This is a genomic window from Natronohydrobacter thiooxidans (assembly GCF_001884735.1).
GTDB lineage: Bacteria > Pseudomonadota > Alphaproteobacteria > Rhodobacterales > Rhodobacteraceae > Roseinatronobacter > Roseinatronobacter thiooxidans_A.
Genome location: NZ_MJAP01000012.1, coordinates 1 through 57,671, shown reverse-complemented (window position 1 = coordinate 57,671; position 57,671 = coordinate 1). Strand labels below are relative to the sequence as shown.

Below are 57,671 nucleotides of genomic sequence, written 5' to 3'. Positions count from 1 at the left end.
CCACATCCTTGAGCAGCAGGAAGAAGGACGGCTCAAGCTGGAAATTCTCCACCGCATCCGAGGTCACGGCATTCTGCATCCAGTTCGCGACGAAGACCCATGGCGCATCCTCCTGCACAATCACCTGCATCTCGCGATAGAGCCGCGCCCGCTCCTCCGGGTCGGTCTCCACGCGGGCGGCTTCCAGCAGCGCGTCCACTTCGGGGTTCGAGTAATAGCCCGAATTGAACCCGCCCGCATCGGGCCAGGCATCCGTGCGCAAGGCAAGGAAAGGCAGCGTATCGGGGTCATTCGTCATCCAGGCCATCTGCGCCATGTCTGCCTTGCCTTCCAGACCGGGATTCACGCGGCCCAGAAAGGTGTTCCATTCATAGGTCTCAATCCTCACATCAAAACCCACGGCAGCAAGGTCAGCCTGAATCGCGGTGCCCATCGGGATCGGGTCCAGCATGCCGGAACCACCTTCGGTCACATAGAAGGTCAGGCGCGCCCCCTCGGCCCCGGCTTCGGCAATCAGTTCGCGCGCGCGGTCGGGATCATAGGGATAGGGTTCCAGTTCCTCGTTATAGGCCCAGGCAAACGCAGGCGGGGTCGGGCCTGCCGCAATAGTGGCCGTGCCCTCCAGAACATCGTTGACCAACGCTTCCTTGTTGATCGCGAAATTCGCCGCCTGACGCACGCGCTTGTCGGCAAAAGGGCCTTCCTTGGCATTCAGGATCAGGAACCACAGATGCGGCCCGGCCTGTTCATGGACCATGTGCTGCGCGCCCTGAAACTGCGCGACGGCAACAGGGGGCACCTCGACCATCACGTCAATCCCGCCTGCCAGCATCTCGGCCACGCGGGTATTGGCATCGGTGATGGGGCGGAAAATCACCGCTTCAGTGCCCGCAGCGCCGTCCCAGTAGTCCTCGTTCCGGGTCACTACCACACGTTCATTCGAGCGCCATTCAGCAAAACGGAACGGACCTGTGCCCGACGGGTTGCGGCCAAAATCGCCACCATGTTCCATCACCGCCGCGGGCGAGACGATCAGCCCGGTCGGATAGGCAAGGTTCGACAGAAACGGCGCATAGGGCTCATTCAGGGTGAAACGCACGGTCAGGTCATCGACCGCCTCGACCGTCGCGATGGCCGAAAAGAAGAAGGAGAGCGGGAAAGGGCCCGTGTCGTGATAGGGATGGTCCTCATTCAGCATCCGCTCGAAATTCCAGACCACGGCTTCGGCATCAAAAGCGCTGCCATCATGGAAGCTGACACCATCGCGCAGGCTGAATGTATAGACCGTGCCATCCTCGGAAATCTCCCAGGATTCCGCCAGCGCAGGCTCGACCTCCAGCGTGCCGGAGGCATAGCGCACCAGCCCGTCATAGACATTCATCAGGATGCGAAAGTCATTGACCGCTGTGACCGCATGCGGATCCAGCGCCTGCGGCTCGGCGATCTGCCCCACCACCAGCACGCCCGGCGGCGTCTGCGCGCTTGCAGGTGCAACCAATGCCGAAGAGGCAAGTAAAGCGGCCGTCAGAACCCCGAAGCCGCGACGGGTCAGTGATGAAATGGCCATAGACGGCACTCCCTGTTGCTGATTTATTTTCCCTCTATTTATCATGATAATTTGCATTCGTCAAAATTTTCATGATAAATATGGGGCAGCAGGGAAACAAACACATGACCTATTCAATTCTTGCGCAAGATCCGGGCACCGGTGCCTTTGGCGGCGCCGCCGCGACCGGAGCGCTCTGCGTTGGTGGCTGGGTGCTGCGCGGTGATTCGCGGGCGGGCATGTCGGCATCGCAGGGCGCGGCCCCCTCCACCCTCTGGGGCGAAGACGCGCTGGCCCTGATGCGCGCGGGCACGAGCGCCGCGCAGACTGTCGAACATCTGACACAGGCTGATCGCGGCGCGCATTGGCGGCAACTGGCCACGCTGGATCGCGATGGCCACACCGCCTGCCATACCGGGGCGCAGAATACCGACTGGAAAGGCGCGCTGATCGCGCCGGGGCTTGTGGTCGCAGGCAATATGCTGGCAGGCCCGCAGGTGATCGAGGCCCTGCGCGACACCTATCTGAGCGCCACAGGTCCGCTGGCCGAGCGGTTGCTCGCCGCGCTCGCGGCGGCAGACGCGGCGGGCGGGGATGTGCGCGGGCTGCAATCAGCGGCGCTGCTGGTGGTGTCGGATGACGCGCCCCCGCTCAGCCTGCGCATCGACTGGGCCGCAGATCCGATCGGCGCGCTTGAGGTTCTCTATGCGCGCAGCCAGAGCGGGGAGTATGCCGCATGGCTGCCGACCGTCCCCACCCGCAACGACCCGGAGCGCGGCCATGACTGAACCGGACTGGGGCGCAATGGCGCAGGACTGGCTGGCGCGGCTGGCGCGCTGTTCCGAACCCGGCCCCGGTGTCACTCGCCTGCCCTTCACGCCCGAGCATCGCGCCGCGCTTGAGGTATTGACCGACATGATGCAACAGGCGGGCCTGCGCGTGTCACTGGATGCGGCAGGCACGCTGATCGGGCGGCTGGACGGGCCGCGCGGTGCCCCGGCGCTGCTGATGGGCTCGCATCAGGATTCGGTGCGCGAAGGCGGGGCCTATGACGGCATCATGGGGGTAGTGCTGCCCCTTCTCGCCCTGATGAAACTGCGCGAGGGCGGGGTCCGCCTGCCCTTCGCCATCGAGGTTCTGGCCTTTGCCGATGAAGAGGGCGTGCGCTTCCCGACGGCGCTGATGGGGCCGCGCGCATTGGCGGGCAGCTTCGACATGGCAGCACTGGAGCTGCGCGACCGCGATGGCGTGACATTGCGCGCGGCGATGGAAGGGTTCGGCCTTGCGCCGGGCGAGATCCCGCGCCTGAAACGCGATCCGGCGCAGGTCATGGGATGGATCGAGACCCATCTGGAACAAGGACCTGTCCTGCAACAGGCGGGCACCTCTCTGGGCATCGTCACCGCCATTTGCGGGATCGAGCGGCACAGCATCACCCTGACCGGTCAGGCCGCCCATGGGGGCACGGTCCCGATGCATCTGCGCCGCGACGCTCTGGCGGGCGCGGCGGAACTCACGCTGGCCGCCGAGGATCTGGCCCGCGCGACGCCCGATCTGCTCGCAACTGTCGGCGCGCTGCAGCTCCGCCCCGGCGTCGTCAATGCCGTGCCGGGCGAAGCCGTCATGACGCTGGAAATCCGCAGCCCGTCAGATCGCGTGCGCGAGGCTGCCGGAACCGAGCTGACCCAGCGTGCGCGCGAGATCGCGCAGCACCGCAATCTCGGGCTGGACATGTCGCGCAGCTATGCGCAACCCGCCACCCCCTGCGCCCCCGAGATCGTCACCCTTCTGTCGCAGGCCGTGACCGAGGACGGGCAAGGTGCAATGCACCTGCCCTCGGGCGCGACGCATGATGCATCCGCGATGGCGGATCTCTGCCCGGTCGGGATGCTGTTCACCGACTGCCGGGACGGGATCAGCCACCATCCCGACGAATATGTGTCGCCACGCTCCATGTCCGACGCCATAGAGGCGCTCGCCCGCGTGATCAGGCATTACGACGAAGCGCCCCTGCACAGCGCTGACTGATCCGCCAGCGCCCGCGTCATTCCAGTGGCCGGGCCAACTCTTCCGGCAACAACGCCATCGGCAGGTTCTGATAGCAGACCGGGCGCAGGAAACGGCGGATCGCCATGCCGCCCACGCTGGTCGCGCCGAAATTGGTCGAGGCCGGATAGGGCCCACCATGCACCATCGCATCGGCGACCTCGACCCCGGTCGGCCAGCCATTGGCCAGCACCCGCCCCACCTTGCGCTCCAGCACCGGCAGCAGGCGGCGGGCCAATGGCATATCGCCCGCGTCCATCTGCAAGGTCGCGGTCAACTGCCCCTCCAGACCCCGCGCAAGCGCCAGCAGTTCCGCGTCACCCGCGACCTCGACGATCACGCCCAGCGGGCCGAAAACCTCATGCTGCAAGGCCCGCTCGCGCAGGAATTGCTCTGCAGTGACGCGCAGCAGAACGGGTGCTGCGCTGCGCGCGCGGCTCTCATTGCGCAGCAGCACAGCACCCAGGGCTTCAAGCCCCGCCGCGCCTGCGCGAAACGCCTCCGCAATCCCGTCGGTCAGCATGGTCTGCGGGGCGGCACCCTCCAGCGCCGTGACCGCCGCAGTCACAAAACTGTCCGCCCCTTCTGCACCGGCGGGCAGCACCAGAACACCCGGATTGGTGCAGAACTGCCCTGCCCCCATGGTCAGGCTCGCCGCCCAGCCTTCGCCGAGCGTCTGCCCGCGCGCCCTGAGCGCCTCATGCAGAACAAACACCGGATTCACGCTGCCCAACTCGCCAAAAAACGGGATCGGTTCCGCGCGTGCCGCGCAGAGATCAAAGAGCGCCCGCCCGCCACGCAGACTGCCGGTGAACCCCACAGCCCGGATCAGTGGATGCTGCACCAGCGTCGTGCCGACCTCGACACTATCGCCATGGATCAGCGAGAAGCACCCCCCCGGCAACCCCGCCGCGCGCAGGGCTTCGGCAATGGCTTCCGCCACAATCTCGCTCGTGCCGGGATGGGCCGGATGCCCCTTGACCACCACCGGACAGGCCGCCGCCAATGCCGAGGCCGTATCGCCCCCCGCCACTGAGAAGGCCAGCGGAAAATTCGACGCGCCGAACACCGCCACAGGCCCGATCGGGCGTTGCATCATCCGCAATTCGGGGCGCGGCAGCGGCTGACGATCCGGCAAGGCCGCATCATGGCGCAGGTCCAGATAATCCCCGCCCCGGATCAGCGCCGCGAAATAGCGCAACTGCCCGGTCGTGCGGCCGCGCTCGCCCACCAGCCGCGCCTCGGGCAGCCCCGATTCCTGCATCGCGATCTCGGTCAGATCCGCGGCGCGGCCCTCGATCGCCCCTGCGATCCCCTCCAGCAGGCGCGCGCGCGTCTCGCGCGTGCTCCAGCCAAAACTCTCGAACGCCTCTTCCGCCGCCCTGCAGGCCGTATCCACCAGCGCGGGCGTGCCATTGGCAAAACGGCGCGACGGGCCGGTGGCGGGCGATGAGGCAAAGCGTTCTGCGGCATCGACGCGCGCGCCAGCAATCAGATGCTGGCCGTGAAAATCATAAGACATTGGCGGAAGTCCTTCTCGGTCAGTGGCCCCAGCGCAGCGCGATCAGGTCCAGCTCGCGGGCGAAATGCAACAGCCGCGCGCGGGTCCGCTCAGAGAGCGGCTGCAGCGGATGGCGCACATGATCCGACCGGATCACGCCGCCCTCTTTCATCACCGCCTTGGCCGCGCGCAGCCCGCATTGGCGGTTTTCATGATTGATCAGCGGCAGGCAGCGCTGCCATTGCGCCAGTGCCGCGTCAATATTGCCCGCGCGGTAATCGATCACGATGGGCCGGATCTGCTCGGGCAGCAGCGCCGAGGTCATCGTGCCCGTCGCGCCCGCATCCAGATCCGCCAGCAGCGTCACGGCTTCCTCGCCATCGAACGGCCCGAGGATCGTGTCCCCCCCGGCCTCGATCAGCGCCGCAAGCTTCTCTGCCGCAAAGGGCATTTCCAGCTTGAAATAGCGCACCTGCTCCAATTCGCGCGCCATCCGCGCCAGAAACGGCACCGAAAGCGCGCAGCCCGAAAGCGGGGCATCCTGCACCATGATCGGGATGGAAATCGCCTCCGAGACAGCGGCGAAATGCTCGAAAATCCGCGCCTCTGCCGGGACCAGCCCGACCCCGTGATAGGGCGGCATCATCATCACCATCGCCGCCCCCATCGCCTGCGCGGCTTTCGCGCGCTCGACGGCAATGGCAGTCGAGAAATGGCTGATCGTCACAATCACCGGCACCCGCCCGGCAGCCTGTTCCAGCGACAGGCGCATGACATGGGCGCGCTCAGTGTCCGAGAGCAGGAACTGTTCCGAGTAATTGGCCAGAATGCAGATCGCATCCACCCCCTGATCAATCATGCAGTCAATCACACGGCGGATGCCGTCATCATCAAGGGCGCCATCGTCCAGAAACGGGGTGGGCGCGACGGGCAATATGCCGCTCAGCGGGGTCATCGTCATGGGATCCTCAGAAATGAAAAGCGTCGGTTATCTGCCGCGTGCCCAGCAGAAAGGCATCGGCGACAAGTGTCATCGGGCGCAGATCCATGTCAGAGCGCCCGGCGCGCACCAGTTCGGCCATGCGACGATAGAGGCGCGGATATTCCCCCGCCAGCGCATCCGGTGCCGGGCTGGTGGCCGCGCCATCAATCTTCAGACGCGCGCCGCCATCGTGCAGCGCAAGCCCGCCCTGATCGGTCTCGATCTCGATATGCCATGTCTGCGGCCCCTCCTGCCGCCAGTCGAAATCGGCAGTGATCGCGTTCGTCAGACGCAGCTTCGCGGCAATCGGGGCCTGCCGGTTCTCGGGAAATTCCAGCGCGGCACCGGTCAGCCGCACCGGCACCGGCAGAATTTCGGTCAGGATCGACAGCGCATTGATGCCGGGATCAAAAACACCCATGCCACCGGGCTCGAAGACCCAATCCTGACCGGGGTGCCATTTGCGCACATCCTCGCGCCAGGTGATATGCCCGCGCCTGATGGTTTTGTCCGCAAGCCATGCCTTGGCAGGGGCAACCATCGCCGCTTCGCGCGAATGCCAGGTGGCAAAGGCGCCCAGCCGCAGCCGGTCCGCCGTCTCGCGCAGGAGATGGCATTCGCCCAGCGTCGCGCCAGGGGGTTTTTCCAGCATGACGAAACGCCCGGCCTGCAGCGCCTGCATCGCGGCCTCGAACCGTGGCACGGGCGGCAGGCACAGCGAGATGACACGGATATCGGGCCGGGCCTCCAGCATCGCGCCCAGATCCTGCCAATGCTCCACACCCTCCACACGACCAGAGCGCGACACAGTCGCCGCCAGCTCCCAGTCGTCAGACGCCGCAAGCGCGGGCACATGCTGATCGAGCGCGATCTTTCCAATTCCGACCAGAGCTATTTTCATCAGTGGCTGTCCCGTCCGACCGGGGCCCCACGGCAACCCCGAAGGAAATCCAGATCGGCCCCGGTATCCGCCCCCTGCACATGTTTCATATGCAGCCAGGCATAGCCGGAGGCAGGCTTGTCGGCAGGCGGCACCCAGGCGGCCAGACGCGCCTGCAATTCCTCATCCGGAATATCCAGATGCAGCCGCCGCGCGGGCACGTCCAGTTCGATCATATCGCCATTCCTCACCACCGCCAGCGGCCCGCCAGCGGCCGCCTCGGGCGAGGCGTGCAAGACCACCGTGCCATAGGCCGTGCCGGACATGCGCGCATCCGAGATCCGCACCATATCCGTGACGCCCTTTTTCAGCACCTTCGGCGGCAGACCCATATTGCCCACTTCGGCCATGCCCGGATAACCGCTTGGCCCGCACATTTTCAGCACCAGAATGCAGGTCTCATCCACGTCCAGATCCGGGTCATTGATGCGCGCCTTGTAATCGTCGATATCCTCGAACACGACCGCACGGCCCCGATGCCGCAACAGCGCAGGTGTCGCGGCAGAGGGTTTCAGCACCGCCCCGCGCGGCGCAAGATTGCCGCGCAACACGGCAATCCCGCCCTCCTGCGTCAGCGCCTGTTCCACCGGCAGGATCACATCGGGGTTGTGATTGACCACATCGTGCAGCTCGTCGCGGATCGGTCCGCCCGAAACCGTCAGTGCATCGCCATGCAACAGCCCGGCCTCCTGCAGCCGCGCCAGCACGACGGGCAGGCCCCCTGCATAGAAAAACTCCTCCATCAGATACTTGCCCGAGGGCATCAGGTTCACGATCGTGGGCACCCCCCGCCCGCAGCGGTCCCAGTCGTCCAGCGTCACATCGACACCCACCCGGCCCGCCAGCGCCAGCAGATGGATCACCGCATTGGTCGAGCCACCAATCGCGGCATTGGTGCGGATCGCGTTTTCGAAAGCCTGCTTGGTCAGAATATCCGATGGTTTCAGATCATCCTTCACCATCTGCACAATCCGCCGCCCTGACAGATGCGCCATGACCCGGCGGCGCGAATCCACAGCCGGAATGGCCGCATTGCCCGACAGCGCCATGCCCAGAGCCTCGGCCATCGACGCCATGGTCGAAGCCGTGCCCATCGTGTTGCACGACCCCGGCGAGCGTGACATCGAGGCTTCGGCCTCCATGAACTCGGCCTGTGTCATCTCGCCCGCCTTAACCGCTTCCGAGAATTTCCACAGATGTGTCCCCGAACCCACGCGTTCACCCCGGAAATAGCCGTTCAGCATCGGCCCGCCGCTGACCATGATCGAGGGCAGATCGGTCGAGGCCGCAGCCATCAGCAGGCTCGGTGTGGTCTTGTCACAGCCCGCCAGCAGCACCGCCCCATCCATCGGCAGACCGCGCATCTGCTCCTCGATGGACATGGCCGCCAGATTGCGAAACATCATCGCTGTCGGGCGAAACCCGGATTCCGAGGCCGAGAAGGCCGGCACTTCGACGGGCAAACCACCCGCCTCATAAATACCTGCCCGCACACGCTGCGCCAGATCGGCCAGATGGGCGTTGCACGGCGTCAGTTCCGACCATGTGTTCAGGATCGCGATGACCGGGCGGCCATCGAACATGTCATGCGGGATGCCCTGGTTCTTCATCCAGCCGCGATGATAGATCTGGTCGCGGCCCGTGCCGCCGAACCATTCCTGAGAGCGCAGCTTTCGCGGCCAGGGTGCTGGGGTGAATGTCATCGCGCTTATGCCTTCTTGCTCTTGTTATAGACATCGAAGATCACCGCTGCGAGCAGCACCAGACCCTTGATCATCTGCTGGTAATCAATACCGATACCCATGATCGACATGCCGTTATTCAGCACACCCATCAAAAGCGCACCCACCACAGCGCCCACGATCCGCCCCACACCGCCCGACATGGACGCACCCCCGATAAAAGCTGCGGCAATCACATCCAGCTCCAGCGCGAAACCGGCCCGAGGGGTCGCCGTGTTCAGCCGCGCGGCGAAGACAAGTCCCGCAATCGCGGCCAGCACCCCCATATTGACAAAGGCCATGAAGGTCAGCCGCTCGGTCTTGATCCCCGACAGTTTCGCGGCTTTCTGATTGCCGCCCACAGCGTAAAGCTGCCGCCCCAGCACGGTCTTTTCGGTGATGAAAGCATAGAGGATCGTCAGGATCCCCATGGTCAGCAGCACATTGGGCAGACCACGGAAACTCGCAAGCTTATAGGTGACAAAGACCAGCGCCACGACGACAACCGCATTGCGCAGCACGAAGAATGCGAAGGGCTCTTCGGGCACGTTATAGACCCGGTTGGCCACCCGTTTCTTGACCCCCAGCCAGACGATCAGCGCAGCCGCAACCACGCCGGTCAGAAGCGCCAGCACGTTGATATTGCGCTCGCCAAACAGCCCTGCCAGCGCCTGCCCCAGCCCCGCCGGGAACGGATCCGCGATGAAACCGGTCGAGATCACCTGAAATTCGCGCGGAAACGGACCCAGCGACTGGCCCTGCAGCAACCACAGCGACAGGCCACGGAAGACCAGCATCCCCGCAAGGGTCACGATGAAGGACGGAATGCGCCAATAGGCAATCCAATAGCCCTGCGCCGCCCCGATCAGCCCGCCCATGACAATGCAGATCGCACAGGCGACAAGGATAGGCACCCCCATGCTCACGATCAGAACCGCCGCCAGCGCGCCGACAAATCCCATTACCGAACCCACTGACAGATCAATATGCCCCGCGACGATGACAATCAGCATCCCCAGCGCCATGATCACGATATAACTGTTCTGCAACAACAGGTTGGTCAGGTTCACCGGGCGCAGAAGCGTGCCGTTTGTGGTGATCTGGAAGAACACCATCACCACGATCAGGGCGACAAGCAGCCCGTATTCCCGCAGGTGATTGGACAGATAATCGCGCATCCGCTGCCCGGTCGGCGCGGTTTCAGTGGCCTCGGCCATGTCAGACAGTCTCCATATTGCTGACGATCATGGACATGATGCGTTCCTGACTGGCCTCTTCGGCACTCAGGCATCCCATGAACGCGCCTTCATTCATCACATAGATACGATCACACATGCCCAAGAGTTCGGGCATCTCGGACGAGATCATCACCACGCCCTTGCCCTGTGCCGACAACTCATTGATCAGACCGTAAATCTCGAATTTCGCGCCCACATCGATCCCGCGTGTGGGTTCATCCAGGATCAGCACATCGGGCTGCGCGAAAAGCCATTTCGACAATACCACCTTCTGCTGATTGCCGCCGGACAGGTTGACAACCTTCTGCATCACGCTGGGCGTGCGGATTTTCATGCTGCGGCGGTAGCGCTCGGCCACCTGCGTTTCCCGGCCCTCATTCAGCAGCCCGCGCTCAGCCACGGCACTCAGATTGGCCAGCGTGATATTGCGCTGGACCGGCTCTTCCAGGATCAGCCCCAGGGCCTTGCGATCCTCGGTCACATAGGCAAGCCCCGCCTTGATCGCGTCGCTGACGGTCGCGACCGGGACTTCCTCGCCGCGCATCAGCACCGTGCCCGTCGTGTCACCGCCATAGGAGCGCCCGAAAAGGCTCATGGCAAGCTCGGTGCGCCCCGCGCCCATCAGCCCGGCAATGCCCACCACCTCGCCCTCGCGCACGTCGAATGACACATCGCGGATCGACAGCCGGTCCGGGAAATCCGGGTGGCGCACGTTCCAGTTCCTGACTTCCAGCAGGGATTTTCCCGCCTGGCGGGTGCGGGGCGGATAGCGCTGCGCCATGTCGCGCCCCACCATATCGCGCACGATCCGGTCCTCGGTAATCTCGCCGCTCCGCGCCGACATGGTAGACACCGTACCACCATCGCGCAACACGGTCAGACTGTCCGCAACGCGCCGCACCTCATTGAGCTTGTGGCTGATGATGATCTGCGTCATGCCCTGCGCTTTCAGTTCCAGCATCAGATCCAGAAGCGCGGCACTGTCGGATTCCGAGAGCGCGGCCGTCGGCTCGTCAAGGATCAAGAGACGCACATTCTTGGCCAGCGCCTTGGCGATTTCGACCAGTTGCTGCTTGCCCACGCCCAGCTTTTCCACCCGCGTTTCGGGCTGGTCACTCACGCCCACCTTGGCCAGCAGCCTGCGCGCCTGACGGTTCACCTCATTCCACTGGATGATCCCCCGCCGGGCGATTTCATTGCCCAGAAACAGGTTCTCGGCAATCGAGAGAAGCGGCACCAGCGCCAGCTCCTGATGAATGATGATGATGCCCTTGGCTTCGCTGTCGCGGATCGTCTGAAACTCGGCCAGTTCGCCCGCGAAATGGATCTCACCCTCATAGCTGCCCGCCGGATAGACCCCCGAGAGCACTTTCATCAGCGTGGACTTGCCGGCGCCATTCTCGCCGACGACGGCATGAATCTCGCCCTCGGCAACCCGCAGATTGACATTATCAAGGGCGCGCACACCGGGGAATGTCTTGGTGATGCCGCGCATTTCCAGAAGGAGCGTCATGTCAGAGTACTTTATGTCATTGGCGCGCAGGACCGGGGCGGGCGACCCGCCCCGGCTGCATCTGCTGCTTACTGAAGCTGATCGAGCGTGTAATAGCCCGACCCCACAAGGATCTCTTCCCAGTTCGACCCGTCAACCGGCACCGGCTCCAGCAGATAGCTCGGCACGACCTTGATGCCGTTATCATAGGTCTCGGTATCGTTGATCTCCGGCTCGCCGCCGCGCAGGATCGCGTCCACCATGCCCACAGTCACGCGCGCCAGCTCGCGAGTGTCCTTGAAAATGGTCGAATACTGCTCGTCTGCAATGATCGACTGCACCGACTGGACCTCGGCATCCTGCCCGGACACGATCGGCCAGGGCAGATCACCCGACCCATAGCCCACGCCGCGCAGCGAAGACAGGATCCCGATGGACAGCCCGTCATAGGGCGAGAGCACGCCATGCACCTGTGTTTCGGTGTAATGCGCCGACAGAAGGTTATCCATCCGGGCCTGCGCTGCGGCCCCGTCCCAGCGCAGGGTTCCCACGCGGTCCATTCCCATCTGCCCGGAAACGATGACGATATCGCCCGAGTCGATCATCGGCTGCAGCACCGACATCGCGCCGTCATAGAAGAAATACGCATTATTGTCGTCCGGCGATCCGCCGAACAGTTCGACATTATAGGGCCCGTCGCCAAAGCGCTCCTGAAGCCCCTCGACCAGCGAGCTGGCCTGCTGCACGCCAACCTTGAAATTGTCGAAGGTCGCGTAATAGCTGACATATTCGCTGTCGCGGATCAGACGGTCATAGGCGATGGTCTGGATGCCCGCGAAATGTGCATTCTCCAGTGCATTCGACAGGGTGGTGCCGTCAATCGCGGCGATAACCAGAACATCCACCCCGCTGGTGATCATGTTCTCGACCTGCGCAAGCTGATTGGGGATATCATCCTCTGCATATTGCAGCATGGTCTGATACCCGGCTTCCTCGAACAGCCGGACCATGGACTCGCCATCCGAAATCCATCTTGCCGAGGATTGCGTGGGCATGGCGATGCCGACGGTCGATTGTGCAAAGGCCCCTGTGGCCAGTACAAGGCCGACCGCAGTCGCGGTCAGAAGTCTGAATGTCATTATCTTTCCTCCCAGATAGCGTGACCGGGCTGCAGGCAGCCTCTCTTCAGTCCGCCCGCGCAGAATAGACAGGTATGATATACAAAACAAATTCTGTTTATTGCATTATACATAACATTTTTGGTATGCCATGCCATGTCAATCCTCACCCGCCTCAAGCCCCTGCATCTGCGCCTGCTGGTCGCAATTTCCGAACATGGCAAGCTGCAGCGCGCCGCCGAACATCTCGCCATGTCCCAGCCCGCCGCCTCGCGCATTCTGTCCGAGATCGAGGAAACGCTGGGAACGCCGCTCTTCGAGCGCCTGCCCCGCGGGATGCGCCCGACCCCTCTGGGCGCGCGGGTTCTCCAGCGTGCCGCGCTCATCCTTGTGGAATATGACGCGCTGGAAAAGGATATCGCGATGGCCCGCGACGGTCTCTCCGGCACGGTACGGATCGGCGCGGTCACAGGTCCGGTTCTTGCCTATGTCATGCCCGCAATCCGCCAGATTCGCCAGACCGCCCCGGATATCGAGGCCACGATCCATGTCGCCCCCTCGGTCGATCTGATCCGGGGGCTGGAAGACCGGAAACTTGATTTCATCATCGCCCGCCTGCCGGTCGGACAGGAAGTCAGTCATCTGGAAGTGACGCCCGCACGCCACGAACAGGTCGCCCTGCTGGTCCATCAGACGCATCCGCTCGCCGGGCGGGGCCCCTGCTCACTGCAAGCGCTGCTGGAATTCGACTGGGTGATCCAGGAACGCGGAGCACCGATCCGCCAGGCGGTAGAGAACGCGTTCTTTCACGCCTATCTGCCGCTGCCGGGCCAAGTCACCAACAGCTCATCCCTGCTGGTGGCGCTCGACATGATCACGGCCGGCCCCACCATCGCCCCGGTCGCACAGGAGGTCGCGAATTTCCTGATCGGCCCTGGCCCCGACGCCCGTCTGGCCATCCTCGAAACCGAGGCCAGAATTACCGTCGAACCCTATTTCGTCATCCGCCACAAACATCATGCCCGCAGCGAGGCCACGAACCGGCTCTATCGTCGGGTGCTCGAACTGCTCTGAGACCTTGCCGCAGAATGGCCCGCGATCACCTCAGCCCGCAAAAGCGTCAGGAATTGATGGCATTGACGATCGCGGCCACCAGATCATTGCCCCGGAACGGCTTGCCGACATAGCCCTTGAAGCCCGCACGCAAATACTCATCGACCTGATGCGACATGACATTCGCCGTGAGCGCGATGGCAGGGAGGCTGCGATGCGCCGCGCGCGCCTCACAGGCCCGCAATTCCGAAAGCGCGGCAATCCCGTCAAGTTCCGGCATCGAAATATCCAGCAGGTACAGGTCGAACCGGTCCGGCTCCCATGCCTCCACAGCTGCGCGCCCGTCTTCGGCCAGAATAATCTCGGCACCCAGCTTCGTCATCAGCGTGTCAAGGATCATCCGGTTGGTCCGGTTGTCATCCGCCGCAAGGATGCGCAGCCCGGCCACGGACGCATTGCTCTGCGCCGCGACCTCGTCAGGCATCGCTCCGGCCAACGGCAAAGGCAAACGCAGCCTGACTTCGGTTCCCTGCCCGGGCGCGCTCTCCACAGCAATCTCGCCCTCCATCAGCTCCACCAGACGTTTGACAATCGACATGCCCAGACCGGTTCCGCCGAAGCGCCGCGTGACCGTGCCATCTGCCTGCTCAAACTCCTCGAACACGCGCGAGACCTGCTCGGGCGTCATGCCGATGCCCGTATCCCGCACGACAAGAAGAAGCGCGCCATCCGCATCGGCCCCCATAGTGACATCCACACGCCCCGACTCGGTGAACTTGACCGCATTTCCGACAAGATTATGCAGGATCTGCGCCAACCTGCCGGGATCACCCAGCCGACGCTGCTCCGCCGCCGCGTCAACGGACAATTCCAGCGCAAGGCGTTTCTCAACCGCCTGTACCCGGTGTATCGACTCGACCTGATAGGCCAGACTGGCCGGGACGAAAGGCGCAAGCTCCAGCGTCAGCTTGCCCGCTTCGATCTTCGACATGTCCAGCACGTCATTGAGCACCCCGAGCAGGGTCTCTCCCGAGGTGCGGATGGTCATCAGCATCTCCAGATGCCGTGGGTCCGACAACTCCCCTTCCAGCATCTGCGCCATTCCAAGCACGCCATTAAGTGGTGTGCGGATCTCATGGCTCATATTCGCCAGAAAGAGCGATTTCGCCCGGTTCGCCGCCTCGGCGCGTTCGGCGGCATGGCGCAGCTCATTCTCCGCAGCAACCTGATCCGTGATGTCGCTGATCGAAGCGACGACACGCACACCCAGCCCTTGGGCATTGATCGGGGCCGCATTGACCAACAACATGCGCCGTGACCCGTCCGGCCAGGCTATCGAGAAACGGACATCGCGTATGATACGGTTCTCTGTCATGACGCGCCGGAACGGCAGCGCCTCGGCAGCGAAGGGCTTCCCGTCCAGCGTCAGGACGTTCCAGGTGCTGTCATCATAGCGCAGCCCATCAATCTCGGATGCCGAAAGCCCGAGAATGCGCTCTGCGCCGCGATTTGCGAAAATGATGCGCCCGGCCTCATCCAGCGCCACAATGCCAGAGACGGAGGCATCCATCAGACTGGCAAGATAGTCCCTCTCGGCGGTCAACTGGGCCTCAAGCCGCATACGCTCGGTAATATCGAGGTGAATTCCGGCCAGCTTCGACGGTCGGCCATTGCTGTCGCGCGCGGTGACGCGACCGCGCGACAGAACCCAGACCCAGTGCCCCGCCTTGTGCCGCATGCGGATTTCATTGGCGAACCGGTCGCCTCCATCCGTCAGACAGGTTTCATGCTGTGTCGTCATCATGTCGAGATCGTCGGGATGGACCAGGTCATGAAAACCGAAATGTCGGCGGTCAGCCAGTTCCGCGCGCGTATAGCCCAGCATCTCGGCCCAGCGTTCATTCACCCGTTTGGTGTCTGATACGAGATCAAGTTCCCAGGTACCCGCAGCCGCGGCGTCTATGATCTCGCCCAGCCGCTCCTCGGCACGCTTGAGTGCCGTAATGTCGATATGAACACCGGCCATCACCTCGGGTTCGCCATCGGATGACCAGCGCGCCACACGCCCGCGCGAACTGACCCAGACCCAATGCCCTGCCTTATGCCGCATCCGCAGCTCATACTCGAAATGGTCGATCTCGCGCGACAAGACACGGGCCACCTTGGCCTCGGCAGCGACCAGATCCTCGCTATGCACCAGACGACGCCATACATCGATGGTCAGGGGGCCAAGCTCCTCCAGCGTATAGCCTACGATCTCGGCCCAACGGGCATTGACCAGATTAGTCCCAAGCGGGACATTCCATTCCCAGGTGCCCGCCTCGGCACCATCAATGATATCGGCCAGACGGCGCTCCGCCTCCTTGACCTCGGTGATGTCGATCCGCATCCCAACCCGGCCGCCATCTGGCGTCCTGCGCTCGATGGTCCTGATCCACTTGCCCGCAAGCTGCCGGTCAAGCGTTCCGCTCGCAAGATGATGGTTTCTTACCCGCTCGGCAATCCAGGCATCTTCGCGACCGATAGCCTCGGGCAACTCGCCACTCGCGGCGATTGCACGCAGGACCGTTTCATACGAAACCCCCGGCTTTATCAGCGGCTCCGCTTTCGGAAACATGCTCCGATAACGGGTATTGCACAGAACCATCCGGTCATCTGCATCGAAATAGACGAATGCGTCGGGCAACGCCTCTACGGCCATTTCCAGCCTTGCGCGGGCTTCAGTCGCCTCGCGCGCCAGATTCTCAAGCATTTCCGCCTGTTGTTTGCGCTGGGTAATATCGGTCTCGATAAAAACATATCCCGTCAGCAGGCCATCGGCATCGCGCAGCGGCTGCAGATCAATATCGGTCCAGAAATGCGCACCGTCCCGCGTCCGGTTCAGCAGCTCAGCGCGGACCGCCCGACCGGCTTTCATCCCGGCCGTGATCTGCGAGGTCTGCACCTGATCCGCCTCGGGCGCGCGCAGAAACTCCGAGGGCCGACGCCCGCGCACCTCGTCCAGACCCCAACCCGTGCGCGCCTCGAAAGCCGGATTGACCCATTCCACGCAATCGTCAGTTCCGACAATGATGACCAGATCGGTCATCCGCCGCGCGATCAACCCCAGACGCTCGGCCTCGGCAGCGAGCCGCCATTCCTCTGTCGTATCGCGCGCGACGAAAACATATCCAGGCTCCTTGCCCGGACGGTCCGGCGGTCGGGAGGATACAGTAACAGCATAGCGCCGACGCCCGCGCGGCGTCTCTGCCCAGAACATATGCGGCCCCGAACGGCCGGTGGCATCCACTTCCGCCATCGCGCGCCGGTTCAGCGCCGCGATATCGGGCGGCATCACCTCTTCATGGGTCTTGCCGAGCAACTGTTCCCGCGGCACCATCATCTGTTCAGTATCAGCAGTGAAAACACCGACATACCGCCCGGCGGAATCCACCTCGACCACCAGTTCCGACAGGGCGCCCAGCGTGGTCTTCAACCGATCATGCGCCTCGGCCATAAGGTTTCGCGCAGCGGCGATTTCGGCCGTGGCATCCGCGCGTGCCAGCGCCGCGCCGATCGCATCGGCAATCGAGCCGAGCAACTGAACCTCGCTGCGCGCGAAAACCCGACGTTGCGCCACAGCGTCAAAGCCGACGAAGCCCGAGAGCGTATCTCCGGCGCGCAAGGGCACCATCAAAAGCGACCGCACCCCCTGAAGCTGCAGATGCGCCTTCAGGGCAGAGCCCTCGGGCAGCCCATCCACATCGCTGACTTCTATGACTTCGTTTCGGGACAAGCGCTCTTGCACCGATTCCATGAGGTCCACAGGCAGGTCGCGGTTGAGATGGCGGCTTTCGGCAATGTGTTCAGCGCACCATTCATGCGTATTATCAATAACTTCGCCGTTTTCATCGGGTTTGATGCGGAAAACATAGCTGCGATCAATACCGCAAAACTGTCCCAGCTGCTCCAGCGCGTGCTGAATCGTGGCATCGATTTCGTCCGGGGTGGCGCGCAGCAGTTTTCCCAGCAAATCCACTGCAAGCGCCAGCGAATGCTCGCGCGAGATTTCCTCTGAACGCTTCGGACCCGTTGTCTCGGAACTCAATGCTACGCCCTATCCTTTGCCGTGGCGAAGATACTGGCCTGCCCGTCAGCCCAGCAGAACCCGACGTATGAAAGCAGCAAAAATTTCCACATCAAGGTCAGGCTACCCATACTGTGTTAAGAGAACATATACTACCGCAAGCTGTATACCGAATTCTCTCACCGGTCGCGCCCCTCCTCACTACCTGCGCGACAGGGCGACACATCTTTGAGGGTCATGGGCGTATCGGGTTGCCCGAGCGGGATTCGAGCAACCAGACGGACGGGCCGAAGCACAGTGCCGGGCAGAAACCGCGCGCCCCGTCCCCGCCTGCATCCGAGCGGGCAATGCGTCCGCGCGCATCTACCTGTCCTGCACGAAGGCCGAGAAGAACACGCTGATGAAATCCTGATGTCTCTGCGCGTCCAATCCGGCAAGCAGGGTCAGCCCAAGCGGGATCGGGCGCAGGTCGGAATCGCCCGGCGGGCCTTCGGGCAGAAGGTAGCTTTCGGTCAGCACCTGCCGCCCCTCCGGCGACAGGGCAAAATCGATGAACAGCCCTGCATTGGCCGGATGCGGGGCATTCCGGGGGATCAGCGCCGAGCGGCTGATCGCGAAACTGTAATCGTCGAAACGCACGATACCCAGATCGGGATTCTGGGCCGCGCGCTCTGCGGCGTAAGAGCCCAGAACATTGTAGCCGATCAGATAGTCACCCGCCTCAACCCCATCGATCATAGGCCCCGCGCAGCATTCAAGCTTCGCATTCAGCCGTCCCATCGCCTCGACCAGCCGCCCGAAGGTGGTCGCCTGCTGCGAATCGCTGAACGCGAAAAGATAGCCCACCCCCGAGCCCTGGACATCATAGGTGATCAGCCGGTTGGCGAACAGCTCCGGATGCGCGCGCAGGTTGTCGATCAGCGCATAGCGCGTTCCGGGGATCAGGTCGGGTGGCAGCAGAGTGCGGTTATAGATCAGCACTGCCGGTTCCAGCGTCAGCCCGAAAACCTCATTGCGCCAGTTCGCCCAGTCAGGCAGGGCCTCCGTCCAGACCGAGACATGCGGTCGGGCGCACAACTCGTTGACCAGCGCCACCTGCAGATCCATCGCAGAACTGACCAGCAGATCAACATCCGTGGCGCCGGCCTCGCAATCGCGCGTGGCCGCGGTGTAAAGCTCGCGCGTGCCGACCTCAGAATAGGTGACATGCAAAGCGGGATAGGCCGCCGAGAAAGCCGCCACAAGCGGCGCGAAGGCGGAAATATCGGTGGACCCATGGATGACCAGCCGATGCGCCGCATCCGCGTCATCCGGCCCATAGGAAATCTCGGCAGCCGCCGCCGTCGCGAAGGCGGTCAGCATGGCTGCCACGGCACTGGTTGCCGCACCGGTCATGCCCCCGCTCTCCCCTGTGGCGCATCCTCCTGCAGCCGTGGCACGACAAGGCCGCAGCGAAACACCCCGGGCTTACGTTCCATGACCATCCGGGCGCGATGGGCCTTGGCCACCGCATTGGTGATCGCCAGACCCAGCCCGTGGCTGGCCCTGCCCTCTGCGCTGTTCCGGTCGAACCGGCGACCGATCATGTTCCAGCGGCTTTCGGGAATGCCCTTCCCGCGATCCTCGACGAAAATGCCAAAACTCCCCCCCTCCTCGCGCGGTTCCACCACCAGCCGGATCGGGCTCTCGCCGTAGCGATGCGCATTGGCAACAAGGTTCTTGACCGCTTCGATGAGGCTGAATTCATCGCCCGCGACCATCGCGGGCCGCTCAGGCAATTGCAGCCAGAGCTGCGGCGCGCCTTGCGGGAAATAGGTTTCGGCGGCGCGCTCTACCTGCATGGCGATGGCGCGCAGGTCAACCGGACGCAATGGCGCCGCGTCGGCGCGGTGGATGACCATGGCCTGATCAATCAACTGCCGCGCCAGATGCGCGATCTGCTCTGACTGCATGCGAACCTCATCGGCCACCGCGCGCCCAGCCTCGTCCGACTGCTCGGCGGCGTTCTGCGCATAGGCGCTGAGCGCGGTAATCGGCGTCAGCAACTGATGCGAGGCATCGGCGATCAGCGCCTGCATCGCGTCGATCCGGTTCGCCAGACGCGACATGAACCGGTTGATCGCATGCACATTGGCGCGGATCTCCACCGGAACCTGGACATCGATCGGTGTCAGATCGGTCGGGTCACGCTGTACCAGTTCCTGTTCGATCCGCCGCAGCGGGGCCAGCGAGAAGCGCACCGCCAGCATCGCGATCAGAAAGATGCAGCTTGCCGCCGCGATCACGATGGCCAGCGCCTGCGACACAATCTCCCGCGTCAATGTCTCGCGCGCGATCAGCGTATGACCCACCACCACCACGACCTCACCGTGGAAATTCTGCTCGGCCAGTTCGCGCGTCAGCGCGATCAGCCGGAATGTCTCGCCGCGATGCGTGAAATAGCTCAGGCGCGGCGCCGCCGAGGGCTGGGCAAAACCCGCCAGCAGATCCGACCCGGTCAACTTCTGCCCCCCGGCATCGAACACGCCATAGAGGATCCGGTCCTCCGGGGCCAGCGACAGGATTTCGAACGCGCTCACGGGCACATCGGCCCGTGGCGTGCCCCCGACCACCGAGACCGTCCGTACGATACTCAGTGCGGCCCCTTCCAGCAGCATGTCATAGGCGCGTTCCGCCGCCCGCTGGCCGTAGCGATTGGCCAGATGCCAGGTTCCGGCCGCTCCCACCATCAGAAGCAGGGCGCTGGCTGTGAACAACCGCAAGGTGATCGAGTTATGCACGTCAGTCGTCCAGCTTGATCTGATACCCGATCCCCCACAGCGCCTTGATCCCGACTCCGGTCGGCTGCAACTTCTTGCGGATACGCGCGATACGCAGCTCGATGGCATTGGGGCTGACCGCGCCATCTCCGAAACCATACAGCTTGTCTTGCAACATGGATTTTGACACGGGCCGGTTGGCATTGACCAGCAAAACCTCCAGCAGCGTGAAATCCTTGGGCGAAAGCTGCAGCAATTCGCCCCGGAACGTGATCTGGCGCTCGTGGAAATCAAGCTCCAGCTCGCCCAGCCGCAGCACCCGCCCTGTCGCCCCCACCGGCGGCGTCAAGAGGTTGCGCAGCCTTGCATCCAACTCGCGCAGATCGAAGGGTTTCAGCAGATAGTCATTCGCCCCGGACTCAAAGCTCTTCAGCCTTGTATCCACCGCATGGTTGACCGACAGGACCAGCACAGGCGGGTGCTGGTTGCGCTCCCGGCGCAGCTGCACCAGCAGATCCATCCCGTTGCCGTCGGGCATGTTCAGGTCAAGGATCACCGCATCATAGTCCTGAACCTGCAGCGAGGCTTTGGCCAGCTTGATCGTGTCGGCATGATCAATGGCATAGCCCTTGGCCTGAAAATACCGCAGGATCGGAACCGCGACTTCGGCACTGTCTTCGATCAGAAGATACCGCATAGCGCTCCCGCCCCGTTTCCCGGCTCCACGGCCCGGAACCTCCCCTGTCAGGAGTTTTTCAGACTCGCCGCCACCGCGTCAACTCCTGCTGTCAACTCTTTCAGGGCTTTCTCATTGGCCTGCTGCGTGGCCTCGACAGATTTGCGCATCAGCTCCATCGCCTGATCCATCACAGCCTTATAGGCCTCGGCCTGTTTTTCCGCATCGGCCCCGGATTGCTTCATCGTCGTCATCTGGTCATTGGCCAAGGCCGCCAGATCCGAGAAAATCCGGGTCTGCCGCACGAACAGGTCGCCATAGGCTTCTCCCACTGTGCTATTGGTGCGCATCATCATGTCAAGACTGCGCTGATAGGTCTGCGCAAGCTCCTGCAACTCCTGTGTCAGCTTCTCCGGCGCTCGGTCTTCCGCCCCAGGGGTCAGCGCGGCAAACATGCGCTGCGTCGCCTCGGGTGAAAATGCCTTGAGCATCTCATTTATGTTGAAGGGATCCTTGTTGGTCATTTTGGCCTCCTCCGTCAATTCAGTGATTACTGCTTGCGCCGCTTCGGCGGGACAAGATCGGTTATTGTACCTTCAAACATCTCGGCGGCAAAATTCACCGTCTCGGACAAGGTCGGATGCGGGTGGATCGTATGACCCAGATCGACGGCATCCGCCCCCATCTCGATGGCCAGCGCCACCTCGGCGATCAGATCGCCCGCATTGGGCCCGACAATGCCTGCGCCGATCACCCGGTCATCGGCTTCATCAAAGATCAGCTTGGTCAGCCCCTCAGAGCGGCCCAGCGACAGCGACCGCCCCGAAGCCGCCCAAGGGAACACCCCCTTGCCCACCTTCAGCCCCTGCGCCTTGGCCTCGGTCTCGGTCACGCCGACCCAGGCGATTTCGGGATCGGTATAGGCGACCGAAGGGATCACCCGCGCATCAAACGCACGCGGCAGGCCAGATGCGACCTCGGCCGCAACCTTGCCTTCATGCACCGCCTTGTGGGCCAGCATCGGCTGGCCGACCACATCGCCGATCGCAAAGATATGCGGAACATTTGTCCGCTGGCGGTTGTCCACCGTGATGAAGCCGCGCGCATCGACCGTGACCCCGGCGGCCTCGGCCCCGATCAGCGCGCCATTGGGCCGCCGCCCGACCGCCACCAGCACCTTGTCGAATACATCGCTGCTGGTGCTGCCATCTTCGGCCTCGAAGGTGACTTTCAGCCCCTTCTTCTGCGCCTCGACCGCAGTGACCTTGGTCCTGAGCAGGATATTCTCATAGCGCCCATTGATGCGCGCATGCAGCGGCTTGACGATATCCTTATCCGCGCCGGGGATAAGCTGGTCCATCAGCTCGACCACGGTAATTTTCGACCCCAGCGCATCATAGACGCAGGCCATTTCCAGCCCGATGATCCCGCCGCCCAGCACCAGCATGCGCTTGGGCAGATCCGCGAGTTCCAGCGCGCCGGTGGAATCGATCACGCGGGGATCGTCCTTTGGCAGGAACGGCAGTTGCACCGGCTCGGACCCGGCGGCAATGATGCATTGGTCAAAGCTGACCGTGGAACGCGCACCATCAGGCGCCGTCACCTCGATCATATTCGGCCCCGCAAAGCGGCCCGTGCCCCGTACCACCGTCACTTTGCGCGCCTTGGCAAGGCCCGACAAACCGCCGGTCAGCTGCGAGACAACCGAGGATTTCCAGCCGCGCAAAGCGTCGATATCAACCTTGGGCTTGCCGAAACTGAGGCCATGCCCGGCCATCTCCTCGGCCTCGGTAATCACCTTGGCCGCGTGCAGCAGCGCCTTGGACGGAATGCAGCCCACATTCAGGCACACCCCGCCCAGTGTCGGGTCACGTTCGATCAGCACGACCTGCCGACCCAGATCGGCCGCACGAAACGCCGCCGTATAGCCGCCGGGGCCAGAGCCCAGCACCACGATCTCGCCATGCACATCGCCGCGGCTGGCGGCGGGGGCGGCTATGGGGGCCGGACTGGCAGCGGCAGGCGCCGCAGCGGGAGCATCCGCAGCGCCTGCCGCCTCGACCACCATAATGGGGCTGCCTTCCGAAACACTGTCGCCAACCGCCACGCGCAATTCACGCACGACACCGGCGACGGGGCTTGGCACCTCCATCGTGGCCTTGTCGCTTTCCAGTTCAATCAGCGGATCATCCACCGCCACAGTATCGCCGGGCTGCACCAGAATGCTGATGACCGGCACATCCTTGTAATCACCGATATCGGGAACCTTGATCTCCATGTTCTTGTCCCCCGTCACAGCATCAACCGGCGCATATCGCCGAGCAGGGTTTTCAGCGTCACCGCAAAGCGCGCCGCCAGCGCGCCGTCGATGGCGCGGTGATCATAGCTCAGCGACATCGGCAGCATGTTGCGCGGCACAAATTCCGTCCCGTTCCAGACCGGCGCCATGCGCGAGCGGGTCAGGCCCAGAATGGCCACTTCCGGCGCATTGACGATGGGCGTAAAGCCGGTGCCGCCGATGCCCCCCAGCGATGAAATGGTAAAGGTCGCGCCCTGCATATCGGCGCTCTTCAACTCGCCCGCCCGCGCCTTGGCACTCAATTCGCCCAGTTCCTTCGAGATCTCGATGATCCCCTTGCGGTCGGCATCCCTGATCACCGGCACCACCAGCCCGTTCGGCGTGTCGGCGGCAAAACCGATATTGTAATAATGCTTGCGGATCAGCTTGTCGCCGTCAGGATGCAGCGAGGAATTGAATTCCCAATGCCTGCGCAGCGCCGAGACGCTGGCCTTGATGATGAAGGACAGCAGCGTGACCCGGTAGCCCTGTTCCTTCGCCTCGGTATCCAGTTCCTTGCGGTAGCGGTCGATCTCGGTGATATCCGCCTCTTCCTGATGGGTCACATGCGGCACATTCAGCCAGGACCGGTGCAGCGCCGGGCCGGACAGCTTCTTGATGCGCGGCATCTCGACATCTTCGACCGGCCCGAATTTCGAGAAATCGACCACCGGAACCGGCGGAATCCCGGTGCCACCGGCAACAGCCGCAGGCGCAGCCGGGGCGGCAGTGGCCTTGAAGCGCGCGGTCACATCCTCGCGCAGGATACGGCCCTTGCGCCCGGTGCCGTTGACCTTCGCCAGATCGACCCCAAGCGCGCGCGCAAATGCCCGGACCGAGGGCGAGGCATGGACCTTGCCGAATCCCAGATCCGTGACCGGGGCGGGGGCGGCAGCCGCACTGGCCGGGGCGGCAGCAGGGGCCGGGGCAGCAGCAGCGGCGGCAGGCGCCGCAGCTTGCGCGCCCTCTTCCTCGACCGTCAGGATGACCGAGCCCTCGGACACCCGGTCGCCCGGCGCAACCACGATCGAAGCCACCACCCCGCCCAGGGGCGAGGGCACTTCCATCGTCGCCTTGTCGCTTTCCAGCTCGACCAGCGGATCCTCGGGTGCGATCCGGTCGCCCACCGCGACCAATATGGTGATCACCGGCACATCCTCGAAATCACCGATATCGGGAACCTTGACCTCAGTTACCATGGCTCTGTCTCCTCTTTCGGTTTTCAGCTGTGCCGCGGGTTTGGCTTGGCACCGTCAATGTCGTATTTCTGCAGCGCTGCGGCCATTTCGGCCTTGCTGATCGCGCCTTCCCGGAACAGCGCCACCATCGCGGCTGCGGCGATATGATTGGCATCGACCTCGAAGAAGCGGCGCAGATTGGCGCGGCTGTCCGAGCGCCCGAAACCATCCGTGCCCAGCACCGTATAGGGAAGCGGCACATAGGCCCGTATCTGTTCGGCATAATTGCGCATGTAATCGGTCGCGGCGATCACCGGCCCCTGCGCCCCGTCCAGAGCCTGAGTCACATAGGCCAGCTCCGGCGTGCCCAGCGGGTTCAGCCGGTTATGGCGTTCCACATCCTGCCCGTCACGCGCCAGCAGGTTGAAACTGGTCGCCGACCAGATATCCGATGTCACCCCGAAATCGGCCTGCAGCATCTCGGCGGCCTTCATCACCTGCACCAGAATCGTGCCCGAACCCATCAGATTGACATGGCGCTTGCCCGCGGCTTCGGCCTTTGACAGGCGATAGAGCCCGCGCACGATGCCCTCCTCCACCCCTTCGGGCATATCGGGATGCGCGTAATTCTCATTCATCAGGGTCAGATAGAAATACTCGTCGCGCTGTTCGACATACATGCGCTGCAACCCGTGATGCAGGATCACCGCCACCTCATAGCTGAAGGTCGGGTCGTAGCTGACACAATTCGGGATGGTCCCGGCCAGAATATGGCTATGCCCGTCCTGATGCTGCAGCCCCTCGCCATTCAGAGTGGTCCGCCCGGCAGTGCCGCCCAGCATGAAGCCCCGCGCCCGGCTGTCGCCCGCCGCCCAGGCCAGATCGCCGATGCGCTGGAAACCGAACATCGAGTAATAGATGAAGAAGGGGATCATCGGCACGCCATGCACCGAATAGGATGTCGCCGCCGCGATCCAGTCGGCCATCGCGCCCGCCTCGTTGATGCCCTCCTGCAGCACCTGCCCGTCCGTGGTTTCCTTGTAGAACATCATCTGCGCGGCATCTTCGGGCGTGTAATTCTGCCCCAGCGGATTGTAGATCCCCACCGAGCGGAACAGCCCTTCCATCCCGAAAGTGCGGCTTTCATCGGGCACGATCGGCACCACATGCTTGCCGATAGTCTTGTCGCGCAGCAGCGTCGTCAGCAGCCGGACAAAGGCCATGGTGGTCGAAATCTCGCGCTTGCCGGTGCCTTTCAACTGCGCCTCGAAACTGCTCAGCGGCGGGATTTCCAGCTTGGGGGCATCGCGCCAGTCGCGTTTGGGAAATGCACCCCCAAGCGCCTGACGCCGCTCACTCAGATAGGCCTGCTGCGCATTGTTCAGCGAAACGAAGGGCGCTTTCGGCAGGTCTGCGTCCGAGACCGGGATCTGGAAACGGTCCCGAAAGGCGCGCAACTGATCCTCGGCCAGCTTCTTTTGCTGATGGGTGATATTCTGGCCTTCGCCGGCACTGCCCATGCCATAGCCCTTGACGGTCTTGACCAGCAGGCAGGTCGGCTGGCCCTCGGTCATCGTGGCGCGTCTGAAGGCGGTATAGACCTTCTCGGGGTCATGCCCGCCCCGCCGCAGCGCCCAGATCTGATCATCGCTCCAGTCTGCGACCAGCGCTGCCGTTTCCGGGTATTTGCCAAAGAAATGCTCGCGGATATAGGCCCCGTCCTTCGATTTGAAGGTCTGATAATCACCATCGATGGTTTCATCCATAAGCTGGCGCAGGCGGCCCGTGGTGTCCTTCTCCAGCAACTCGTCCCAGCCCTTGCCCCACAAGAGCTTGATCACATTCCAGCCACCGCCGCGAAACTCGCCCTCAAGCTCCTGCACGATCTTCGAATTGCCCCGCACCGGCCCGTCCAGCCGCTGCAGGTTGCAATTGACGACGAAGATCAGATTGTCGAGCTTTTCGCGCGCGGCAAGGCTGATCGCGCCCAGGCTTTCCGGCTCATCCATCTCGCCATCGCCCAGAAAGCACCAGACCTTGCGGTCGGCCATGTCGATCAGCCCGCGATTGTGCATGTATTTCATGAACCGCGCCTGATAGATCGCCATCAACGGCCCCAGCCCCATCGAGACCGTGGGGAACTGCCAGTAATCGGGCATCAGCCAGGGATGCGGATAGGAACTCAGCCCCTGCCCCGCGACCTCGGAGCGGAAGTTCAGAAGCTGCTCCTCGCTGATCCGCCCTTCCATGAAACTGCGCGCATAGATGCCCGGGATCACATGACCCTGAAAGAACACCAGATCGCCGCCATGGCTTTCCGACCGCGCGCGCCAGAAATGGTTCAGCCCGATGTCATACATCACCGCCGATGAGGCGAAGCTGGCAATATGGCCGCCATATTCGCTGGAGACCTTGTTGCGCTTCACCACTGTTGCCATCGCGTTCCAGCGGTTGATGGTGCGGATGCGCCATTCCATCTCCAGATCGCCGGGAAATTCCAGCTGGTCATCGGGCGGAATGGTGTTCTGATAGGGTGTCGTCGCCGAGAATGGCAATGCGGCCCCCGCCGCCCGCGCCTGCTGCACAGCGCGATCCAGCAGGTAATGCGCGCGCGGCGCCCCGTCGCGGGCGATCACATCCTCGATGGCCTCCTGCCACTCGCGGGTTTCGAGCGGGTCGATATCGGTGTCGGCGTTTGGCATGGTTTGCCCCCTCTGGACAGGGTTGCGGTCTTTTTTACATCGTGAAAGCGGATTTCGTCAGACGAAAAACTGCGCGCCGTTGGCGCTGATGGTGGAGCCGTTGATGAAACCCGCGTCATCGGCAACCAGAAAGGCCACGCAGCGCGCGATTTCCTCGGGCTCACCCAGACGTCCGGCCGGGATCCCCGCGATGATGCTCTCGCGCACTTTCTCGGGCACCGCCATCACCATCTCCGTCGCGATATAGCCCGGACAGACCGCATTGGCGGTGATGCCCGCCCGCGCGCCTTCCTGCGCCAGAGATTTGACGATGCCGAGATCGCCCGCCTTGGTGGCCGCGTAATTCACCTGACCGAACTGGCCCTTCTGCCCGTTGATCGAGGAAATCACCACCACGCGCCCGAATTTGCGCTCGCGCATCCCCGGCCAGATCGGGTGTACCGTGTTGAAAACACCGGTCAAATTCGTGTCGATCACCTCTTTCCACTGCTCCGGCGTCATCTTGTGGAAGGGCGCGTCGCGGGTGATCCCGGCATTGGCCACCACGATCTCGATCGGGCCCAGATCGGCCTCGACCTGCGCCAGACCGGCCTTGGAGGCCTCATAATCCGCCGCGTTCCATTTATAGGTCTTGATGCCGGTCGCTTCGGTGAAGGCCGCTGCTGCCGCGTCATTGCCCGCATAAGTCGCGGCCACGGTATAGCCCCGGGCCGCCAGTTCCTTTGAGATCGCAGCCCCAATGCCGCGCGATCCGCCTGTGACGAGTGCCACTCTTGCCATTTGTCCCCTCCTATCAGGAATTATGATTGACGAAATATCTGGTAATGAATTGCGCGGGCCTGCGCAAGATTATTGCGCAGCCCCCTCACCTCAGCGTTCCAGACACATCGCGACACCCATGCCGCCCCCGATGCACAGCGTCGCCAGCCCCTTCTTCGCGTCACGGCGCTGCATCTCGAACAGCAAAGTGTTCAAAATCCGACATCCCGAGGCGCCGATCGGGTGGCCGATCGCGATGGCACCGCCATTGACGTTCACTTTTTCAACATCCCAGCCCATATCCTTGTTCACCGCGCAGGCTTGCGCCGCGAAGGCTTCATTGGCCTCGATCAGATCGAGATCAGCCGCGCTCCAGCCCGCTTTGGCCAGCGCCTTGCGGCTGGCATGGATCGGACCCACCCCCATGACCGAGGGATCAAGCCCCGCCGTCGCATAGCTCGCGATGCGCGCAAGCGGCGTCAACCCGCGCTTCTCGGCCTCTTCGGCGCTCATCAGCATCACCGCCGCCGCACCGTCATTCAGGCCCGAGGCATTGCCCGCCGTGACCGAGCCCTCTTTCGAGAAGGCCGGGCGCAGCTTCGCCATCTGATCGAGCGTCGCGCCATGGCGGATATATTCATCCTGATCGACCACGATATCGCCCTTGCGGGTCTTGACGGTAAAGGCCGCGATCTCATCGGCGAATTTCCCCGCCTTCTGAGCGGCTTCGGCCTTGTTCTGGCTGGCCACGGCAAAGGCATCCTGCTCATCGCGGGTGATCTGCCATTTCGCAGCGACATTCTCGGCGGTGGTGCCCATGTGATAGCCGTTGAACGCGTCCCAGAGCCCGTCCTTGATCATCGAATCGATCATCTTCATATCGCCCATCTTCTGGCCTGCGCGCAGATGCGCGACATGGGGCGAAAGCGTCATGTTCTCCTGCCCGCCCGCCAGCACGATGGTGGCATCGCCCAGCTGGATATGCTGCGCCCCCAGCGCCACTGCGCGCAGGCCTGAGCCGCAGACCTGATTGAGCGACCAGGCCGAGGATTCAACCGGCAGACCGGCATTGACATGCGCCTGACGCGCCGGGTTCTGCCCCTGCCCGGCGGTCAGAACCTGACCCAGAATGGTCTCCGAGACCTCTGCCTTATCCACCCCGGCGCGCGCGACCACCGCCTCCAGCACCGCCGCCCCAAGATCATGCGCAGGCGTATTGGCAAATGCCCCGCCAAAACTCCCGACCGCAGTCCGGGCCGCCGCAACGATAACAACATTGGTCATTTGGCTATCCTCCCTGTCTGATAAGCTGTTGCCTCATCGCCGCTGCCGGCCAGTGCCACGGCATTGAGCAGCCCGCGCACCGTGACCGAGGGGGTGACGATCTGCGCGCGCCGGTCCATGCCCAGCAGTATCGGGCCAACCGGTTGCGCCTGAGCCAGCGCTTTGAGGACATTCATCGCGCCATTGGCCGCGTCCATCCCCGAGAAGATCAGAATATTGGCCGAGGCTGTCAGCCGCTGTTCCGGCAGATAGCTCTCGCGCAGCTCGCGCCGGAAGGCGAGATTGGCGCGCATCTCGCCCTCGAACTCGAAATCGACGCCCAGATCGGTCAGCCGGTCGACCGCAGCGCGCATCTTTTTGGCGGTGGGCGTGGGGCTGGAGCCGAAATTGGCATGGCTGATAAAGGCCACGCGCGGCGTCAGGCCGAACTGGCGCACCTCCTGCGCGGCGAGAACGGCAATTTCGGCCAGTTGCTCATGCGTCGGGTGATAGTTGACATAGGGGTCGGCGATGAACACCGCGCCCGTTTCCAGAATCAGAACCGACAATGCGGCGGTCAGGCGCGTTCCGCTGCCCAGAATCCGCTGCACATGTTTGTGGTGCCACAGATACTGACCATAGCTGCCGCAGATCATCGCATCGGCCTCGGCTTCGCGCACCATCATCGCGGCAATGGCGGTTTCGTTGCCCGACAGGATCTTGCGCGCCTGCTGCGGCGTGACCCCGTCGCGCCCCAGCTTGCGGCAATAGCCCTCGCTGAGCTGGATGGCGTGTTTCTGGTCGGCAGGGTCGATGATCTCGAAGGTTTCGCCCGATCTGGCATTGATGCCGCGCTCCGCGCAGATGCGGGCGATCCGCTCGGGCGAGCCGATCAGCACCGGGCGCGCCAGCCGCTCCTGATGGCTGGCAAGAGCGGCACGGATCACCCGTTCATCCTCGCCCTCGGCAAAGACGATGCGGCGGCGGGTGCTGCGGGCACGCTCAAAGAACGGCTTCATCAGGAAACCCGTGCGATAGACCAGCCGGATCAGCCGCTCGCGATAGGCCGCGAAATCGGGGATGGGGCGGGTCGCCACGCCGGTTTCCATCGCGGCGCGGGCGACGGCGATGGACACTTCGACCAGCAGGCGCGGATCGAAGGGTTTTGGCAGAATGTAATCGGGCCCGAAGACCAGATTCTCGTCGCGATAAGCGCGCGCAACCTCATCCACTGCTTCGGCATGCGCCAGATTGGCGATGGCATGAACGCAGGCAGCCTTCATTTCCTCGTTGATGGTCGAGGCGCCGCAATCGAGCGCGCCGCGGAAGATATAGGGGAAACACAGGACATTGTTGACCTGATTGGGGTAGTCCGACCGCCCGGTGGCGATGATCGCATCGGGACGCGCGGCGCGGGCCAGTTCGGGCAGGATTTCGGGTGTGGGATTGGCCATGGCCATGATGATCGGCGTATCGGCCATCTGCGTGACCATTTCGGGGGTCAGAACCCCCGGTCCGGCGAGGCCCAGAAACAGATCGGCCCCCCGGATCACATCCGACAGTTCGGCAGGCGGGTGATCGAGCGCATAGAGCGCCTTTTCCGGGTTCAGATCCGTGCGCGAGGTGACGACAAGGCCGTTGCGGTCGCACAGATAGATATTCTCGCGGCGCGCGCCCAGCGTCTGCAGCAGGTTGAGGCAGGCAATGCCTGCGGCACCGCCACCGACCGAGACGATGCGGATATCTTCCATCCGCTTGCGGGCGATGCGCAGCGCATTGGTCACGGCCGCGGCGGCCACCACTGCAGTGCCGTGCTGGTCATCGTGGAAGACCGGAATGCCCATGGTCTCGCGCAGGCGGGCTTCCACCTCGAAACATTCGGGGGCCTTGATATCTTCGAGATTGATCGCGCCGAAGGTCGGTTCCAGCCGCCGGATCGTCTCGATCAGCTTTTCGGGGTCGGATTCGTCGATCTCGATGTCGAATACGTCGATATCGGCGAATTTCTTGAACAGAACCGCCTTGCCCTCCATCACCGGTTTGGAGGCCAGCGCGCCGATATCTCCGAGCCCCAGCACCGCGGTGCCGTTGGAAATGACAGCCACCAGATTGCCGCGCGCGGTATAGCGGGCGGCGTCAGCCGGGGTCTTCTGGATCTCGGTACAGGCAGCCGCCACGCCGGGCGAATAGGCCAGGGACAGATCGCGCTGCGAGGCCATCGGCTTCGTTGCGCGCAGGGCGAGCTTGCCGGGCCTGCCGCCCGAATGATAGTCGAGCGCTTCCTGATCCAGACTGTCTGGCATTGCTGTTTCCTCCCTCTTCCTTGGCCCCTTTGCGGTGCCTATTCGGTTGCCGCCCCTGGTATCGGTCTGGGCCGCCCGGCCATGTCGAGCGCCACGAAGGTGAAGGTTGCATCTGTCACCTTCTCGCTCTCATCGCCATCGCGGCTGCGCCGCCATGCCTCGACATGGATCTTCATCGAGCTGCGCCCGGTTGAGATGAGATCGGTATGGATCGTCACCTCGTCGCCCACATGCACGGGTTTGAGGAACACGATCCCGTCCACGGCGATGGTGGCGCTGCGCCCGCGCGCGATCCTTGCGGCGGTATTGCCCGCAGCCAGATCCATCTGCGCCATCAGCCAGCCGCCGAAAATATCGCCGGCAGGGTTGGTATCGGCGGGCATGGCGATGGTGCGGATCGCGGGCAGCCCCGCAGGCGGTGTTGCGGCGGGCATCAGACGACGTAGCCGCAATTTGCCGCGGGGGTGCGGGTGTCCATGTTGCGACCACGGTTGATATGGTCGTCGATTTCCGCAGCCGCCCCGATCATCCTGCCATAGAGAAACACCGTGAAGGCCGCGTTTTCCAGATCGCGGTTTGTCAGCTTACCATCGCGATAGTCATCCCAGAGCAGCGCCAGGAGCAGCGCCGCGATCACTGCATCGACATTCACGCAAAACACATAGCGCGAGACGCCTTCGGCATAGAGCGCCTGTACAACCTCTTGATAGAACTCGTGAAAGACATTGTAATGTCCGCGTTCCGCCATGAATTCGGCGATAAAGCGTTCGCGCGGGTCATGGTTGACGGGTTTGTCCTTGAACACCGGGTGGTGCACGCCGGGCAGGGCGCGCACGGCAGAGCCCAGTTCTTTCGCGGCGGCCTTTTCGGCCTTGTAGTCGCGGGCGAACTGGCGGGCCATGGATTTGAGGTCAAGCCCGTGACCCGGGTCGGCGGGGTTCTTCAGGCCGCTGGCGGCGAAATGGTCCAGAAGGAAAGCGATGCCCTCATAGCCGTTGCCGCCATGGCTATAGCCCGAATGGGTCAGAAACCCGATCATCGCCTTGTTGATCTGCACCCGCGAGGGCGTTTGCGGCCCGTCGGCGGCCACCGCCCCCTTGGCCCCCTGCGCGGTGATCGAGCCGGGCCCGTTCGAGATCAGAAGCCCGATCAGGATCTGCACCGGCAGCGCCTCGTCGCCCACGGGCTTGCGTCCGGTGATGGCCAGAAAGCACAGATCGGCCATGGTCCATTTGCTGAAACGTTCCTCGCGCGGGATGCCCCAGAGCGCCCCATGCTGGTGATGGCGGGCGGGAATGGACGCGCCGATCATCACCCCATAGAGCCGCAGATACCAGGGCAGCGACTCGGCGGTCAGCCGGGTGATCTTCTTGCGCATCAGCGGCGCCCAGGCGAAGGTCAGCGCGATGGCGGCGAGGATGGCATCGCGGGATTTGCGGCCCGGCGTGCGGTCCAGAAAATCGAGGAACACCGATTGCCCGCCGCGCGCCCGGACGGCTTCCAGCATGGCCTCGGGGCGCGGATCATCGGCTTCGGCTTCGGTCGCGAGAAACAGCGGCGCCTGCTCGGCACTCAGGGAGATGCCGGAACTGTCGAACCCGGTATCAGCGGCGTCGCGCAGCCCGGAATGGGCGAAAAGGTCGATCAGAACCCTTGTGCAGTCCAGCGCCCGGTCGACCCGTTTCGGCCCGATGATGGCCGCCGCGGCAGCCATGACGGTATTGGGCGAATTGCCCGCCTCGCGCGCGGCCTCGGCGGCTGTCAGCGCCGGATCGCCCACCAGATTGACTTCGGACGCCACCGCGATATCCAGCATCGCCCGGTCATTGGGCCCCGCGATCTCATGCACCAGCGGCAGGGCATAGACAGCTTCGAGCGGCGTCACTGCAAGGTCAAGCACCGAATGACCATGGACGCGCGTCACCTGGGTCTTGGCATCCATGATCGAGGCGCCGGAGCGGTCCTTCATGGTCTGGCGCGCGACCGTGGCTCCAATCTGCGTTTTCAGCGCGGCGATCTGGGCATTATAGGGCGGTGTCGCTTCGACCGGAGGCAGGGCGATGTCGGGGGGCAGCGTCAGCCCCTGATCATTCGCGATCCATGGCTTCAGTTCCAGATTGCCCCTTGGGGCGAAATCCGGGGTCTTGCCGTTCAGGTCCATCACTGCCGTCAGGGCTGCGGGAATATCAGCGATATTGGTGACAACCGCGCCTTTTGCGGAGAATTGCGTCGGATCATCCGAGAAACTGCCCGCGACGCCAAAGGCCTCTTGGAACCAGCTTTCCTTGTCCTCGGCCCGGTCGCCGGACCCGGCCATGGCCCCGGCATGGCCCACTGCGCGGGTCAGGCGCGATTTCCAGCGCCCGACGATACAGGCCACTACGGGCTTGTCGAATTCCACACCGTATTCATAGTAGCCCCCCGGCTCGCAATAGAGCACTGCCGCAGCCGAGCGGTCGTCATTGGCAAGCCCATAGGCGAAATCACGGGCAGCGTAGTGGATATAGACATCCTTGCCCGAGGAGATCAGCGTGGTGGTGCCCCAGCCCGCCGTCGCCAGATACTGGGCGATGGTGGTGGTGAAGCCGCCCGAATTCGAGAAGATCGCGACCGAGCCTTTCAGCAGGGATTCCTCGGGGTGGTCGCCGCCAAGCGCCCCGCCGATACGCACCCGGTTCCAGCTATCCGCCACACCAAGGCAGTTGCCGCCGATCACGTCGATCCCGTTGGCCTGCGCCATGGCGCGGATTTCGCGGGCGTCATGAATGGCGATCTTTTCGGTGATGATGACGATCTTCTTCAGATCGGGGTTCACCCGCACCAGTTCGGCAACGCCATCGCGCACGCCCGAAGGGGGCAGATAGACCACGCCGGTATTGAAGCTGTGCCCGGCATTCAACCCTTCGCGCACATTGTTGAAGATCGGAATATTGCCCGCAGGCGTGGCCAGAACCTGCCCGCGCCGCCCTGGCGAGACACCATAGACGACATTGCCACCCGAAAAGGCATGGCTGGTCGGCGTCACCTCGCGGCTTTCGCCGCCCATGGCGTTCAGCACCACGACCCGGTCGTCCGGGGTGGCGATATCGGCCAGCGAGCGGATGCCCATATAATAAGGAAAGCCTTCGATCCCTTTGACATGCATCGTACCGTCCCTCCCCTTCAGACCGTTTCCTTGATGCCCAGCGAGCGGGCGATTTCGGCCCGCCCGCCATCGCGCATCCACAGATCGACTTTCTTGGCATAGTTCACGACTTCGGAGATCGCGCTGTCGAAGCCGAAGAACCGGTAGGGAAGCCCCAGCGCGTCGCAGGTATCGGCCAGATTGCCCATGCCGCGCACGAGGTTCGGCCCGCCACGCCCGACCACCACATAGAGCGGTGTCGGTCCGTGATCGGAGAAATGCTGGCGCAGCGCGTCGCCCATGCCGCGGAAGGTCTCGTGAATATCGGTATTGTTCGATTTGCCGCCGATGATGAACAGCACATTGGACTGCTTGAGGAAATGCCGGTAGCAGATCGAGGCCACTGATTTCATCTTCTCGTAGGGCGGGTTGCCGCCGAAATCCGAGCTGATGATCGCGGCATCGCCCAGCACTTCGGTCACGAGGCTGTTGGCGCCCCCGCCGAAGGTCGGCGCAAGGATCGTGCCCTTGTCATTGATGACGAACACATCCGACTGGCCCTGATGGGTGCGGAGCTGGTTCACCTCCTGCTCGAAATCCGAGACATCCGAGGTGAAAAGATGCGCGGGCAGGCCAAGGCGCGCGACGCGCGGGTCATCCCGGTCAAAGCCGCATTTGAAATCGCAGGCCACCGGAGTCAGCCGCCCGCCCTTGCCGGGGCGCATGCGGATCGGGTTCAGCTCGATCGTGGTCATGCCGTAATGGTGCATCAACTCCCAGAGCTTGGGCAGTTCCTGCACCAGGGGCGAGATGATCTCTTTCGGTGCGCCGATATCGCTCAGGGCATTGGCCACGACGAACGCTTTGAGGCCGGTCAGGCTGTCAAAGGGGACGGTGGCAATCTCGGTCTTGTCCAGTTCCTCGATATCGACCCCGCCGCGATGGGTCAGGGTCATCGTCGGGGCGCGGTAGCGGGTGTCGTCGGTGATGGCGAAATAGATTTCATGTTCGGCGGGCACACCGGCCTCGAAGGTCACGCCATTGGCCTTGGCCACAGCATTGCCGTGGCGATGCTCGGCAAAATACAGCCGTTCCTTTTCGGCCAGCGCGGTTTTCAGGTCACGCGCCTTGCCGATCAGCCCGGCCTTGCCCTTTTTGCCGACACCGCCCTTGAAGACCGGCTTGATGAAGACCAGCCCGTGCCGCGCGATCAGATCCTGGATTTCCTGTTCGGATGCCGAAGGTCCGAGCACTTCGGTTGTCGGAAAACCAACATATTGCAACAGCTTGCTGCCCTGCAGCATTCCTGTGATATTCACGTCTCGTCTCCCCCCGGTCGTCGTTCAGTTTCAGCACCTGTCGCAGCACATTCCGGCCATCCGGGGCAGGCATTGGCTGCGGGTGTGGCGTCAGTCAGGGACTGTGCCAGCCCTGCGCATCTCGCCGCGCCCTGCGCGCGCGGCGATGAGCGGTGTCACGAAATTCTGGATTGCGGTTGGCGTCAGCCTCGTCGCCCGTGTCGGAGGCCGCCTTTGACAGCGACACAAGCAGCGCGATGGTTTCGAGCGATCGCGCGGGCGGTGATCGGTTGCGGTCCAGCGAAGATCGATGCGAATGCAGCCACTCTTCTCTCCTCCTCCTCCTGACGCCCTGCCCCTCGTTATGGATCACCACGGGGAGCAGGACGTGGGGCAACGATACGGAATGGACCTGTCAAAAACCTGTCAGACATGGGAAAGAGCAATTTTATTTGTCAGATTGATGGAGTGTCGTAATTTTATGTCTATGCCGCATTGCGGCAAATCCCTGACCATGGAGAATTCTTGGCGTGACTCCGTGGGGTTAACCAAGGCGCGACGCGGCAGGACCGACCCGGCAGATGCGCCATAGGGGCGATATGCCCGCGCATTCACGATCCGCGTCAACGCCCCGGCGCGGGCAGAATCCTGCGCGGCGCCTGACAGCGACCGGTGAAAAATCTGCAATCCGCGCGGCGGGGTGTTCAGGTGCCGAAGCTTGGTTTATATGCTGGCGCAGAGAACAAACCCAGATCAATGGACCCGGACAGTGACAAACGACGCTTCAAACCTAGCGATATGCGCGCGCGGGCTTGTCCGGCGCTTTGGCGATCTGACCGCTGTTGCGGGGATCGATCTGGATGTGCGGCGCGGCATGATCTTTGCCGTGCTCGGGCCGAATGGTGCGGGCAAGACCACGCTGTTGCGAATGCTGGCCACGCTGACCGCAGCCGATGACGGCACAGCCACCGTGATGGGCCATGATATCGCCGCTGCGCCACAGAAGGTCCGCGCCTCTATCGCGATGACGGGTCAGTTCGCCTCGCTGGATGAAGATCTGACCGGGCGCGACAATCTGATGATGCTGGCGCGGCTCTGGGGGTTTCGGGGGCGCGCGGCACGCATCCGCGCCGATGAATTGCTGGCCGCGTTCGAGCTGTCGGGCGCGGCGCGCAAGCAGGTCAAGGATTATTCCGGCGGTATGCGGCGCAGGCTGGATATCGCGGCCTCGCTTGTGGTGACGCCCGGCGTGTTGTTTCTGGATGAGCCGACCACGGGGCTGGACCCTTCGGCGCGGAAAGGCGTGTGGCATCTGATCCGGCAACTGGCCGAGTCCGGCGTGACGATTCTGCTGACCACGCAATATCTGGAAGAAGCCGATCAGCTTGCCGAACGCATTGCCGTGATCGACCATGGCCGCAAGATTGCCGAGGGCACCAGCCGCGAGCTGAAGGCCGCAACCGGCTCGGGCGTGCTGCATGTGTCACTGGCCGATCAGTCCCAGCTGGAGGCTGCGGCAGAACTGCTGGCCGCGCGGCTGGGAAGCGCGGTGCAGCGCAGCCCGGAAGGGGCGGAGCTGTCGGTTCCAGCGGGCAATGCCGCAGACGCCAATGCCGCAATTGCCGCCCTTATCGCGGCGGGGGTCAGTGTGGCCGATTTCCGTCTGGGGGCGCCCAGTCTGGATGAGGTGTTCTTCGCGCTGACCGGCCAGCCTGCGACATCCGAGACCCCGCAAAACCCAGAGGAGGCGGCAGCGTCATGAGTGATATCACCGCAGCCCCCGCCGAGCCGCTGCGCAAGGACCGCGCAGCCCTGGGCGGTGCACCCGGCATTGCCGCATTGCGCCATATTGCCCCGCCTGCGCCGCCGGGGCCGATGTCGAACGCGCTGGTCTTCGGCTGGCGGGCGATCCTGAAATTCCGCCATGTCCCCGAACAACTGTTCGATCTGGTCATGACGCCGATCATGTTCACCTTGCTGTTCACCTTCGTCTTTGGGGGCGCGCTGGCCGGGTCGCCGGGGGAGTATCTGCAATTCTTCCTGCCCGGCATTCTGGTGCAGACGGTTGTGTTCAACTCGGTCTATTCGGGGATGGGCCTGTCAACGGATTTCCAGAAGGGGCTGTTCGACCGGTTCCGCACCTTGCCGATCTGGTCGCTTGCCCCCTTTGCGGGGCTGATGGTCGGGGATTTGCTGCGTCACCTGATTGCGGGCGGTATCATTCTGGGGATCGGGCTGATCCTTGGCTACCGGCCCGAGGCCGGAGTGATCGGCACCCTGCTTGCCTTCGCGATGCTCTTGTCCATCGGGTTCGGCATGGGCTGGGTGTTCATCGTGCTGGGCCTGCTGGTGCGCACCCCGATGACGGTCATGACGCTTGGTTTCACGATCCTGTTTCCGGTCACTTTCGCGTCGAACATCATGGTGGACCCGGCCACGATGCCCGGCTGGCTGCGCAGCTTTGTCGAGGTGAACCCGATATCCCTGATGGCGACCGCGTTGCGCGGGCTGATGTCCGGGACAGCCAGCCTGAGCCAGATCGGACTGGCGCTGATTGGCCCTGTGGTGCTGACGCTGGTGATGGCGCCACTGGTCCTGTGGCTGTATCGGCGCAGATAGGGCGGCGCGGGCGGGTCTGGGTTCAGGCGCTGCCCGCGATCAAATCCTGAACAAATAATGATCAGACAGCGGATATTTTGAGCAGAGCAGCCCGTGGGCGGGCCGTGGGCTGCAAGCGTGGCCTGCCCGGCAGCGCAGAATTTTATAATTTTTTCCAGCACATAAACGGCGCAGCCGTGGATATTCAAAAAAAACAAACAGGTCTTATCTGAAAATCTGTCTGGCCAGCACAGCGCAATGGCTGTCGCGTCATCTGAACGCGGGCCAGAGGACAGAACAGGTGGAACTACGTTTCTTCGAGATATTCCGGAATGCCGATTACCTGCGGCTACTGTTTGAAGGCGCGGCGCTGAGTGCGGGGCTGACCTTGCTGGCGGGGGTGATCGGTTTCGCCATCGCCATGATCCTTGGCTTTCTGCGCCACCGGCGGGTGTTCGGGGTGCATTGGGTCGCCGCCGCCTATGTCGAGTTCATCCGCAACACGCCGCTGATCGTACAGCTTTTTTTCGTGGCCTTCGGGCTGCCGCTGCTTCTGGGCTATCAATGGCCCTTCTGGGCGCATGCGCTGCTGGCGCTGGTGCTGAATTTCTCGGCCTATTTTGCCGAGATCCTGCGCGCGGGGTTCAATACGGTCGGCAAGGGGCAGGAAGAAGCGGCGCAGGCCATGGGTATCACGCCGCTGATCATCTTCTTCAAGATCACCCTGCCGCAAGCCGTGGGCAAGATGTTTCCGTCACTGAGCAGTCAGTTCATCTTCCTGTTTCTGACCACGGGCATCATTTCGGAAATCGGGGTGCGTGATCTGACCAATGCCGGGATCTTCATCGACAGCCGCACCTTCCGCACCTTCGAGGTGTTTGTCACGCTGACCGCGATCTATATCGCGATATCGCTCAGCTTCAAGGCGCTGATGGTGGGGGTCTACCGTATCCTCTTTCCATGGGTGGGATTGCAGCGATGAGAGAGTTCCTGATCGAGATCCTTGGCCGCCCGCATGGGATCGTGCTCTATCAATTGCTCGATGCGACACAGTTCACCATTTACCTGTCGCTGATCGCGTTTGTGGGGGGCGGCATTCTTGGCGCGCTGATCGCGCTGATACGGATCGCGCCCAATAAATGGGGAAAACGGGCCGCGATTGCCTATATCTGGCTGTTCCAGTCCACGCCGCTGCTGATGCTGCTGTTCCTGACCGGGCTTGGCGTGCCGCGTCTGTTCGGGATGAATATCAACCCCTGGTATGCCGCCTGCATTTCTCTGACGCTCTATTCCAGCGCCTATATGTCCGATGTCTGGCGCGGGGCACTGGAAGCCATCCCGCAAGGGCAATGGGAAGGGGCGAGCGCGCTTGGTCTGCGCTTTCTGCCCACGTTGCGGCTGGTGGTGGCGCCGCAGGCGGTCAGCATCGCGCTTGCGCCCACTGTGGGCTTCATGGTGCAGATCATCAAGGGCACGTCGCTGGCCTATATCATCGGTTTCACGGATCTGATGACCATCGGCAAACGCTGGGCCAATGCGCCGGTCGCGGGCACCGAACCTTACATCATCTTCCCGCTCATGGCGCTGATCTATTTCAGCCTGTGTTTTCCGCTGTCGCTCTATTCGCGTTACCTGGAGCGCCGGATGGGCACCGTCAAATCCCTGCGGCCCGTTGCGGCCGCGTGAATTCCCCATAGTCACTCAGAAAAGGATGACACGCATGAAGACCCTACATTCCCTGATAATCGCCGCAGGGCTTGGACTGGCCAGCCTTGTGCCCGGCACGGCGCAGGCTGATCTGGCCGATATTCTGGCGCGCGGCACCATCAATATCGCAGTGCCCGAGAGCTTCCCGCCATTTGGCGCGCTTGGCATGGAAGGCGAGCATGAAGGCTATGATGTCGATGTGGCAAAGCTGATCGCGGCAGAACTCGGGGTTGAGGTGAATATTGTTCCCGTCAGTTCGAACCAGCGCATTCCCTATCTGGAAACCGACCGGGTTGATCTGGTGATTTCGTCGATGGGGGCAAATCCCGAGCGCGCCAAATCGATCTGGTTCTCTGCGGCCTATGCCCCTTTCTATTCGGGGGCCTTTGCCTCTGCTGATCTGGATATCTCCTCGGTGGCTGACCTGTCCGGGCTGAAGATCGGGGTCACGGGCGGCGCGCTGGAAGATCTGGAACTGACGCGCACGGCCCCTGCGGATGCAGAGATCATCCGCTTCGGGGACAATGCCGCGACACTCTCGGCCTATCAGTCCGGGCAGGTGGATGTGCTGGTGACGGGCAACACGGTTGCGGCGGAACTGGCGGCCAATAACCCGAACCTGAGCGTGGATGTGAAATTCATCATGCGCGACTCGCCGTGTTTTATCGGGGTGAAGAAGGGCAATTTCGATCTGCTGCAATGGGTCAATGTCTTCATCATGCACAAGACGCTGGGCGGCGAGTTGAATGAGTTGTCGCTGCAATGGTTCGGCCAGCCGCTGCCGCCCTTGCCGACGCTGTGATCCGCGGTGCCTTGCCCCCTGCGGGCGGCAAGGCACGCATTGGACCCGATCAGGGTGACAGAAACACGCGCTGACGCGCCGGACACATCCGGGCGCGTCAGTAGATCAGGTTCAGCATCAAAAGCGAGACCACGAGAAAGAGCAGGGTCATGATCCCGCCCGATTTCACGAAATCCATGACCTTGTAGCCCGCCGGACCCATGATCAGCGCGTTGACCTGATGGGTCGGGATGATGAAGCTGTTAGAGGTCGAGATCGCCACCGTGAGCGCGAATACCGCCGGATTGCCGCCCGCCGCCACCGCGATAGAGACGGCCAGCGGCACCAGCAGCACCGTCGCCCCCACATTGGACATGACCAGCGAAAAGACCGTGGCGAGGATGGCCACACCTGCCTGCAGCGACCAGACCGGCCAGCCGTCGAGCAGGGTCAGAATCCCTTGCGCGATCCATTCCGCCGTGCCGGTATTCTGCACCGCCTGACCCAGCGGGATGAGGCTTGCGAGCAGAAAGACGGTCTTCCAGCTTACGGCGCGATAGGCTTCGTCGATGCTGATCACGCGGGTCAGGATCATGCCCACCGCGCCCGTCAGCAGGCAGAGCGACAGTCGCACATCAGTAAACAGGATCAGCGCCAGCGATATGAGGAAGAACAGGAGCGCCCAATGCACCTTGTGCGGCCGAAGTTCGTCTTGGGGGAAATCCGCCGTCACGACGACGAAATCCTGATCGCGCTTGATCCGCAGCAGGTTGTCCCATCGGGTATGGGCGACCAGCATGTCACCCGCCCGGAACGGCACCAGACCGATCTGGGTCGGGGCGTGATCCTCGGTTTCGACATGGCTCAGGGTTTCCTCGCCGCGATGGATGGCCAGCAGGCTCAGCCCGTAGGTCTTGCGCAGCAGAAGATCGCGCGGACTCTTGCCGATCAGCTTGCTGTCGGGGGGAATCACAATCTCGGCGACGCCCGCATTCGTAGGCGCGAATTCGTCTACGAAAACATCGAGTTCCGGCCGGATCGTCAGGCCGTAACGATCCGCGAACCTGTGCAATGCCGCGCGCTTGCCGATGATCGCCAGCCGACAGGGCGCGGCGATCTCTGCCGTCAGGATCTGGATCATCGAGACTTTGCCACGGTAAAAGGTCGAGATGATATAGAGGTTGTTGTCATTGTTGATGTCGGCGATGATCTCTCCGGTCAACGGGCTGTCGGCGGGCACTTCGACCTCGAAAACGCTCGCGTCGAGTCCGTAGACACGCTGGAGATAATCCGAGGTGCCCTTGCCCGCGCCGGACTCCGAGGCACCAGAGGATTTCGGCAGAACCCAGCGCCCCAGCAGCAGGAAATAGGCGATACCGGTCAGGACCAGCGCCGCGCCGACCGGGGCGACGGAAAAAAGCCCGAAGCGCGCCATCTGCTGCGTTTCGGTCAGGGTTCTGTTGGCGGTGTCAATAAGGTCATTGAGCAGGATGAGCGGGGAGGATCCGACCATCGTCATGGTGCCGCCAAGGATCGCGCAAAACCCCATCGGCATGAGCAGGCGCCCCAGCGGGATGCCCGCCCGCACCGAGATCCGGCTGACGACCGGCAGGAACAGTGCTGCGGCGCCGACATTCTGCAGGAAGCTCGAAATCACCCCCACTGTTCCCGAGACGATGGGCAGCACGCGCGTTTCGGTGGTGCCCCCGTGTTTCAGGATCACGGCGGCGACCTTGTTCATGATCCCGGTCCGGTCGAGCCCCGCCCCGACGATCATGACCGCGATAATTGAAATGACCGCGTTCGACGCGAAACCGTCGAAGAGATGCGTCACGTCGACAAGCGGCTCCAGCCCCGGCGCGTAGCTCACCATCCCCACCAGCACCAGGATCAGAAGCGCGGCCAGGTCGATGCGGATAAGCTCGGAAACGAAGAGAAAGACCGTGAACGCAAGCAATCCCAGAACGAAGGCCATCTCGGTGGTGAATGCGATCGGCTCCATGGTCCTCCTCTTGCCGATGCCTCCCGGACCGACATTCTCCAAACAGCATGGTGTCTTACGACAGGTTTGCCCGATCTCGATCTCAGTTCAAGCCTTTTGCCGCTCTGGCGGGGTTTGCCTTGGTTTTCGGGGCCACGATGCTACGGGTGTTCGACTGTCGCTGCGGGCCGATCAGCTCGGTGGTTGTGCATGGCGGCGGGACAGGGCCGCCTCGACCCCGCGCAATTCGGCCAGTCCTTTCAGCCGCCCGATTGCGGGATATCCGGGTTGCCCGCCGCGCCCGATATCGTCCAGAATCTCCTGCCCGTGATCGGGGCGCATGGGGATGACGGCATCCTCGCGCCCGGCGGCGCGGCGGCGGGATTCTTCCTCCAGCACTGCCTCGATCAGGGCGACCATATCGGTCTGGCCGCCCAGATGCTCATCCTCGAAGAAGGAGGCGGGGATTGTGTCGGTGTCGCGGCGCACATTGCGCAGATGCAGGAATTGCACGCGATCGCCAAACCGGCGCATCATGCCCGGAAGGTCATTGTCGGGGCGGGCGCCAAGCGAGCCCGAGCATAGTGTCATGCCATTGGCGGGCAGATCGACGGCGGCGAGGCGTTCGGCATAATCCGCCTCGGTTGACATGATGCGCGGCAGGCCCAGAAGCGGGAAGGGCGGATCATCGGGATGGCAGCACAGGCGCATTCCGATGCTTTCGGCCACGGGCGCGACCTGTTCGAGAAAATCGTGAAAATTGCGGCGCAGCACCGCATCCGTCACCGGCGCATAGCTTGCCAGCAGATCGCGGACATCTTGCATCGACAGCTTTTCCGCAGCGCCCGGCAGGCCGAAGACAATATTACCCGCGAGGCGGTCGCGCGCGGTCTCGTCCATGGCTGCAAAGCGTCGGGCGGCGGCCTCGCGCAGATCCCCGGGCAGGTCATGGCCCGCGCCCTTGCGCTGCAGGATATGAATGTCAAATGCCAGAAAATCGATCAGATCGAAACGCATGCAGCGCGCGCCATTGGGGCGCCGCCAGGCCAGATCCGTGCGCGTCCAGTCGAGGACCGGCATGAAATTGTAGCAGATCACCTGAAGCCCCGCTTGGCGCAGGTTGCGCATCGAGGTGATCCAACTCTCGATATGGCTCCGCCAGTTCCCGGTCTGGGTCTTGATCGCCTCGGAGACCGGCAGGCTTTCGACCACTTCCCATGCCAGCCCCGAGGGGCTGCCATCGCGCATCCGCGCCAGTTCGGCCTGACGCGCGGCAATGGCCTCCGGGGTCCAGACCGCGCCTGTGGGGATGTGATGCAAGGCGCTGACCACGCCCTGCACGCCCGCTTGCATCATGTCATCAACGGACACCGGGTCATGGGGTCCGAACCAGCGCCATGTCTGTCGCATGGGTATCCTTTCAGGTCAGCGCCGGGAGCGGGTCAGCGGTCGCGTTCGGTGAACATCGTGGGGTTCTGCGCGCGTATCTGTTCAATCAATCTCAGAATCCATGCAAGATGCGTGCGCATCTCGGAGGACGCGCGCATCGGGTCACGGGCGCGCAACGCCTCAAGGATCCTTTCGTGATCAGCCAAAGCGTTCGCGGCATTGAACTCCAGACTGAGCAGGCGAACGCGATCCATATGCGCCTTGTTCTCGCGGATGATCGCCCAGACATAGGGATGCCCGGCACTTTCGCAGATCTGCTGGTGAAAGGCTTCATCGAGCGCGTGAAATCCGAGGCGGTCGGCATCGGCAACAGCCTTGCGCTGGCGCGCGACGATATCCGCAAGCTCTGCGATATCGGCATCGGTCAGGTTTTCGGCGGCGCGCTCGACAATCTCGGTTTCCAGCGCCGTGCGCACGAAATTTGCCTTCAGCACATCCGCGACCGAGATCAGCGCCACCGTGGTCGCGCGTTGCGGCTGGATCTGGATCAGCCCGAGTTGGGACATGCGGAAGAAGGCGTCGCGCACAGGCTGGCGTGAAATGCCCATCTGGCGGGCGACTTCCTGCTCGGACAGCTTGGTTCCCGGCGGCAGTTCGAACTCGACCACGCGCCGGTACAGTTCCTCGAACACCAGATCGGTCGCTGACGGGCCGCGCAAAGACTCGAGCGAATTGAACGTTGCCGGCATTTTCATATCCATGTTGACTTGATGTGCAGACTAGCATATTAGTTTATCAGTTGCAAGTCCAACGGGGGAGAATCATCACGTGACTGATCAGGAAAATCCGCCCCTGCTGGACCCGGATCGGCTGTTTCCACTCGACAGTGCTGCCCGCAGCCTTGCACGCGGGCTTTATGACACCATCCGGGACCTGCCGATCATCAGCCCCCATGGGCATACGGACCCGCGCTGGTTTGCCGAAGACGCGCCCTTCCCCGATCCGGCGCAACTGTTCGTCACGCCCGACCACTATGTGTTTCGCATGCTGAACTCGCAGGGCGTGCCGCTGAATGCGCTTGGCGTGCCGCGCATCGATGGCAGGCCGACCGAGACAGACGGTCGCAAGATCTGGCGCCGGTTTGCAGAGAATTTTTACCTGTTTCGCGGCACACCAAGCCGTTTGTGGCTGGATCAGGCGTTTTCCGATGTGTTCGGCATCCGGGAACGGCTGAGCGCTGCCAGCGCGGACCGCATTTATGACCAGATCGCGGACTGCCTGTCGCGCCCGGAATTCCGCCCGCGCGCGCTCTATGAGCGCTTCGGGATAGAGGTTCTTGCGACCACCGAAAGCCCGCTGGATGATCTGGCCGCGCATCGGAAGATCGCGGAATCTGACTGGCACGGGCGCGTCATTACCGCCTATCGCCCGGATTGCGTGATTGACCCGGATTTCGAAGGTTTCGCGGGAAATATCGAACAGTTCGGCGCTCTGGCCGGGGTCGATGCCACCACATGGCAGGGCTATCTGCAGGCGCATCGGATTCGCCGCGCTTATTTCAAGTCGGTTGGCGGGGCGACCAGCACGGATCATGGCCACCCCAGCGCGCGCACCGAAGACCTGCGGCAGGCCGAGGCAGCAGCGCTGTTCGCCAAGGCGCTTGCGGGCCAATGCACGGCGGAAGAAGCCGATGCGTTTCGCGGGCATATGCTGACCGAAATGGCGCGCATGAGCCTGGACGACGGGCTGGTGATGCAGATCCATCCCGGCTCGTTCCGCAACCATTCGTCCTGCATGTTCGCACAATATGGGCGCGACAAGGGGTTCGATATTCCCACGCGCACCGATTATGTCCGGGCGTTGAAACCGCTGCTGGATGCGGTGGGGATGGACCCCCGGCTGACGCTGATCCTGTTTACACTGGATGAAACCAGCTATTCGCGCGAGCTTGCCCCGCTTGCCGGGGTCTACCCGGCGCTGCGGCTTGGCCCGGCCTGGTGGTTCTTCGACAGCGCCGAAGGGATGCGCCGGTTCCGCGAACTCACCACCGAAACCGCAGGCTTTTACAACACGGTCGGGTTCAACGACGACACCCGTGCCTTCTGCTCGATCCCCGCGCGCCATGATGTCGCGCGGCGGGTCGACTGCGCCTATCTCGCCACGCTGGTCGCCACCGGGCGTCTGGCCGAAGACGAGGCCCATGAGGTCGCTTTTGACCTTAGCTACCGGTTGGCAAAACAGGCCTACCGTCTCTGAACCACGCAAACCACTGGGAGGATACGATATGAAACTCTATACATTCGGGGCGGCGCTGCTTGCGTCCACCGCGCTTGCGCTACCCGCCTTTGCGCAGGATCTGGTGCTGCGGTCATCCGACACGCACCCGCCGGGCTACCCGACCGTCGCTGCTGTCGAATATATGGGCGAGCTGATCTCGGAACGCACGGAGGGGCGCATCGCGGTTCAGGTCTATCACTCGGCGCAATTGGGCGAGGAGCGCGACACGATCGAGCAGACACAGTTCGGGGTGATCGACCTCAACCGTATCTCGATGGGTCCGTTCAACAATTTGATTGAGGCGACCAAAGCCCCGTCCATGCCCTTCGTCTTCCGTGATGTGGCCCATATGCATGCCGTGATGGATGGCGAGATCGGGCAGGAGATCCTCGCAGAGTTCGAGAAGCACAATCTGGTTGGTCTTGCCTTCTATGATGCGGGCGCGCGCAGCCTGTACAACCGTCTGCGCCCGATCGAGAGCCTTGAAGACATGGCTGGCATGCGTATCCGGGTCATTCAGTCGGATGTGTTCGTCGATATGATCAGTGCTTTGGGTGCGAATGCGACGCCCATGCCTTATGGTGAGGTCTATTCCTCGATCCAGACCGGTGTGATTGACGGCGCGGAAAACAACTGGCCGTCCTATGAAAGCTCTGGGCATTATGAGGTCGCGGGCTATTACACGCTGACCGAACACCTGATCGTGCCGGAAGTGCTGGTCATGTCCAAGCAGCGGTGGGACAGCCTGTCGGCTGAAGATCAGGCGATCATCCGCGAGGCGGCGCAAGAGTCCGTCGCCCATCAGCGCGACCTCTGGAAGGCGCGCGAAGCGGCGTCCGAAGAGCATATCCGTGCGGCCGGTGCCACGATCAACGAGGTTGACAAGAGCGCGTTCCAGCAAGCCATGGCGCCGGTCTATGCGCGTCATGCCGAAAGCGAAGCCCTGCGCAGCCTGATCGAACGCATTCAGGTGGTCGAATAATCCTGAACCTTGCCGCGGCGCGACAGGCGCCGCGGCCGCGTCTTTGCGGGAGGCCCCTCATGCAGGCTATCGTGATCACTCTCTCGCGCGGACTTGCGGTTGTCGCGCGCATCGCGCTCTGGATATCGGGCACAGGGCTTGTGCTGATGACAGCGGCGGTCGCATGGCAGGTTTTCGGACGCTATGTCCTGAACGCGACGCCCATCTGGACCGAGGTGACGGCGGTTCTGCTGATGGGCTGGTTCATCTTTCTGGGCGCCGCTGTCGGTATCCGCGAAGGCTATCACCTGTCTTTCGATATCCTGCTCTATATCCTGCCGCAGCGGGTCAAACTGATCCTGTTCACCATCTCTGACCTGCTTGTGGGCATCTTCGCGCTGGGGATGACGCTATACGGCATCCAGCTTGCGCAGGGAACCTGGAGCAACACCATATCCGGCATCGGTCTGCCCAGCGGTGTCGCCTTTTTCGCGCTGCTGACGGGCGGCGGGCTTATCATGATCTTCTCGTTCGAGCGCGTGGCACGCCGGTTGGTCGGTTTGCCCACGGCCCGGTTTGGCGAGACCGAACTGACCGAGGACTAAATGGAATACTGGATTCTCTTCGGCACTTTTGCGGGCCTGCTGCTGATCGGCACGCCGGTTGCCTTCTGCCTCGGCATCGCCTCGCTTGCCACGGTCGCCTATATCGGTCTGCCGCCGCTGGTGGTGTTCCAGCGCCTCAATTCCGGTGTTTCGGTCTATGCGCTGATGGCGATCCCCTTCTTCATCTATGCCGGCGAGCTGATGGTACGGGGGGATATCGCCCGCAGGCTTGTCGCGCTGGCAGGCGCACTGGTCGGGCATCTCCGGGGCGGTCTGGGGCAGGTGAATATCGTCGCGTCCTGCCTGTTCGGGGGTATCTCGGGCTCTGCTGCGGCGGATGCCTCGGCCATCGGGGGGCTGATGGTCCCGCAGATGAAGGAACGCGGCTATGGCGCGGACTATGCCGTCAATATCACCGTGGTTTCCTCGATCATCGCGCTGATGCTGCCGCCCTCGCATAATCTGATCATCTATTCCATCGCGGGCGGCGGGCGGATCTCGATTGCGGATCTGTTCACTGCCGGGATCATCCCCGGCATGCTGCTGGCGCTGTCGCTGATGATTACGGCCTGGGTGGTGGCGAAGCGGCGCGGCTATCCCGTCGGGGCCTTTCCCGGTCTGCAGATGTTGGGGGTGATCTTCGTGTCAGCCCTGCCCGGCCTTGTGCTGATCGCGATCATCTTCGGCGGTGTGCGCTCGGGCGTTTTCACGGCCTCGGAAAGTTCCTGCATCGCTGTGGTCTATGCGATCCTGATCACAGTGCTGGTTTACCGGTCCCTGTCCTGGTCGGAATTTGTCGCAGCGACTGTGGGGGCGGTGCGCACCACGGCAATGGTGTTGCTGGTGATCGGCTGCGCGGCCTCTTTCGGCTGGCTGATGGCCTATATGCAGGTGCCCGCAGCCATCGTGCGCTTCATGCAGACCGTCAGCGAGAACCCGATCATCGTGCTGTTGCTGATCAATATCATGCTGCTGTTCCTTGGTACTTTCATGGATATGAGCCCGTTGATCGTGATCACCACGCCGATCTTCCTGCCAGTCGCGCAGGCCTTCGGGATCGACCCGGTTCATTTTGGTATCATCATGATCCTGAATCTCGGGATCGGCCTGTGCACGCCGCCGGTCGGCTCGGTGCTGTTCGTCGGCTGTGCGGTGGGCAAAGTGCCGATCGGGACCGTGCTGCGCACGATCTGGCCCTTCTACGGCGCGGCAGTCGGCACGCTTCTGCTTGTCACCTATATCCCTGCGCTGTCGCTTTGGCTGCCCTCAATGTTCCGCTGAGGAGTGACATGCCGTATCCCGTTATTCCTTCTGGCCCCGGCGTGACCCGGCAGGTGCTTGCCAATGACCCGGCATTGATGGTGGTTGCCTTCCGCTTCGAGCAAGACGGCGTGGGTGCCTCGCACAGCCATACACATGTGCAGAGCACCTATGTCCAATCCGGCCGCTTTGTCTTCACGATTGACGGCCGGGAATTCGAGGTCGGGGCGGGCGACGCTTTCGTAATCCCATCCGGGGCCACGCATGGCTGTCGCGCGCTGGAACCGGGCGTGCTGATCGACAGTTTCGCGCCGCGCCGCGATGATTTTCTCTGACTGAAAGGATATCCCGATGCTTCATGTTGAAACCCGCCATGCCATCGACCCCGCGACCGCAAAGGGCTTTGACACCGAAGCGCTGCGCCACCATTTCCTCCTTGGCGATCTGTTCCGCGCAGGCGAGATCCGGCTGGTCTATACCCATTATGACCGGATGATCGTCGGCGGTGCCGTTCCTGAGGGGGCGGCGCTGACACTGGATGAGGTCAGGGAATGCGGCACGCCGTCGATCCTTGATCGGCGTGAAATGGTCATCGTCAATATCGGCGGCAGCGGTCAGGTCCGCGCGGGCGAGAGCTATGCCATGGAGCGCGGTGACATGCTCTATCTGGGCATGGGCGCGGGGCCGGTCAGTTTCGAGGGTGAGGGGCGGTTCTATATCCTGTCGGCCCCGGCCCATATGGCCCATCCCTCGCGGCTTGTGCGGATCGGCGAGGCGAAGAAAGTCGAGCTGGGTTCGCGGGAGACCTCGAATGCGCGGGTGATCAACCAGTTCGTGCACCCGGATGTGATGCCGTCCTGCCAGCTGGTCGTTGGCATGACCCGGCTTGCCCCCGGTTCGGTCTGGAACACGATGCCTGCCCATGTCCATGACCGCCGGTCGGAAGCCTATCTTTATATCGACCTCGACCCCGGCGCGCGCGTCTTTCACATGATGGGCGAGCCTTCGGAAACCCGCGCAATGGTTATTGCCAATGAGCAAGGCGTGCTGTCGCCGCCCTGGTCGATCCATTGCGGTGCCGGGACGGCGAATTACACCTTCATCTGGGCGATGGCGGGGGATAATGTGGATTACCGCGATGTCGAGATGGTCGCGATGGAGGATCTGCGGTGATCCGTTTTTCGCTTGAGGGGCGCACGGCCCTTGTTACCGGGGCGACTACCGGCATCGGTCAGGCCATTGCCGTGGCGCTGGCCGAAGCAGGGGCGCGGGTGCTCTGCGCCGGGCGCTCGGAACCCGCCGAGACGCTTGCGCGGATCGAGGCCATCGGCGGTGCGGGCGAGGCTGTCCCGCTTGATCTGAGCGATCCGCTGGCCGGGGGGCGTATCTTCGAGCGGCTTTCCCCAGTCGATATTCTGGTCAACAATGCCGGGACGATCCGGCGCGCCGATGCCGTCGATTTCACCGAAGAGGACTGGGATTCGGTGATCGACGTAAACCTGAAGGCTGCGTTCTTCACCGCGCAGGGTTTTGCGCGGGCGGCCTTTGCGCGCAAGGCGGGCGGGGCGATTGTCAATATCGCGTCGCTCTTGTCATTTCAGGGGGGGATTCGCGTGCCTTCCTACACCGCCTCGAAACACGGGATTGCCGGGCTGACCAGGATTCTGGCCTGCGAATGGGCGGGGCGGGGCATCAATGTCAATGCCATTGCGCCGGGCTATGTGATCACTGACAACACCACGGACCTGCGGGCTGATCCGGGGCGCAACAAGGCCATTCTTGAGCGCATCCCCGCCGGTCGCTGGGCGGAACCCGAGGATATTGCCGGTGCGGCTGTCTTTCTTGCCTCGCCCGCTGCGGCCTATATGCACGGGGCAATCATTCCGGTGGATGGAGGCTGGCTTGCGCGCTGAAAACACAACACCCCCGCGCCTGAGACGTCCCGCCGGGCCGCGTCCGGGAATCGGCATTGTCCATCTCGGGCTTGGGGCCTTCTTTCGCGCGCATGTGGCGCTTTATATCGACGATGCGATGAGGGCATCGGGCGGCGATTGGGGCGTCTTGGGCGTCAGTCTTGTGCGGCCCGATCAGCGTGACCGGCTTGCGCCGCAGGGCTACGCCTATACGGCGGTGGAACTGGCCCCCGAAGGCGCGGACGCTCGGATTGTGGATGTGGTGCAGGATGTGATCGTCGCGCGCGAGGATCCCGCCCGGCTGCTTGATCTGCTGGCCGATCCCGCGATACGGATCGTCACGCTGACTGTCACCGAAAAAGGCTATTGCCATGAACCGGCCAGCGGCGCTCTCAACCGCGCGCACCCGGATATTCTCCATGATCTTGCCCATCCGCAGGCGCCGCGCTCGGCCCCGGGATATCTGGTGCGCGCTCTCGCGCACCGTCGCGCCGCCGGGCTGGCGCCCTTCACGGTGCTGTGTTGCGACAACCTTCCGCAGAATGGCCGCGTCGTGCGCGGGGTGGTCCTGGAGCTTGCCCGGCTGATCGATCCCGAACTTGCAGACTGGATCGCGGCGGAGGGGCGTTTTCCCGCCACCATGGTCGACCGGATTGTGCCCGCGACAAGCGATGAGGATATAGACCGTCTTGCCGAGCGCACGGGTGTCCTTGACGCCGCCCCGGTCCTGCATGAACCGTTCCGGCAATGGGTGATCGAGGATGACTTTGTGGGCGATGCCCGCCCCGACTTCGCCGCTGCCGGGGCCGAGATGGTGGCCGATGTCACCGCCTTCGAGGATATGAAACTGCGCTGTCTGAACGGCACCCATTCGGCGCTGGCATATCTGGGCTATCTTGCGGGCCATGAGACCATTGCCGAGGCAGTGGCCGACCCGGTTTTCGCCGGTTTCATCCGCCATCTCTGGGCCGCAGAGATCGTGCCGAGCCTGCAGGCGCCGCCGAATGTCGATCTGGCGGCCTATACGGAAGCCTTGTTCGTGCGCTACAGCAACCCTACGATCCGCCACCGGACCTGGCAGATCGCCATGGATGGCAGTCAGAAACTGCCCCAGCGCATCCTTGCGACACTGGCCGAGAACCTTGCTGCCGGGCGCGAGGCGCGGGGGCTGACGCTCGTGGTTGCGGCATGGATACGCTATGTCGGCGGTGTGGACGAGAGAGGGGCAGCCATTGATGTGCGCGATCCTCTGGCCGAACGCCTGCGCGCACTCAGTGATACCGCGCCTGATGCCGCAGCGAAGGTCCGAGCCTTTCTTGATCTACGCGAGGTGTTTCCCGAAGCGCTTGCCGAGAGTGCCGACTTTGCATCCGCGCTCGCCGGCGCGCTGGTCGCACTGGAAGACCGGGGCGCGCGCGCCGCATCTGCGGAGATCGCGCCGTGAGGATTGCCGATGGCGCGCCGCGTTGCCGACAGTGCCCTTGCCATCAGCATTGACCGCTCCGTGCGGTCGGACTTTCGCAGGGTAATCTCAGGACGCCGCGAGATCTGGGCCATGCGCCGGGCATATTTTCGAGGCGGCGCTTGCCGGTTGTTTCAGGACTGAATAGCGCGCCATCTTGAAGAAAACCCTGTGATCAGTCATCTCGTCCTGCAATGCGGCGTGACTGGCACTGGCTGTTCAGGCGCAAGCTGGTCGAGCGTCACCTGTCCGAAACGCGCTATGAACAGTGCCTCTGCCTGCGCCATTGTGTCCGCGAGCGCCGCGTTCACATTCCTTTCGATCAGGCATTCGGGATGGTCGCTGCGATAACCGATCGCAAACAGTCTGGGCCGGTTCAGTGCCTCATACACGGCCAGCAGAGTGATCCGGTTCAGGGGACAGGCCAGCCGCCAGCCGCCACCATGCCCTTTGCCCGACTGCACATAGCCCGCTTCGCGCAGATCGGCCATTGTCCTGCGAAGTACTGCCGGGTTGGTGCCCATGCTTCTGGCGAGAACCTCGGACGTCAACGGGTGATCAACCTGCGCCATATGCACCAGCACATGCAGCATGTCCGAAAGTCTGGTATCCTTGTTCATCTGACCTCCCGGAATCAATTTGATCCATATCCGGATATACGGATCGCCCGGATTGGTCGATAGAAGCAGAATTTCATGTATCAATGATTGATACATGACCTGCGGCGAGTTATGTATCATTAACAGATACATGATTCGGTGCCCTTATGTCCAGCTTCTGCAGCCCTTGCCCACCCGGGCCTTTCATTTCCTCAATGCCACGCGGCGCCGCTCGGCTGCCGGTTTTTGTCCCAGTTCCTTCCAGAACCTGATCACGCGGGGATCTCCATGCAATATGACACGATCATCATAGGCGGCAGCTTTGCCGGGCTCTCGGCAGCACTATATCTGGCGCGCGCGCGAAAATCCGTATGCGTGCTGGATACGGGCGCGCCGCGCAACCGGTTCGCCGTCGAGTCCCACGGCTTTTTCGCTCAGGACGGCAATGATCCGAAGGCTATGCTGGAAACCATGCGCGCACAGGTTGCAGCCTATCCCACAGTAACCTTCCTCGCGGATGCCGCTGTCGATGCCAGCAAGAAAGGCATCGCTTTCGCCGTCACATTGCGCAGCGGCGCGCAGCTTACCGGAAAGCGCTTGCTTCTCGCTTTCGGCGTCTCCGACATCCTGCCCGAAACGCCGGGGATTGCTGAACACTGGGGGGCTTCGGTGATCCATTGCCCCTATTGCCACGGTTATGAGTACTGTGACCGGCGCCTCGGCGTGCTCAATGTCTCGCCGATGTCATTTCATCAGGCAGTGATGATCTCGGAATGGGGACCTACGACATTCTATCTCGATGGTGGGGCGCTTGATACCGCCCAGAGTGACGGCCTTGCGCAACGCGGCGTCAGGATCGAGGCGGCAAGGGTCGAGCGCGTGACAGGTGACGGCCGCAATCTGTCGGAAATCCATCTCGTGGGCAGCCAGCGCCAGCGGCTCGATGCCTTGTTCATTGGTCCCCGCAACCAACTCAATAGCACCATTGCCGCACAGCTGGGCTGCGCGACCACCACAGGCCCTCTCGGGGAGGCAGTCACGGTCAATGAAAACCAGATGACCAGTGTTGCCGGTGTTTACGCGGCAGGCGATATTACCCGGATGGCGCATAACATCACCTTCGCTTGCGCTGATGGCGTCATGGCCGCGATGGCAATTCACCGCTCGCTTGTCTTCGACGCGGCGTTATAAACGAAAACCCGACAGGTTTCAGTACTCCCGCGACCATGGACGCCTATGCCGGGAAAGCCCCGAAGACGGGGCCGTGCACGGCAATAGCCGCGGCTACCCGGCCAGGCGTCCGGTCAAGGTTGCGACCTGCGTCAGCAGATCGGCCTTGCGCAGGGGCTTTGCGATACAGCCCGCGAATCCGGCCGCGCGGTAGCCTTCGACCTGATGCGACATGGCATTCGCCGTGACCGCGAGCGCAAGCGGTGGCGGCACGGCGCGCTCTTCTGCGAGCCGGTTCATTTCCAGAAGTGCCGACGGGCCATCCAGCACGGGCATGGATATGTCCAGAAGAAGGACATCAAACGGATTTTCCGCCCATGCCTCGACCGCCTTTGCCCCGTTGTCCACGACAGTGACGATTGCGCCGGTGTCCCGCAGCATCGCCTGCGCGACCAATTGGTTGGTGCGTATGTCATCGGCAATGAGAAAGCGAAGGCCGGTCAGGTCAACAGTCTCTGGTTGCCCGGCTGCGGCGGCTTCGGGGGTTGTCGGCAAGGGAAGCACGACAGTCACAGTTGTTCCCTTGCCCAGTTCGGAAGTGACCTCGATCGTGCCATTCATCAGGGATACCAGACGTCTGACAATCGACATTCCCAGACCCGTGCCCCCAAACCGGCGGGTGATTGATCCATCCGCCTGCGTGAAGTCTTCGAAAATCCTGTCGCGCTGTTGCCGGGTCATGCCAATGCCGGTGTCGCGCACCGCAATCGTGACCGGGCCGGTCGGATCATTGCGCAATGTGACGTTGATTTCACCCTGATCGGTGAACTTGATCGCGTTACTGATCAGATTGTGAAGGATCTGCCCCACCCGATGAGGGTCGCCACGACGCGGCAGTTTCAAATCGGCGGCGCTGTCGATCTGCAGCTTCAACCCTTTCTCCTGGCAACAGGAGCTGTGCAGAGCGACAACATCGGCCACGAGTTTACCGGGATCAAAGCGCGCATCCTCGATCTGCATCTTTCCCGCTTCGATCTTGGAAATGTCCAGAATATCGTTCAGTACCTGCAGCAATCCTTCGCCGCTTTTGCGAATGATCTCTGCCATCTGCCGATGGGCCGGGTCCGTCACCGCCTCTTGCAAAAGCTCCGCCATGCCAAGGACGCCGTTCATGGGCGTGCGTATCTCATGGCTCATATTGGCAAGAAAAACCGACTTGGCACGGTTTGCGGCTTCCGCCTGCTCGCGCGCGCTTTGCATGGCGGTCACATCCATGCCCGCGCCGCGATAGCCTGCGAACTTGCCCTCGCTGTCAAAGATGGGCGTGCCCGATATCTGAAACCAAAAGGTGCTGCCGTCATCCGTCACGACGCGGTAGACAAAGCCTGAGAAGGCTTCATGTCGCGCCAGTTTCCGGTCCAGTTCGGCCCAGTCGGCGCTATCCCGCGTTTCCGGGCGTTCCGCATAAAACTCTGATCGTGTGTGGCCCAGCACGATCGCCCCCGTAAAACCGGACAAGCGGTTGAATGTGTCGGAAATATAGGTGAAGCGCAGATCCGCATCCTGTTCCCAGACCCAGGAGCGGCTGATTTCTGCGACATCATAAAACCGTTTCGCGATTTCCTGTTGTTGCTGAAGGCTGTCGCGCAGCTGCGCTTCAGTCTTCGCCTGCGCCGCGCGGGCGCTCTGAAGGTGATGCATCTGCTTCTGCAAGGCCGTGTTGGCCGCTTCCAGATCCCAGATGGCGCGCTGACGCGCCTCCATCAGGCGCCCCATCTGTATGCTGGGCACAAGGATCAGCGCGGCGGCCAGAAAGAGCAACACGCGGATCGTCCAGATCTGCGGCGGGTGAAGCTGCCAGCCGCCATGGGGCAGTGCCGCGAGTTGCCATGATCCGGTCGGCAACTGGACATAAGACAGCACAGGCATGTCCTCTGCCGTCACCGCCGGGCCAAAGAATCTGATGCCCTGTGATCCTGTCGCGTCCCGACCGGTCAGCGTAACCGAAAACGGCAGATCATCGACCAGCCCGCCTTGCGCATACAGCACTTCGAGATCCATCACCGCCGACACCAGCCCCCAGAAAACCGGGGGGCCATCCCCATCTGGCAGGAAGACCGGAAAACGCCCGATGAACCCCTGTCCCCCTTGCACAAGATCGACCGGCCCGGCCAGAACCAGCTCACCAAGATCGCGCGCGCGAAAGGCCGCGTCGCGTTGTTCGGGCAAGCTGTTGTAATCCAGCCCGATTGCCTGCTCATTTCCGGCAATCGGATACATTAACTGAATGATCATGTCGGGGGCTGCGGCAACGTTGCGCAGTAAGGGTTCGTCGTCGATCAGCCTGCTCGCCAGTTCGGCAAAGCGGGTCTGATCCATGTCGGGCTCGGTTGCGATGGTGGCAATCAGGCCGCGCACCAGTTGTATCGGTCCGTTGACAGCCCCTTCCAGATCGGCGCGCAGCACCGCAACCTGAGCCGCAATCGTGGCACGTTGTCCTTCGAGATGGTTTTTCCGCGCCTGATGTTCAGCGGCAAGCCACCCGGCGACCACGACCAGAAATGCAAGCAGGGCGGGCGCGTTGGTTTTGCGCATCAACACTTTTCGACACCACGAGAGCCAGTTGGTCATCGGGAGAGCGGGAACCTGACTGGGCGCACATTGAGGATCACGCGTGTTGGCTTTCTCTTCCGGGAGACCGCGAATACCTTGGACACTGCACGATAGCACAGCGGGCAGCGCTTGCTTAGAGCAAACTCGTTCAAATTGCCTGTAGCAAGCGCAAGATCAGCACGCAAGCGGACGACGGATCGAGACGCCAGTACGACAAAAACGGCAGCATGTCATCAGGGAAATCCGCGCCGA

At 62.8% G+C, this 57,671-nt stretch carries 44 protein-coding genes (1 of these 44 running past the window's edge); 17 read left to right on the top strand and 27 right to left on the bottom strand.

What is annotated here, in order from left to right:
- Positions 1-1,567, bottom strand: partial view of an ABC transporter substrate-binding protein gene (locus BG457_RS08030; RefSeq protein ID WP_071796542.1) — the 5' portion only. It extends 11 nt beyond the left edge of the window; 1,567 of the gene's 1,578 nt are visible here — the first part of the coding sequence; it begins with the start codon at positions 1,565-1,567; its stop codon lies beyond the left edge, outside the window.
- Between the two features lie 104 nt (positions 1,568-1,671).
- Here BG457_RS08030 and BG457_RS08025 point away from each other — a divergent pair, with 104 nt between their 5' ends.
- Both BG457_RS08025 and BG457_RS08020 read left to right on the top strand, forming a co-directional pair.
- Positions 1,672-2,334, top strand: a complete 663-nt coding sequence (locus BG457_RS08025; RefSeq protein ID WP_071796847.1) for a DUF1028 domain-containing protein — start codon at positions 1,672-1,674, stop codon at positions 2,332-2,334.
- On the top strand, positions 2,327-3,574 hold the full coding sequence (locus BG457_RS08020) for a M20 family metallo-hydrolase (RefSeq protein ID WP_071796540.1): 1,248 nt from the start codon (positions 2,327-2,329) through the stop codon (positions 3,572-3,574). Before BG457_RS08025 ends, BG457_RS08020 begins: the two co-directional genes overlap by 8 nt.
- A gap of 16 nt (positions 3,575-3,590) precedes the next feature.
- Here the strand turns inward: BG457_RS08020 and BG457_RS08015 are convergent, their stop codons facing one another.
- From BG457_RS08015 to chvE, 7 genes are all read right to left on the bottom strand, one after another.
- Positions 3,591-5,114: an aldehyde dehydrogenase (NADP(+)) gene (locus BG457_RS08015; RefSeq protein WP_071796538.1), complete on the bottom strand. Its 1,524-nt coding sequence runs from the start codon at positions 5,112-5,114 to the stop codon at positions 3,591-3,593.
- Between the two features lie 19 nt (positions 5,115-5,133).
- Positions 5,134-6,048, bottom strand: coding sequence for a dihydrodipicolinate synthase family protein (locus BG457_RS08010; RefSeq protein WP_071796846.1), 915 nt, complete (start codon positions 6,046-6,048; stop codon positions 5,134-5,136).
- 13 nt (positions 6,049-6,061) lie between these two features.
- The gene (locus BG457_RS08005; protein ID WP_071796536.1) at positions 6,062-6,976 is read right to left on the bottom strand and encodes a Gfo/Idh/MocA family protein; all 915 of its coding nucleotides are present in this window, start codon (positions 6,974-6,976) and stop codon (positions 6,062-6,064) included.
- Positions 6,976-8,718 carry an L-arabinonate dehydratase gene (araD, locus tag BG457_RS08000; RefSeq protein ID WP_071796534.1) on the bottom strand — a complete coding sequence of 581 codons (1,743 nt, stop codon included), beginning with the start codon at positions 8,716-8,718 and terminating at the stop codon, positions 6,976-6,978. Before araD ends, BG457_RS08005 begins: the two co-directional genes overlap by 1 nt.
- Before the next feature lie 5 nt (positions 8,719-8,723).
- Positions 8,724-9,953 (bottom strand): multiple monosaccharide ABC transporter permease, encoded by a 1,230-nt coding sequence (gene mmsB / locus BG457_RS07995; protein ID WP_071796532.1) that lies wholly within the window; start codon positions 9,951-9,953, stop codon positions 8,724-8,726.
- 1 nt (position 9,954) lies between these two features.
- Entirely contained in the window at positions 9,955-11,487 is a 1,533-nt protein-coding gene (gene mmsA / locus BG457_RS07990; RefSeq protein WP_071796530.1) for a multiple monosaccharide ABC transporter ATP-binding protein, read from the bottom strand.
- Between the two features lie 68 nt (positions 11,488-11,555).
- Positions 11,556-12,605, bottom strand: coding sequence for a multiple monosaccharide ABC transporter substrate-binding protein (gene chvE, locus BG457_RS07985; RefSeq protein WP_071796528.1), 1,050 nt, complete (start codon positions 12,603-12,605; stop codon positions 11,556-11,558).
- A gap of 135 nt (positions 12,606-12,740) precedes the next feature.
- Here chvE and BG457_RS07980 point away from each other — a divergent pair, with 135 nt between their 5' ends.
- Positions 12,741-13,658, top strand: a complete 918-nt coding sequence (locus BG457_RS07980; RefSeq protein ID WP_071796526.1) for a LysR family transcriptional regulator — start codon at positions 12,741-12,743, stop codon at positions 13,656-13,658.
- Between the two features lie 46 nt (positions 13,659-13,704).
- Here BG457_RS07980 and BG457_RS07975 read toward each other — a convergent pair whose 3' ends face one another.
- The 14 genes from BG457_RS07975 to BG457_RS07910 all read right to left on the bottom strand — a co-directional run bounded on the left by BG457_RS07975 (position 13,705) and on the right by BG457_RS07910 (position 36,124).
- Entirely contained in the window at positions 13,705-17,724 is a 4,020-nt protein-coding gene (locus BG457_RS07975) for a PAS domain S-box protein (protein WP_071796524.1), read from the bottom strand.
- 342 nt (positions 17,725-18,066) lie between these two features.
- Positions 18,067-19,098, bottom strand: a complete 1,032-nt coding sequence (locus BG457_RS07970; RefSeq protein ID WP_084657549.1) for an ABC transporter substrate-binding protein — start codon at positions 19,096-19,098, stop codon at positions 18,067-18,069.
- Positions 19,095-20,483: a sensor histidine kinase gene (locus BG457_RS07965; RefSeq protein ID WP_175546766.1), complete on the bottom strand. Its 1,389-nt coding sequence runs from the start codon at positions 20,481-20,483 to the stop codon at positions 19,095-19,097. Before BG457_RS07965 ends, BG457_RS07970 begins: the two co-directional genes overlap by 4 nt.
- A 1-nt stretch (position 20,484) precedes the next feature.
- Complete coding sequence (locus tag BG457_RS07960; RefSeq protein WP_071796523.1) at positions 20,485-21,159, bottom strand: response regulator transcription factor; 675 nt, start codon at positions 21,157-21,159, stop codon at positions 20,485-20,487.
- Between the two features lie 47 nt (positions 21,160-21,206).
- Positions 21,207-21,662, bottom strand: a complete 456-nt coding sequence (locus BG457_RS07955; RefSeq protein WP_139257618.1) for a hypothetical protein — start codon at positions 21,660-21,662, stop codon at positions 21,207-21,209.
- Between the two features lie 26 nt (positions 21,663-21,688).
- Positions 21,689-23,416, bottom strand: coding sequence for a dihydrolipoyl dehydrogenase (lpdA, locus tag BG457_RS07950; RefSeq protein ID WP_071796519.1), 1,728 nt, complete (start codon positions 23,414-23,416; stop codon positions 21,689-21,691).
- Positions 23,417-23,430: 14 nt separating this feature from the next.
- Positions 23,431-24,702, bottom strand: coding sequence for a dihydrolipoyllysine-residue acetyltransferase (gene aceF, locus BG457_RS07945; protein ID WP_281249229.1), 1,272 nt, complete (start codon positions 24,700-24,702; stop codon positions 23,431-23,433).
- Positions 24,699-27,356 carry a pyruvate dehydrogenase (acetyl-transferring), homodimeric type gene (aceE, locus tag BG457_RS07940; protein ID WP_071796514.1) on the bottom strand — a complete coding sequence of 886 codons (2,658 nt, stop codon included), beginning with the start codon at positions 27,354-27,356 and terminating at the stop codon, positions 24,699-24,701. Before aceE ends, aceF begins: the two co-directional genes overlap by 4 nt.
- 57 nt (positions 27,357-27,413) lie before the next feature.
- Positions 27,414-28,136 (bottom strand): acetoacetyl-CoA reductase, encoded by a 723-nt coding sequence (gene phbB, locus BG457_RS07935; RefSeq protein ID WP_071795821.1) that lies wholly within the window; start codon positions 28,134-28,136, stop codon positions 27,414-27,416.
- Between the two features lie 90 nt (positions 28,137-28,226).
- The gene (locus BG457_RS07930; RefSeq protein WP_071795822.1) at positions 28,227-29,399 is read right to left on the bottom strand and encodes an acetyl-CoA C-acetyltransferase; all 1,173 of its coding nucleotides are present in this window, start codon (positions 29,397-29,399) and stop codon (positions 28,227-28,229) included.
- Positions 29,396-31,681: an NADP-dependent malic enzyme gene (locus BG457_RS07925; RefSeq protein WP_071796512.1), complete on the bottom strand. Its 2,286-nt coding sequence runs from the start codon at positions 31,679-31,681 to the stop codon at positions 29,396-29,398. The genes BG457_RS07930 and BG457_RS07925 overlap by 4 nt, the downstream gene beginning before the upstream one ends.
- 38 nt (positions 31,682-31,719) lie before the next feature.
- Entirely contained in the window at positions 31,720-32,115 is a 396-nt protein-coding gene (locus BG457_RS07920; RefSeq protein WP_071796510.1) for an acyl-CoA thioesterase, read from the bottom strand.
- Entirely contained in the window at positions 32,115-34,826 is a 2,712-nt protein-coding gene (locus BG457_RS07915) for a CoA-binding protein (protein WP_071796508.1), read from the bottom strand. Before BG457_RS07915 ends, BG457_RS07920 begins: the two co-directional genes overlap by 1 nt.
- Positions 34,827-34,843: 17 nt before the next feature.
- Positions 34,844-36,124: an ATP-grasp domain-containing protein gene (locus BG457_RS07910; protein WP_071796506.1), complete on the bottom strand. Its 1,281-nt coding sequence runs from the start codon at positions 36,122-36,124 to the stop codon at positions 34,844-34,846.
- 706 nt (positions 36,125-36,830) lie between these two features.
- Here BG457_RS07910 and BG457_RS07905 point away from each other — a divergent pair.
- From BG457_RS07905 to BG457_RS07885, 5 genes are all read left to right on the top strand, one after another.
- The gene (locus BG457_RS07905; RefSeq protein ID WP_071796504.1) at positions 36,831-37,865 is read left to right on the top strand and encodes an ATP-binding cassette domain-containing protein; all 1,035 of its coding nucleotides are present in this window, start codon (positions 36,831-36,833) and stop codon (positions 37,863-37,865) included.
- Between the two features lie 113 nt (positions 37,866-37,978).
- A complete protein-coding gene (locus BG457_RS07900) occupies positions 37,979-38,722 on the top strand; it encodes an ABC transporter permease (protein ID WP_139257636.1) in 744 nt (247 codons plus the stop codon).
- Between the two features lie 280 nt (positions 38,723-39,002).
- Positions 39,003-39,683: an amino acid ABC transporter permease gene (locus BG457_RS07895; RefSeq protein WP_071796502.1), complete on the top strand. Its 681-nt coding sequence runs from the start codon at positions 39,003-39,005 to the stop codon at positions 39,681-39,683.
- The gene (locus BG457_RS07890) at positions 39,680-40,387 is read left to right on the top strand and encodes an amino acid ABC transporter permease (RefSeq protein WP_071796500.1); all 708 of its coding nucleotides are present in this window, start codon (positions 39,680-39,682) and stop codon (positions 40,385-40,387) included. The genes BG457_RS07895 and BG457_RS07890 overlap by 4 nt, the downstream gene beginning before the upstream one ends.
- Before the next feature lie 34 nt (positions 40,388-40,421).
- A complete protein-coding gene (locus BG457_RS07885; RefSeq protein WP_084657566.1) occupies positions 40,422-41,210 on the top strand; it encodes a transporter substrate-binding domain-containing protein in 789 nt (262 codons plus the stop codon).
- A 97-nt stretch (positions 41,211-41,307) separates the two neighbouring features.
- Here BG457_RS07885 and BG457_RS07880 read toward each other — a convergent pair whose 3' ends face one another.
- The 3 genes from BG457_RS07880 to BG457_RS07870 form a co-directional block, all read right to left on the bottom strand.
- Positions 41,308-43,191: an SLC13 family permease gene (locus BG457_RS07880; protein ID WP_071796496.1), complete on the bottom strand. Its 1,884-nt coding sequence runs from the start codon at positions 43,189-43,191 to the stop codon at positions 41,308-41,310.
- Between the two features lie 171 nt (positions 43,192-43,362).
- Positions 43,363-44,580, bottom strand: coding sequence for a mannonate dehydratase (gene uxuA, locus BG457_RS07875; protein WP_071796494.1), 1,218 nt, complete (start codon positions 44,578-44,580; stop codon positions 43,363-43,365).
- A 32-nt stretch (positions 44,581-44,612) separates the two neighbouring features.
- The gene (locus tag BG457_RS07870; protein WP_139257617.1) at positions 44,613-45,308 is read right to left on the bottom strand and encodes a GntR family transcriptional regulator; all 696 of its coding nucleotides are present in this window, start codon (positions 45,306-45,308) and stop codon (positions 44,613-44,615) included.
- A gap of 79 nt (positions 45,309-45,387) precedes the next feature.
- Between BG457_RS07870 and uxaC the strand changes: the two genes are divergently transcribed.
- From uxaC to BG457_RS07830, 8 genes are read left to right on the top strand one after another with little or no spacing between them, the layout of a single operon-like run.
- Positions 45,388-46,815, top strand: a complete 1,428-nt coding sequence (gene uxaC / locus BG457_RS07865; protein ID WP_245770960.1) for a glucuronate isomerase — start codon at positions 45,388-45,390, stop codon at positions 46,813-46,815.
- Positions 46,816-46,843: 28 nt separating this feature from the next.
- A complete protein-coding gene (locus BG457_RS07860; RefSeq protein WP_071796492.1) occupies positions 46,844-47,818 on the top strand; it encodes a TRAP transporter substrate-binding protein in 975 nt (324 codons plus the stop codon).
- 59 nt (positions 47,819-47,877) lie between these two features.
- Positions 47,878-48,402: a TRAP transporter small permease gene (locus BG457_RS07855; protein WP_071796490.1), complete on the top strand. Its 525-nt coding sequence runs from the start codon at positions 47,878-47,880 to the stop codon at positions 48,400-48,402.
- Entirely contained in the window at positions 48,403-49,683 is a 1,281-nt protein-coding gene (locus BG457_RS07850) for a TRAP transporter large permease (protein ID WP_071796488.1), read from the top strand.
- Between the two features lie 8 nt (positions 49,684-49,691).
- Positions 49,692-49,997 carry a cupin domain-containing protein gene (locus tag BG457_RS07845; RefSeq protein ID WP_071796486.1) on the top strand — a complete coding sequence of 102 codons (306 nt, stop codon included), beginning with the start codon at positions 49,692-49,694 and terminating at the stop codon, positions 49,995-49,997.
- Positions 49,998-50,013: 16 nt separating this feature from the next.
- Positions 50,014-50,835 (top strand): 5-dehydro-4-deoxy-D-glucuronate isomerase, encoded by an 822-nt coding sequence (kduI, locus tag BG457_RS07840; RefSeq protein WP_071796484.1) that lies wholly within the window; start codon positions 50,014-50,016, stop codon positions 50,833-50,835.
- A complete protein-coding gene (kduD, locus tag BG457_RS07835; RefSeq protein WP_071796482.1) occupies positions 50,832-51,575 on the top strand; it encodes a 2-dehydro-3-deoxy-D-gluconate 5-dehydrogenase KduD in 744 nt (247 codons plus the stop codon). The genes kduI and kduD overlap by 4 nt, the downstream gene beginning before the upstream one ends.
- On the top strand, positions 51,553-53,019 hold the full coding sequence (locus tag BG457_RS07830) for a mannitol dehydrogenase family protein (protein ID WP_071796480.1): 1,467 nt from the start codon (positions 51,553-51,555) through the stop codon (positions 53,017-53,019). The genes kduD and BG457_RS07830 overlap by 23 nt, the downstream gene beginning before the upstream one ends.
- 197 nt (positions 53,020-53,216) lie before the next feature.
- On the opposite strand, the gene BG457_RS07825 is transcribed toward BG457_RS07830, so the two are convergent.
- Entirely contained in the window at positions 53,217-53,657 is a 441-nt protein-coding gene (locus tag BG457_RS07825) for an Rrf2 family transcriptional regulator (protein ID WP_071796840.1), read from the bottom strand.
- Between the two features lie 267 nt (positions 53,658-53,924).
- Between BG457_RS07825 and BG457_RS07820 the strand changes: the two genes are divergently transcribed.
- Positions 53,925-54,827 carry an NAD(P)/FAD-dependent oxidoreductase gene (locus BG457_RS07820; RefSeq protein ID WP_071796478.1) on the top strand — a complete coding sequence of 301 codons (903 nt, stop codon included), beginning with the start codon at positions 53,925-53,927 and terminating at the stop codon, positions 54,825-54,827.
- Between the two features lie 93 nt (positions 54,828-54,920).
- Here the strand turns inward: BG457_RS07820 and BG457_RS07815 are convergent, their stop codons facing one another.
- Positions 54,921-57,401 (bottom strand): ATP-binding protein, encoded by a 2,481-nt coding sequence (locus BG457_RS07815; RefSeq protein WP_071796476.1) that lies wholly within the window; start codon positions 57,399-57,401, stop codon positions 54,921-54,923.
- Positions 57,402-57,671 lie beyond the last annotated feature (270 nt).

Coding starts and splice junctions, on each gene's coding strand:
- BG457_RS08025 (WP_071796847.1), top strand. CDS start 1,672: ATGACCTATTCAATTCTTGCGCAAGATCCGGGCACCGGTGCCTTTGGC.
- BG457_RS08020 (WP_071796540.1), top strand. CDS start 2,327: ATGACTGAACCGGACTGGGGCGCAATGGCGCAGGACTGGCTGGCGCGG.
- BG457_RS08015 (WP_071796538.1), bottom strand. CDS start 5,114: ATGTCTTATGATTTTCACGGCCAGCATCTGATTGCTGGCGCGCGCGTC.
- BG457_RS08010 (WP_071796846.1), bottom strand. CDS start 6,048: ATGACCCCGCTGAGCGGCATATTGCCCGTCGCGCCCACCCCGTTTCTG.
- BG457_RS08005 (WP_071796536.1), bottom strand. CDS start 6,976: ATGAAAATAGCTCTGGTCGGAATTGGAAAGATCGCGCTCGATCAGCAT.
- araD (WP_071796534.1), bottom strand. CDS start 8,718: ATGACATTCACCCCAGCACCCTGGCCGCGAAAGCTGCGCTCTCAGGAA.
- mmsB (WP_071796532.1), bottom strand. CDS start 9,953: ATGGCCGAGGCCACTGAAACCGCGCCGACCGGGCAGCGGATGCGCGAT.
- mmsA (WP_071796530.1), bottom strand. CDS start 11,487: ATGACGCTCCTTCTGGAAATGCGCGGCATCACCAAGACATTCCCCGGT.
- chvE (WP_071796528.1), bottom strand. CDS start 12,605: ATGACATTCAGACTTCTGACCGCGACTGCGGTCGGCCTTGTACTGGCC.
- BG457_RS07980 (WP_071796526.1), top strand. CDS start 12,741: ATGTCAATCCTCACCCGCCTCAAGCCCCTGCATCTGCGCCTGCTGGTC.
- BG457_RS07970 (WP_084657549.1), bottom strand. CDS start 19,098: ATGACCGGTGCGGCAACCAGTGCCGTGGCAGCCATGCTGACCGCCTTC.
- BG457_RS07960 (WP_071796523.1), bottom strand. CDS start 21,159: ATGCGGTATCTTCTGATCGAAGACAGTGCCGAAGTCGCGGTTCCGATC.
- BG457_RS07955 (WP_139257618.1), bottom strand. CDS start 21,662: ATGACCAACAAGGATCCCTTCAACATAAATGAGATGCTCAAGGCATTT.
- lpdA (WP_071796519.1), bottom strand. CDS start 23,416: ATGGAGATCAAGGTTCCCGATATCGGTGATTACAAGGATGTGCCGGTC.
- aceE (WP_071796514.1), bottom strand. CDS start 27,356: ATGCCAAACGCCGACACCGATATCGACCCGCTCGAAACCCGCGAGTGG.
- phbB (WP_071795821.1), bottom strand. CDS start 28,136: ATGGCAAGAGTGGCACTCGTCACAGGCGGATCGCGCGGCATTGGGGCT.
- BG457_RS07930 (WP_071795822.1), bottom strand. CDS start 29,399: ATGACCAATGTTGTTATCGTTGCGGCGGCCCGGACTGCGGTCGGGAGT.
- BG457_RS07925 (WP_071796512.1), bottom strand. CDS start 31,681: ATGCCAGACAGTCTGGATCAGGAAGCGCTCGACTATCATTCGGGCGGC.
- BG457_RS07920 (WP_071796510.1), bottom strand. CDS start 32,115: ATGCCCGCCGCAACACCGCCTGCGGGGCTGCCCGCGATCCGCACCATC.
- BG457_RS07915 (WP_071796508.1), bottom strand. CDS start 34,826: ATGCATGTCAAAGGGATCGAAGGCTTTCCTTATTATATGGGCATCCGC.
- BG457_RS07905 (WP_071796504.1), top strand. CDS start 36,831: ATGCTGGCGCAGAGAACAAACCCAGATCAATGGACCCGGACAGTGACA.
- BG457_RS07900 (WP_139257636.1), top strand. CDS start 37,979: ATGTCGAACGCGCTGGTCTTCGGCTGGCGGGCGATCCTGAAATTCCGC.
- BG457_RS07890 (WP_071796500.1), top strand. CDS start 39,680: ATGAGAGAGTTCCTGATCGAGATCCTTGGCCGCCCGCATGGGATCGTG.
- BG457_RS07885 (WP_084657566.1), top strand. CDS start 40,422: ATGAAGACCCTACATTCCCTGATAATCGCCGCAGGGCTTGGACTGGCC.
- BG457_RS07880 (WP_071796496.1), bottom strand. CDS start 43,191: ATGGAGCCGATCGCATTCACCACCGAGATGGCCTTCGTTCTGGGATTG.
- uxuA (WP_071796494.1), bottom strand. CDS start 44,580: ATGCGACAGACATGGCGCTGGTTCGGACCCCATGACCCGGTGTCCGTT.
- BG457_RS07870 (WP_139257617.1), bottom strand. CDS start 45,308: ATGCCGGCAACGTTCAATTCGCTCGAGTCTTTGCGCGGCCCGTCAGCG.
- BG457_RS07860 (WP_071796492.1), top strand. CDS start 46,844: ATGAAACTCTATACATTCGGGGCGGCGCTGCTTGCGTCCACCGCGCTT.
- BG457_RS07855 (WP_071796490.1), top strand. CDS start 47,878: ATGCAGGCTATCGTGATCACTCTCTCGCGCGGACTTGCGGTTGTCGCG.
- BG457_RS07850 (WP_071796488.1), top strand. CDS start 48,403: ATGGAATACTGGATTCTCTTCGGCACTTTTGCGGGCCTGCTGCTGATC.
- BG457_RS07845 (WP_071796486.1), top strand. CDS start 49,692: ATGCCGTATCCCGTTATTCCTTCTGGCCCCGGCGTGACCCGGCAGGTG.
- kduI (WP_071796484.1), top strand. CDS start 50,014: ATGCTTCATGTTGAAACCCGCCATGCCATCGACCCCGCGACCGCAAAG.
- BG457_RS07830 (WP_071796480.1), top strand. CDS start 51,553: ATGGAGGCTGGCTTGCGCGCTGAAAACACAACACCCCCGCGCCTGAGA.
- BG457_RS07825 (WP_071796840.1), bottom strand. CDS start 53,657: ATGAACAAGGATACCAGACTTTCGGACATGCTGCATGTGCTGGTGCAT.
- BG457_RS07820 (WP_071796478.1), top strand. CDS start 53,925: ATGCAATATGACACGATCATCATAGGCGGCAGCTTTGCCGGGCTCTCG.
- BG457_RS07815 (WP_071796476.1), bottom strand. CDS start 57,401: ATGCGCAAAACCAACGCGCCCGCCCTGCTTGCATTTCTGGTCGTGGTC.